The sequence below is a fragment of the Bradyrhizobium sp. MI1.10 genome (genome assembly GCF_055811035.1).
In genome coordinates this window covers 139462-192154 of sequence record NZ_JBVVPN010000003.1, presented here as the reverse complement: position 1 = coordinate 192154, position 52693 = coordinate 139462, and the positions used below count along the sequence as shown (strand labels likewise).

Below are 52693 nucleotides of genomic sequence, written 5' to 3'. Positions count from 1 at the left end.
CCCCTCGCGCCCCCCCCCCCCCCCCCCACCCCCCCCCCCCCCCCCCCCCCCCGGGGGCGCCCCCCCCCCCCCCCGCGGCGCCGCCCCCCCCCCCCCCCGGGGGGGGCGCCCCCCCCCCCCCCCCACGCTCGCACGTTACGCATCCATTACGCATGCATCATTCGATCGTTGTCGTAACATGACGGCGAGCGGGAAGTGTATCGTTCGCATGGGGCTGCAACCGAGATGGCAGCATGCGAGTAAGCACCGCCAGATACGAAGCCTTCGAAGCCGGCGCGCCGCATTCCGGCTCCCGCCTTGCGACGTCTCTCACCCTTGCCGCGATGAGCCTTGGTTATGGCGTGGTGCAGCTTGACGTCACCATCGTCAACACCGCGCTCGACGCCATGGGCAGGACGCTCGGCGGCGGCGTCGCCGAGCTGCAATGGGTGGTCAGCGCCTACACCATTGCGTTTGCCGCCTTCATCCTGACGGCCGGCGCACTCGGCGACCGCATCGGCGCCAAGCGCGTCTTCATGGCGGGCTTCGCAATCTTCACCGCGGCCTCGCTCGCCTGTGCGTTGTCGCCCAATGCGACCGTGCTGATTGGGGCGCGGCTGGTCCAGGGGCTGGCGGCGGCGATCCTGGTGCCGAATTCTCTTGCCCTGCTCAATCATGCCTATCCGGATGACCGCGAGCGCGGCCGCGCCGTCGCGATCTGGGCGGCCGGTGCGAGCCTCGCGCTCACCGCGGGCCCCTTCGTCGGCGGCGCGCTGATCACAGTGGTCGGCTGGCGCGCGATCTTTCTCGTCAACCTTCCGATCGGCCTCATCGGCCTTTGGCTGAGCTGGCGCTATGCGACCGAGACCACGCGCGCGCCCTCACGCGAGATCGATCTGCCCGGCCAGCTCGCGGCGATTGGTGCGCTGGGGGCGCTCGCCGGCGCGATCATCGAGGGGGGCGCGCTTGGCTGGCAGCATCCGGCTGTGCTCGCGGCGTTCGCTTCAGCCGCTCTCCTGGCGGTGCTGTTCGTCTGGCGCGAGAGCCGCGCGACGCAGCCGATGCTGCCCCTGTCCCTGTTCGATCACCGGCTGTTCAGCCTGACCGCACTCGTCGGCCTGCTCGTGAACGTCGCGATCTACGGGCTGATCTTCGTGCTCAGCCTGTACTTCCAGAGGATCAACGGCCTGTCGGCGTGGTGGACCGGTCTCGCCTTCGTGCCGATGATGGCGGTGGTGCTTCCAGTCAATCTGCTGGCGCCTCGTCTCGCCGAGCGTATCGGGGCGTGCCCGACCATCGTCCTCGGCGCCTGCGTCTCGGCGCTCGGTTGCGTCGGCCTGCTCTGGATCGAAGCCGGCACGAGCTATTGGGCGATTTTTGCACAGATGATCGCGATCAGCAGCGGACTTGGGCTGCTGGTGCCGCCGCTGACCTCGACCTTGTTGGGCAGCGTCGAGAAGGCGCGCTCCGGCATCGCGGCGGGCGTCCTGAACGCGACGCGGCAGACAGGCAGCGTGCTCGGCGTTGCGCTATTCGGTTCGCTAGTGGCCTCGGAAGGCGCGTTCATGACCGGCCTGCACGCATCGCTGGCGGTCTCGGCCACCGTCCTCGTGCTCGCTGCCGCCGTGATCGGGATCGGCGCGCGTTCGCGCGGGTGAACTGTGTGGAGGAATCAGCCGCGGCGCAGTGCGAAATGCGCGCCGCAGAACGCCATCGCGGCACCGAGGCCCAGCGCGGCAATCCCGGCCAGCACGCCCGAGACCGTCGGGACCGGGCTCGGCGCCGAGGCCACCTGGCCCGCACCCGCAAGCAGCAGCACGCCGACCGCGATCAGGAATTGCCGCATCCGTTGCGGGATCTGGCCCGAGACGGCGCTCTGCATCAATGTCGCCGTGAAATAACCGCCGGAGAAGCCGACGGAGGCGATCAGCCACCAGGCGATCGCCGCGCCCGCCGGTATGAACTCGTGCGTGTCCGAGTGCCAGAGGCCGCCGAGGTCGAGCCCGTAGCGGGCGCCCAGCATGTGCACGGCGAGCGCGAGCAGCACGCCGGAGATCACGGCGGCGCCGAGAATCAGGCGGCGCGGAAAAAAAATCGTCTCAGCCATGTCCCGCTTGTAGGATGGGGCAGGGCGCCCACGCAAGCGGATCGCAGATGGGATCGCCCGGATTGGATTGTTTGTGAAGATGCAGGATTCGGGAGCCGAGGCGGCTGCGGGCGCGAGCTACGCCTACAAGGCGTCGCTGATCGGCTCGGCGCATCGCTTCGAGCTGACGGAGGAGGGGCTGTCCTGGCACATCGGCGGCCGTTCGGGCCTGTGGCGTTATGACGAGATCAGTGCAATCCGGTTGTCGTTCCGCCCCGTCTCGATGCAGCAGCATCGCTTTCGCGCCGATGTCAGCCATGCCAGTGGCGGCCGCATCAGGATTCTGTCGACGAGCTGGCAGACCGCGGCCTTGATGGCGCCGCAGGACAATGGCTTTCGCAATTTCATCGTCGCGTTGCACGCGCGCATGGCGCAGGCCGGCAGCCAAGCCGAGTTGACCGCGGGCCTTGGCCGCAGGACCTACGCGACAATGCTGGCTTTTCTTGCGGCGCTTGCGGTGGCGATGACGGGGCTCCTGGTCCGGGCGCTTGCGATCAGCGAATTCGCCGGCGCGCTGTTCATCATCGGTTTTGCCGCGCTGTTCGCTTGGCAGATCGGCGGCTTCGTGCGGCGTAACCAGCCGCGGAGCTACAGCTTCGATCGCGTGCCGAGCGCTTTGCTGCCCTAATGGCCGTGTTGCCTTGGGTGCAATGGGCCGCAACCAAACGTGACTTCGCGCCGTTGCCCCGGTGTCGCATCGTGCTGCCATGTCAACCATGGACCGCGGCATGCGTAGGCCTTCGGCGGATGAGATCTCCGAGATCAACCGCGCCCATCTGATCGATACGCCGCTGCAGCCGGCGGACCTCCTGTTTATGTTCGGCACCCGAGAGGACGTCACGCTGCGGGCCGATACGGCGGGGCGACTATGGCGCCAGGGCTATTTCCGCTGGTCGGTTGTCAGCGGCGGCGTGACGGCGGGCTCGGAGCAATCCGAGTGCACGATTATCAAGGCGGCGATGGTCGCGGCCGGCATTCCAGCTGACCGAATTCTCGAGGAACATCATGCCCAAAACACAGGCGAGAACGTGATCCTTTCGCTGCCGATCATTGACGCGGCGCTCGGGCTGCACAATGTCCGCACCGTGATCTGCCTCGGCAACACCTGGACCGCGCGGCGCTATCCAATGACGCTGCACCGGCACTGGCCGGAGGTCGAGAAAATGCTGCTCACGGTCGACAGCTTTGCGACGCCGCGCGCGCTCTGGCACACCGATCCCGAATTTCGTCGCCGCATGCTGCATGAATGCGACAAGATCGAGCCTTACAAGGCGAAGGGCTTCATCGCGGAATGGCCGGAGGCCTGAGCGGGGAACGGCATCAGATTATTGTTTGACGCGTTTTCTTGACGCGAACCGGTATCCACTTCGCTCGAAGACGCTTTAGCTACTCCGTCGAGTCGAAATCCTCTTCCTTGGTGCCGAGTAGCGATGCGATCGTGCGCAGGCCGGAATCGAGCTGCTCGAAGGACGGTGGGGCGAGCGCGAGCCGCACTGCGTTCGGTGCGTGGCCATGGGCGATCGCGAAGGTCGAGGACGGTGTCAGCGCGATGCCGCGCCGGGCTGCTGCGGCGACGAAGGTCTGCGAGCGCCAGTGTGCCGGCAGCGTGAGCCAGAGGTGATAGGAGCGGGGATCGGCGGAGAGCTGGTAGCCGGCGAGCAACCTTGCCGCGGTCTGCTGGCGGCGCGCAGCGTCGATGCGTTTCAGCCGCGTCAGCTCGGCGACGGTGCCGTCTGCCATCAGCCGCTGCCCGGATGCGAGCGCGTGACCGGAGGCGATCCAGCCGCCGGTGCGGACCGCGCTCATCACGCTCTCGCGCAATCGCGGCGGCGCGACCAGGATGCCGAGCGCGAGGCCCGGCGCGACCTTCTTGGACAGGCTGTCGATCACGATGCAGCGGTCGGGGTCGAGCGCGGCCAGCGGCGTGTCGTCGGCCAGAAAGCCGTAGACGGCATCCTCGATGATGGTGAGATCAAGCTTCTCGGCAACGCGCATGATGTCGGCGCGCCGCGTCGCGTTCATGGTGACGCCGAGCGGGTTCTGGATGATGGGCTGGAGATACAGCGCCGACAGATGTGCCTCGCGATGCGCCTTCTGGATGGCGTCGGGGCGTGCGCCAAATTCGTCGATCGGTATCGGGACCAGCGTCACGCCGAGCCGCGCGGCGATGCTCTTGACGTACGGATAGGTCAGCGCCTCGACGCCGCAGCGGCCGCCGGTGGGAACGAGGGCTGCGAGGGCGGCCGCGAGCGACTGCTTGCCGTTCGCAGTGAAGATGATCTGCTCGGCTTGCGGTGCAAAATCCTTGCGCGCGAGATAGGCGGCGGCCGCATTGCGCGCGCTCTTGGTGCCGGTGCTGGTGGAGACGCGCAGCGCGGATTCGAGCGCGTCAACGCGTTCGAGGCCCGCAAGGCTCTTGGCGATCATCGCCCATTGCTGCGGCAGCAGCGGATAATTGACCTCGAAATCGATCCGCGCGTCGCGCGGCTCGCTCAGCGCCTCGACCTCGCGCCTGATGTCGCCGGAGATGAAGGTGCCGCGGCCGACCTCGCCAACGACGAGGCCGCGGCGGAGCAACTCCGTATAAACCCGGCTCGCGGTCGAGACCGCGATGCCACGGTCATAGGCAAAATTGCGCTGCGGCGGCAGCCGGTCGCCCGGCCTTAACGTGCCGTTAGAGATATCGAGAGCAATGGCATCGGCAAGCTTCACGTATTCGAACTTGGACATTATTGCACCGAGAGCAATGTTTCACTTGCTCCGAGTAGTGTACTGGAGCATTTAAGTTCCATCAAGCTTCACGATTGAGCCGAGGAGAGCGAGAGCAATCCGACGGCAAATGAGGTGCAGGCGCTCGGGCGCTTGCGCCAACGGCATCCGCATCGCCGCGTGGACAACAGGCCGGAGAAGGACAATGACCACGATCTCGCAGACCGCCGGGCGGAGTTTACGCTCATCCTCGTCAGACGGATTTTTTCGCAAGCTCGCCCACGGCGCCTATGCGCTGTTCGACGCCCTGGAGCGCCGCTCCGCCGTCAAGACGCTGAACGACCTCGATGACCGCGCCTTGCGCGACATCGGTATCACGCGCAGCCAGATCGAGGATGCGGTCTACGGTCAGGCCAAAGCAGAGCTGACGCGGTTTCTGTAAGCGCTTCGCTCTTGTCCCGGACGCGCTGCGTCCGGGGCACCAGACTGAGTTTTCAGGTACATCTGCTTCGATATCGTCATTGCGAGCGCAGCGAAGCAATCCAGAAACCCACCGTGGAAAGACTCTGGATTGCTTCCGCCTTCGCTAAAGCTTCGGCGGACAAGTCGCTGCGCTCGCAATGAAGGCGTTGGTGGGTAGCACTGTCGTTCCTTTAACTCGTACTTTTATCGTAGACACAGCTTCGCATCCTCGCGGCTTGTTTCGCCCGAGCTTTGCTTCGTCGCCTCACCCTCTAACGAAAGAGGGCGCAGGGAAGACCGGGCGCCGGCTGGCACCCGCGGTCCACTGTGCGAAATTGCAGTAAGAAAATCTGCACAGTGGCATACAGGTGAAGCCTGAACATCCGGCCTTCCCTGCGCAGTGGCTTTACGGCTTATGTCGCGCTCTCCCCGGGGAGCGATGCACTATTGCCCCCGTCGCCTTGCGGATGGCTGATGCGGATGCCCGGTCGGGCAACCCACATCACCGCAACACTTGGCGCACAGACCCCGGGCGCCAGGACCACACGATTTCGCCGTACGCCGATCACACCGGTCGAGTGCGCGGCGCCTTCGCTCACGGTTGCCCGCCCTGCAAAGCCGTTTGCGCCGATGTGGCCAACGTCCACCGCCGTCCGGCCCGCGTTCGTGACGATCGCGATACGCCCCTCTTCCTTGGGCCGGAGTGAGGCGGAATATACGCAATTCCGAAATTCGGTAAAGTGGAATATTTTTCGTGGCGCGCGTTGACCGAGAGCTTGGGTGTTTTGCCGGACGGGCAATGCAAGGGCTAGTAGCCCGGATGAGCGAAGCGCTATCCGGGAATCGTGACACGAGCTGTCCCGGGTATCGCTTCGCTCACCCGGGCCACGAGCTTGTATATGGTTCAGGCGAAGGCGGCCTGGCCCCAAAAACCGCCGAGAGCTCGATCGCCTTCGGAGCGCTCGGGCTTTCGGCGAGGTCGTGTCGCTGCGCCGCGTTGGCGCCGATGCCGGACATCCCGGCGCGGCAAATGTGCAGCGACGTTGCCCGCGAACCTGGCGATACGTGCGGCAGCCTGTTTAACGACGAACTGCATCGTCGTGACGCGGCTGAGCACGCCGAGCAGGATCAGCACCGAAAAGATGTCGATATAGGCGAGGAAGTCGCCGACCAGCATCAATTCCGGCGGGATTGGGATCCCGTGGTAGTAAGCCAGTATGAGGATCACGACGGGGATGAAGGCGATCACCTTCCGCACCGTCAGCCTGTCCAGCAGTGCGGCCAGTTGCACGACCAGCACCTCCCATAAAGCATCGCCGATCGCGAGCGGGATCTCGTACGTCCATCTCCGCCACCATTGCTTCACGACATTGCTCCGAGCTCAGTGCCTCACCACCAACACAGAGCATTTTGCGTAGCGCACGACATGCCCGGCATTGGAGCCGAGGAAATAGGTGCGCATCGCCGGCCGGTGCGAGGTCATCACGATCAGCTCGGCCTTCATGTGCACGGCTTCCTCCAGGATCTCGTGATAGATGCCGCCCTGGCGCACCACGCTAGAGATGCGGGAAGGCTCGATGCCGGACTCGCGTGCGACGATGGCGAGGGCTTCTTCCGAGGTCTGGCGCTGCTGTTCGTCGAAATCGGCCGGCACGTATTCGGCCAGCATCACCGGCGTCATCGGCAGCACGTTGAGCAGGCGCACCACCCCGCTCCAGGTCTGCGACAGCGTTGCCGCGGTCGCGATCGCCGGCTTGGCCAGGTCGGTGTCGGCGAGGTCGATGGGCACGAGGATGGACTTGAACATCTGCGCCTCCAAATCTTTCAGTCAGGACGTCTTGCCGGCACGTCACGCGATCAACCCGATCGAAGCAGCGTTAACTTCGAAGCAGCTTTGGACTGACGAACAACACCAGCTTGCCGCGGCGGTAAGCCACGTCACCCCAATCCTTGACGTCAAAGTCGAAGATCGCAAGCCCCGACGTGGGCAGGTTGTCGGCGAGCGCCTTGGCGGCGGCCGGATCGCCGCCGCCCGTCAGCATCAGGGCGATCTCGTGCATGCCCGGATTGTGGCCGACCAGCAGCAATTGCCTCGGATCAGCCGGAATGGTTGCAGTGCGAATGGATTCCAGGATCTGGGCGGGATCGGCGGCGTAGAGTTCCGGCAGGACCTCGACCTGCGGCGCGGCGACGCGGTCCTTCATGGTCTCCCAAGCAATGTCCCAGGTCTGCCGGGCCCGGACAGCATGCGATACCAGTACGGCCTCGGGAAAGGGGGGATGGCAGGCCATCCAGTCGCCGATCTCGGCGGCATCCTTGTGGCCGCGGTCGTCGAGGCGGCGATCCTGGTCACGGCCGCTCGGCGCGTCGGTCTCGGTCTTGGCGTGACGCAGCAGCATCAAACGGCGCATGGCACTCTCGAATCGTTACGCGTCCAGAATAATCTACAGGTGCCGCTTGAGGGCAAGGTGACAAGGGCCTGCACAGTCCTCTAAAGCGCGATGAGATTAGGACAAATCCCCATCGCGCTTTAAATTTTTGTTATGAGCATGATCTTTTCGGAAAACCGCTGCACACTTTTCCGGATCATGCTCTAAGAAACGACATGAGCGAGACTTTCACAAGCGTGTCCCAGGAAGAAGCCGGCTTTCGTGAACGCGCGCGACTGTCGTTCGATCTCGACGCCGACATCTGCGTGATCGGGGCGGGGCTTGCAGGGCTCTCCATTGCGCTCGAGGCGGCCCGGCTGGGCGCCAGCGTCGCGGTGCTCGAGGGCCGCCACATCGGCTGGAACGCTTCCGGCAATCAACTCGGCACCGTGATGCCGGGCTTCGCGCTGCCGCTCGCCGAGCTGATCGAGCGCATCGGCTTCGAGGACGCGCGGGAATTGTGGACGCTGTCGAAAGAGGGCGCCGAGTTTGTCCGGGCCAATGCCACGGAAGAGAACATGCCCGGGATCGGCCCGACCGACGGCGTGCTCGAGGTCTCCAACGTCGATGCCGGCGACCGGCTGATCAGCCGCTTGCAGATGTTGAACGAGGATTTCGACACCGAGGCCGAGGGCTGGCAAGTCGATCGCGTCCGCGAGGTGCTCAAGACCGATCACTACTTCCATGGCGTGTATTATCCAAAGGCGTTCCAGGTCGACGGCCGCAAATATGTGCACGGCCTCGCGGCGCTGGCGCGGCGGGCGGGGGCGCGCATCTTCGAGGATACGCCGGTCGTCAGCATCGATCATTCCGGCATCCGCAAGCGCATCGTCACGCCCTCGGCGCGGCTGCGCGCCACCCATATCGTGCTCGCCGGCAACATCCATCTCGGTGCGCCGTTGCGGCGCCTGTCGGAAACGCTGCTGCCGGTCTGGCGCTATGCCGGCATCACCGCGCCGCTCGGCGAGCGCCTGCACGAGATCATCGCCTTCAAAGGACCGGTGATGGATTCCGACGGCGTCGACCATTTCCGGATCGTCGAGGGCGACCGCCTGATGTGGGAGAGCCCGGAGACCACCTGGGCGGCGCGACCGCAACGCTTTGCGGGCGCCGTCAGGCGGCGGATCCGGTCCATCTTTCCCCAACTCGGCAATGTCGAAATCACCGAAATGTTCGGCGGCGCCACCGGCCAGACCGTGCATGGCATGCCGCAGATCGGCCAGTTGCGCAAAGGCCTGTGGGTGGCCAGCGGGTTCGGCCGCCAGGGCATGAACACCTCGGCCATGGCCGGGCAGATGATCGCCCGCAGCATCCTGTGGGGCGACGAGCGCTGGAAGCTGTTCTCGCCGTTCGAGCTGGTCTGGGCGGGTGGAACGACGGGGCGCGTCGCCGGGCAACTGGTCGGAATCTGGGGCAGGGCGAGTTCCGCCGCCGCAGGCTCGCTTGCCCGCTATCGCGAGCGTGCCAGGGTCAAGGACCGGGAACGCGAGGCGCGGCTGGCCGAAGCCAACCGGGCCGCCGGGACCGGTCCGCGCCGTCCGCTGCCCGGGGTTCGGCCCCGGCCGGCCCCACCGCCGAAGCCGGTGGCGGAAGCCGTGGAACCGGTCCCGCAGGACGACGGCGCCTCGCGATAAGGTGAGAAAAACTCCGCCCGGAAGTGTAACGTCGGCCGTGAGAGCCCGTATCTCAGGGCGTAGACGCTCCCGCATGGAGAATGAGATGTTTGACCGCCGCATCCTGTTGACGACTGTCGCCGGCCTGTTCGGCCTTGCGGCCTTCCGCTGGCTCAGAGCATCGCCCGCGGAGGCTGGAGAGAAAGCCGCGCAGAAATTCGAGATCGACAAGACGGACGCCGAATGGCGTGCCCAGCTCACGCCGCAGCAATATGAGATCCTGCGCAAGGAAGGCACCGAGCGGCCGGGCTCCAGCCCGCTGCTCAAGGAGCATCGCAAGGGCATCTTCGCCTGCGCCGGCTGCGACCTGCCGCTGTTTGCGTCCGACACCAAATTCGAGAGCGGCACGGGATGGCCGAGCTTTTACCAGCCGATCGAGGGCAATGTCGGCAAGACCGAGGATCGCACATTTGGCATGCTCCGCACCGAGGTGCATTGCCGGCGCTGCGGCGGCCATCTCGGGCACGTCTTCGACGATGGTCCGAAGCCGACCGGATTGCGCTACTGCATCGACGGTTTCGGGCTGGTCTTCCATCCCGCGGCTGCGTCGGCGACGTAAGGCGTCGCTGGAGCATTCCGGAGCGATGCATGAGCATCGAATTATGGTGCGCAATTGCGCACCTGAGAATCTCGAGATTCCGGGTTCGGTCTTGTGGACCGCCCCGGAATGACAGGCAAGTACCGGCAATTGTTGCCGGTACCGGCAATTGTGCCCCGGTCATCAGACTGGGGCTTTTTCGTTAAGCCATTGATTTCATGAGAAAACCCGCATTGGCATAGCCCTTGCGACAGTCTCCTTCGACTGCGGCCATGGTCGACCGGCCGCCGAGATCGGATCTGGAGACAAAGTTATGGGTATCTTCGATGCAATGAACACCTCGGTGGGTGGCCTGCAGGCGCAGTCCTACGCGTTGCAGAACATTTCCGGCAACATCGCGAACTCATCGACCACCGGCTACAAGGGCATCGGCACCAGCTTCGTCGATCTCATTCCGGACGCCTCAGTGCCGAGCAAGCAGGTCGCCGGCGGCGTGACCGCCAACGCCAAGGCCACCATCACCACGCAGGGTACGATCTCGGGCTCCAGCGTCGCCACCAACATGGCGATCACCGGCGACGGCTTCTTCTCGATCCAGAAGGCGACCGGCGTCGTCGACAACGTTCCGGTGTTCAGCGGCGTCACCTATTACACCCGCCGCGGCGACTTCCAGCTCAATGCCAACGGCAACCTGGTCAATGGCGCCGGCTATTATCTGATGGGCACCACGGTCGACCCCAAGACGGGCAACCCGACCGGCAACGTCGCGACCGTCCTGAAATTCCAGAACAACTTCATCCCGGCGCAGGCGACGACCTCGATCCAGTACGCGGCGAACCTGCCGAGCGTGCCGAACACGGCGGCAAGCTCCACCGCAGCGAGCAAGACGCTGCTGGCAGCCGGCGGCCTGAACCCGTCGGATTTCGCCGCCAACCCGCTGATCGTCGGCACGCCGCCCCCGCCTTATGTGAACGCGACGGTCTCCGGCGGCGCCGCTACCGGCAATCTGCGCTCGGCCTACACGTCGACGACGGTGACTGGCTCGGTGGCGCTGCTGAACAGCGCCTCGGCAGTAGCGAACAGCGGCACGTCCCTCGACCCCACTGCTGTCCCGCATCTCGCTGCCTCGCTGGCTGGCCAGACGCTGTCCATCAACAATGGCGGTGGCGTCTATACGATCAGCTTCGACAACACCATTACGGGCATCACCACGACCGCCACCGGCACCGTGATCGGCGTGAAAAACGGCACCACGAACACCGTCAACGATATCCTGACTGCGATCGCAACAGCCGGAGGCGCCGGCAACGGCGTCACCGCGCTGGTCAACACGAGCGGTAACATCCAGATCTCTGGCGGCGTTAATGTCGATCTCGCGATCAGCGGTAACGCGGCCACCACGCTCGGCCTCAGCAACGTGACGCGCGGGGGCAACGTGTTGTCCTCGCCTCCGATCACCGGCAACACGCTGCTCAGTGGCGCTGCCACGGCCGGCAGTTCGGAAGTTCTTTCATCGGGCTTCTCTGCGGGCCCCCCCGCCGATACCATCACCGTGAACGGTCAGGTGCTGACTTTCGTCTCCGCGGCCGGTCCAATTGCCAACCCGAATCAGATCAGCGTCACTGACGACGTCTCGGTCTTGCTTCAGAAGATCGACTTTCTCAGCGGCACCTCGGGCTCATCGATCACTAACGGTGTGATCACGCTGAATACCGGTATCGCCAGCCCCGCCCTGCAGGTGTCCAGCAGCAACACCAGTGCCTTCGCCGCGCTTGGATTCACGTCGGCCATCAACAAGCCCCGCGGCGGCGGCGGCACCGCTGGCACCGGCACCGTGATCGGCAACGACATCGCCACCTTCACCAAGGAATCGATCAGCGGCGGTGCAGTCACCGCCTACAACGCCGCGGGCACGCCGGTGAACCTGCAAATGCGCTGGGCCAAGACCGACAGCGCCTCGCTGGGCAACGGGCATACCGATAGCTGGAACCTGTTCTACCAGACCGATCCGAGTGCGACCGGCACGGCGGTCGGCTGGGCCAACACCGGACAGACGTTCACCTTCGCGGCCGACGGCTCGCTGGCCTCGCCCAGCGGCTCGGGCATCACCATCAACAATGTCAGCGTCGGCGGTCAGTCGCTCGGTGCGCTCTCCTTCAACATCTCCTCGGGCGGGCTGACGCAATATGCCAGCACCAGCGGCGCGGTGACCATCAACACCATCACCCAGAACGGCTATGCCGCGGGCCAGCTCCGCTCGGTCTCGGTCAACAACAGCGGTCTCGTGGTCGGCACCTTCTCGAACGGCCAGAACCTCGACCTCGCCCAAGTGACGTTGTCGCACTTCAACGGCACCAACTACCTCAAGGCGCTCGACGGCGGTGCTTACGCTTCGACTGAGCAGTCGGGACCCGCGATCGACGGCGCTTCGGGCTCGATCAGCGGCTCGTCGCTGGAAGGCTCGAACACCGACATCGCCGACGAGTTCACCAAGCTGATCGTGACCCAGCAGGCCTACTCGGCCAACACCAAAGTGATCACGACGGCGAATTCGATGGTGCAGGACCTCTTGAACGTGTTGCGCTGATCCGCGCGTGACGTAACCAAAGGCGGCAAGTCAACATGGGTTTGAGTTCAGCCCTCGCCAGTGCGATGAGCGGTCTGCGTGCCAACCAGGCCGCGCTCTCGATCGTGTCCTCGAACGTCGCGAATTCGCAGACGCCGGGTTACATCGTCCAGACGCCGAACCAGATCGAGGTCACCACCGGCGACTTCGGCTCAACGGTGATGACGACCGGCGTCAGCCGCGAGCTCGACACCTATGTGCAGAACCAGCTGCGCACCGAGACCGGTGGCAGCGGCTATGCCGACCAGATGGCCAACATCCTGAAGCAGCTTCAGAATGTCTACGGCACGCCAGGCAATAGCGGCACGCTTGAAACAGCCCTGAACAATTTCACCACTTCGCTGCAGGCGCTGTCGACCAACGCGGGCTCGTCGTCGGCGCAGACGGTTGCGCTTGGCGCCGCGCAGGGGCTGGCCCAACAGCTCAACCTGACCACCAGGGGCATCCAGTCGCTGCGTGCCAACGTCGAGCAGGATCTCGGGACCTCGGGGCAGCAAGCCAACGCGGCGATGCAGAAGATCGCCGACATCAACACCAAGCTCCAGGGCCTCTCGGCGAACGATCCGTCCGCGGCGACACTGATGGACCAGCGCGATCAGGCCATCAACACGCTGTCGAAATTTGTCGACGTCCGCGTCACCACCGACGGCTCCAACCAGGCTAACATCTACACCACCACCGGCTTCCAGCTGGTCGGCGCCGGGCTCGCCTCGCAATTCTCCTTTGCCTCCGCCGGCGCGCTGACGGCGACCTCGCTCTACAACAGCGATCCGAGCAAGTCCGGCGTCGGCGCATTTAACCTCAAGCTGCCGAACGGCTCGCAGATCGACGCCGTCGCCAACAACGTGGTCTCGTCCGGCCAGATCGCCGCCGATCTCAAGCTGCGCGACCAGACGCTGGTGCAGGCGCAGACCCAGATCGACCAGCTCGCCGCCACGATGTCGAGCGCGCTGTCCGACAAGACCACGGCCGGCAGCACTGTCTCCGGCCCGCCGGCCGGGTTCGACCTCGACCTTTCCGGCGCGCAACCGGGCAACACGGTCAACATCACCTACACGGACACGGTGACCAACACCCAGCGCCAGGTCACGCTCGTCAACGTGACCGATCCGGCGGCGCTGCCGCTTCCGAACGCCACCAACGCCAACCCGTTTCAGATCGGCGTGAATTTCTCCGGCGGCATAAGTGGGATCGCGGCGACGCTCAACACCGCGCTCTCAGGCGCGCATCTGTCCTTCTCCGCGGCCCCATCGCCGGCGACCGCGACGACGCTGCGCGTCACAGATGACAACAGCGGCGTCGCCAAGGTCAATTCGGCCTCGACCACCAGGACGATTTCGTCGCTGACCTCGGGCAGTCCGCAACTGCCGCTGTTCACCGACGGCGGCCAGGCGCTCTACACCGGCGCGATCACGGCGTCGGGCTCGCAGATGACCGGCCTCGCCGGACGCATCGCGGTGAACACGCAGCTCGCCGCCGATCCGACCAGGCTCTCGGTCTACAGCACCTCGCCGGTGACACCCACCGGCGACACCAAGCGCTCGGACTATCTCTATTCGCAGCTCACCTCGGCGGTGTTCTCCTATTCGCCGCAATCCGGTCTGGGCTCGGCGAGCCAGCCCTTCACCGGCAGCGTCTCGAACTACCTGCAGCAGTTCCTGAGTGTCCAGGGCAACGCCGCGACCCAGGCAACCGCGCTCCAGCAGGGCCAGAGCGTCGTGGTCTCGACGCTCCAGGCGAAATTCAACTCGACCTCCAGCGTCAACCTGGACTCGGAGATGTCGAACCTGATCCAGCTTCAGAACGCCTATGCCGCCAACGCCCATGTCATGTCGGTGGTGCAGGGCATGATGAACACGCTGCTCCAGGCTCAAGTGTAACAAGTAACAGGGCTCTGAAACATGTCGATCAGCAGCATCAATTACTCCTCGTCGGTTCTCGGCTCGCAGATCCGCAATATCAACCAGCAGCTCACCGACCTGTCGACGCAGCTCTCGACCGGGAAGCTGTCGCAGAACTATTCCGGGATGGGCACCAACGAGGGCTTTGCGATCGCCGGGCGCGCGCAGATCTCCAACATCGCCGCCTATACCGACACGATGACCAACGTCAACGTCAGCATCAACCTCGCCAATACGGCTTTGCAGTCGCTGACCACGATTCGCAACACGGTGCAGACGGGCTCGGCCAACACCGCGCAGGATCTCAACGTCAACGGCCAGACGGTTGCGCAGAACACTGCGGCTGCGCAATTCGGCTCGATGGTCGGCGTTCTCAACACGCAGTCGGGCAACCGCTATCTGTTCTCCGGAACCGCCTTCAACACGCCGTCGGTCGCGAATGCCGGCGACATCATCAACGGCACCACGACGCAGGCGGGCTTCAAGACCGTCATGGCAGAGCGCCAGGCCGCTGACCTCGGCGCCAACGGCATGGGCCGGCTGGTGCTGGCGGCGCCACAACCGACGCCGAGCTCGGTGAAGGTCTCTGAGGACGCCGCCGTATCGCCATTCGGCCTGAAGATCGCCGCAGTCTCCTCGACGCTGACCGGCGCGACGGTCACCGGCCCGAGCGGCTCGCCGGTGTCGTTCTCGGTCGACCTCAACGGCGTCAATCCGAAGAACGGCGACAAGCTTAGCGTCCAGTTCACGCTGCCCGATGGTTCCACCGAGCAGATCGAGCTGACGGCGTCCAGCGCGACACCGACGCCCGTCGGCAGCTTTGCGATCGACCCCGGTAACCCCAAAGTCGTTCCGGTCGTTCCTCCGGACCCGAACATTACGGCGACGAACCTCAACACCGCGCTGAACACCGCGATCAAGAAGCTTGCCGGCACCTCGCTGGTGGCGGCGTCCGCTGTCACGGCGGGCGACAATTTCTTCAACACGGCGGGATCCGCCACCGCGAATGTGGCGGCCACCGGCAATCTGCGCTCCTATACCTCGACGACCGGGACGGGCTCGGTCGCGTTGCAGGACAGCGCATTGGCGATTGCGTCTACGACCACGTCGCTCGATCCTTCGGCGACACCCCATCTCAACGGAGCCATTCTCACCGCGCTCGCCAACGCTCCGACCGGTACCACCCTGACCATCACCGGCGCGAGCGGCGCCCACACGATCACCTTCGACCCTACCGTCACCACCGTCACGACGGCCAGCGGCAATACCACGATCGGATTGGCTTCGGGCAGCGCCGCGAAGGTGTCTGATATCTTGAATGCAATCGCGACGGCCGCCGGCATCCCCGCCGCCAACGTGACTCTGAGCGCCGGCGGCAATATCCAGATCGCGACCGGCACGGGCGCCGACGTGGCGGTTACCGGCGGCGCGGCGGCCACGGCGCTCGGTCTCAGCAGCGTGACGCGCGGCAGCGTGGCGTCGACGCCTCAGATCACCGGTTCAACTGTGCTGAGCGGCACTGCGACCGCGGGCGGCCCGGAAGTCCTCTCAACGGCGTTCCAGGCGGGGTCGGCGGGTCCGCCTGCCGTTAACCCCGATACGATCACGGTGAACGGTCAGACACTGACCTTTGTCGCCTCGGGCGCCGCCGGCCCAAACCAGATCAACATTACCGACAACATCACAACTCTGCTTGGCAAGATCGATCAGATCACCGGCACCACGAAGCCGTCGACCATCCATGGCGGCGTGATCACGATCAACACGGACGATCCCGGGAGCCTCAACATCACGAGCTCGAACAGCACGGCGTTCTCGGCGCTCGGCTTCACGACCTCCCCGGTCACGGCGGCAAAGGCTCCGCTGCGCGTCGGCTCTTCCCCCCTCGGCTCGGCGACGACGCTGGTGAACGGCTCGGCCACCACCGTGCAATGGTACCTGGGCAATGACGGCCCCGGCTCGCCGCGCTCCACCGCAATGGCCCGGGTCGACGATTCCGTCACGGTGCAGTATGGCGCGCAGGCGAACGAGGACGCGATCCGCAAGGAGCTGCAGGCGGTCGCCGTGTTCGGGACGTTCTCGACCTCGCCGACCGGGCAGTATTCAGGCGGGCAGGTCGCCGCGCTGAGCGTGCGGGTGACGCAGGCCCTGACCAAGCAGCCCGGCCAGCAGAGCATCGAGGACATCCAGACCGACCTCGCGATGGCCCAAAACACGATGAAGGACGCAGGCACGCGCCAGACCCAGGCCAAGGCGCAGCTCCAGACCATCATCGACCAGGCGGAATCGGCCTCGCCGGACCAGGTCGCGAGCGAGATCCTGTCGCTCCAGAACGCGCTGCAGGCGTCCTACCAGGTGACCTCGAACCTCTCGCAGCTCTCGCTCGTCAAGTTCCTGTAAGGATGCGTTAAGGCCCCGTTAACCATGCCTCTTTACCTCTTGGTGAGGATTGGAGCGAGGCGGAGCCGTCAATGTCGGACAAGATGCAGCTGGTGGTGGCGACGCCCTGTTTCGGCGGGCAGGTGTCGAGCATCTACGCGAGCTCGATCTTCGCGCTCCAGCGCGCCGTGCATGGCGTGCCCAATCTCGAGCTCACGGTGCTGCTGCGCGATGGAGACGCGCTGATCACGCGCGCGCGGGCCAATCTGGCCGCGATGTTCCTGGACGATCCCAAGGCGACGCATTTCCTGTTCATCGATGCAGATATCGGGTTCAAGCCCGAGCAGGTGTTCCGGCTGATCGAGTGCGGCGCGGACGTCGTCGCGGGCTGCTATCCGATCAAGCGGGTCAACTGGGACAAGGCGAAGCGGGCATTCGAGGCCGGCCGCACCGACGTGCCGGCCGCCTCGCTCGACTACGTGCTCGAAATCGAAGACCCCGACCGCATTGTCGTGGTCAACGGCTTTACGCCCGTGCGCTACGCCGGCACCGGCTTCCTGATGATCCGGCGCCACGTGCTGGAAACGATGTGCCGCCATCCGGACTATGCGGCCCTGCAATTCTTCCGCGAGCATTCGCACGATACCCTGGCGGGGAGCCAGAACCGGTTTGCCTTGTTCGAATGCACGATCGATGCGGCGACCGGCACCTATCTGTCCGAGGACTTCGCCTTCTGCAAGCGCTGGACGGACATCGGCGGCGAGATTTGGGCCGATATCGAGAGCTCGCTCGATCACGTCGGACCGTCGGTGTTCCACGGCGACATCACCTCGCAATTCGCAGCGGCGCCCGCGGCGGCGGCCGATGCGGCGTGAGCCTTTCGGGATGAGCGCCGGCGCATCCCGTCTGTCAGCCAGCGAGCGCGCGTCCGACGGCGGCTCGCGCTATCGCCTGCGCGACCTCTTCACACCGCTGGATACGCTGCTCGCCTCCGGCGGAGATCCGCGGCTGGCGCTCGATCCGAACGACCGTGTCAACGCCTATGGTTGCGCGGCTTCGCCGGAGCCGGAGCTCTGGAATTTTGCTTCCTCGACTGCGTCGACGATCTCGCAGATGGCCTACGACTGCGCTGCGCTGGCGCGCGAAGAGCTGATGCGCAAATGTTTGTTCGACGAGGTCGAAATCGCCTTCGACGCCCGCTGCGAGGACATGCGCGAGGAGCTACGCGGCCACCTTGCGCTCTCGTCGCGCATCGACGTCGTGTTCTCGCCGTCCGGCACGGACTCCCAGCTTCACGCCCTGTTCGTGGCCCGCGCGGTGCTCGGCGGGGCGCCGGTGACGATCGTGGTCGGCGCCGACCAGACCGGCAGCGGAACGCCGCATACTGCACGCGGCCACCATTTCAGCACGATGACAGCAGGCGGCATTGTCGTGCGCAAGGACGGCGCGGTGACGGGGCTGGCCGGCGATAGCATTGCGGTGCCGCTGATCGACATGGTGGCCGGCATTGCGATGCGTACCGATGCCGATGCCGCGGTGCTGCGCGCGGTCGAGACCAGCCTCGCGCAAGGCCGCCGCGTTTTGTTGCAGATCATGGATTCGTCAAAACTCGGTTGGCGCGCCCCAAGCGAGGCCTGTCTCGATGAGATCGCGCGGCGCTGGCCGCGCAAGGTTCAAATGGTCGTCGATGCCTGTCAGGCGCGCATCGGCCGCCGGCGGCTGCGCGCCTATCTCGACCGCGGTTACATGGTGCTGATCACCGGCTCGAAATTCTTCGGCGGACCTGCCTTCAGCGGTGCGCTGCTGCTGCCGAAAGGCCTGTCGCGGTCGATCGACCGGATTGGCGGGATCGCGCCTGGCATCTTCGACTATGCCGGCCGCTGCGACTGGCCGGTGGCGTGGACGACGCTACGCTCGCGCTTCGAGCGCCGGCCGAATTTCGGTCAATGGCTGCGCTGGGAGGCCGCGTTGGCCGAGATCGGCAGCTACTACGCCGTGCCCGGGGCTTTCCGCGCCAGAATGCTGGCCGAGCTTGCAGTCGGCATCGACAGCATGATCGCGTTGTCGCCGTCGCTTCGTGCCGTTCCCGCTGCGATCGAGAAGTCCGTCGCGGACGACGAAGAATTCGCGCAAGCCACGATCTTTCCGTTCACGCTGCTGCGCGGCGGCAAGCCGGTCTCGATCGCCGAGACCAGCGCCGTGCATCGGGCGCTGGCGCGCGACATGGCCGAGGAGATCAGCGGCAGCGCGGCGGATCGGCAAGTAGCCGCCCAGCGCTGTCTCGTCGGCCAGCCGGTCCGACTGGAGCGGCAGGACGGCGCGCCGCAGGCCGTGTTGCGCCTCTGCGTCGGCGCACGATTGGTGACCGAGGCATGGACGCCGGATACGATGCAGGCGCAACGCAATCTGCAACACGTTCTCGATCGCATCGCCCATGTGCTGGTGAAGATCGAGTTATTGCTTGACCGTGGCGCGGTCGTGGCCGCGCCGGCAAAGTCCGCGTTCGAGGTGTGAGATGCAACATCCAGTTTCCGCGCCGAGCGGCGTGACCGCGCCGAACCATGCCGATCGCATCGGCTTTGCCCAGTTGACGCGCCGCGCCTTCGAGGGCGGCGACCTGCATCCGTTGCGCGAGCGGCTGCTGGCGCGGATCGAGGAGGGGACGGCCGAGGCCGGCGAAGGCCTCGATCTCTCGCTGATTGCCCAGCTTCTCGGCGAGAAGGAGGCCGGGCTGGTGATCCAGACCGAGGTGCTCTCCTTCCACCAATTGTTTCGTACGCCTTGCGCTGCTCCAAAACCCCGGCTGCGCGTGCTCGCGCTCGCCGCTGATATCGACATGGGCGGCAACACGCCGATCGATTTCCTGCTTGAAGACTCCGACATCGAGCTGTTGACGCTCTACGTGGTCAAGGGCATCGGCCTGCCGGAGACTCTGCCCGAGCACGACGTCGCTATCGTGATCGCATCCGATTCCGAGGAGTGCCGAGAGGCGCTCGCGCTGATCGAGAAGGCCGCGCCACACTGGCCGCGACCGCTGCTCAATCGTCCCGATCTCATCGGCAATCTCGATCGCGACAAGCTGTATCGTCTGCTGGCAGGCGTGCCCGGCCTCGACATTCCCGTGACCGCGCCCGCGACGCGCGCGCAATTGTCGGAGCTTTCGCAAGGCAAGATCGTTTGCGAGGAGATCACGGGCGAACTGCGCTTTCCGATGATCGTGCGGCCGCGCGGTACGCATGCCGGCGTCGGTCTCGCGAAGCTCGACGATGCTGGGGCGCTCGCTGCCTATCTCGCCGAGCGACAGGAGCAGGACTTCTTCGTCGCACGTTTCGTCGACTATGCGAGTCCGGACGGGCTCTACCGCAAATACCGTCTCGCCATGGTCGACGGCAAACCCTATGCCTGTCACATGGCGATCGCCGATCGCTGGGACATCTGGTATCTCAACGCCTTCATGGCGTTCAGCGAGGAGAAGCGGGCCGAGGAAGCCGCCTTCATGCTTGAATTCGACCATGCATTCGCGGCGCGCCACAAAATCGCGCTCGACGAAATGAGCAGGCGCGTCGGTCTCGATTACTTCATCGTCGATTGCGCCGAGAACCAGAAGCGCGAGCTGCTGGTGTTCGAAGCCGACAACACCGCCGTCGTGCACAACATGGATCCGCCGGCCGTGTTTCCGTACAAGCCGCCGCAGATGCGCAAGATCTTCGCGGCATTCACGGCGATGTTGTCGCGGCACGCAAGAGCGGGTGAGGAGAGTGCAGCATGAACGAGATCATCCGCAACACCCAAAGCTCTGTCACGCACACTTCGCTCGATCCGCAGGACTGGAGCGAATTTCGCGCGCTCGCCCATCGCATGCTTGACGAGACGATCGATGGCATCGCCAACATTCGCGCGCGTCCGGTGTGGCAGCCGATCCCCGACGGCGTTCGCGCGGCATTCAAGGCCGACGTGCCGCGGGAGGCAAGCGATCTCGCCGACGTCTATCGCGACTTCTCCGAACATGTTGCGCCCTATGCGACCGGCAACGTCCATGCCGGTTTCATGGGCTGGGTGCATGGCGGCGGCACCGCGGTCGGCGTGGTCGCGGAAATGCTCGCGGCAGGCCTCAACGCCAATCTCGGCGGGCGCGACCACATGCCGATCGAGGTGGAGCGCCAGGTCGTCGACTGGATGCGCCGCCTGTTCGCCTTCCCGGAAAGCGCGAGCGGCATCTTCGTCACGGGCACGTCGATGGCGAATCTGATGGCAGTGCTGGTGGCACGTACGAGCGCGCTCGGCACGCTGGCGCGGCAGTACGGCATCGGCAATGACGGTGCGCTTCTCACCGCCTATACATCGCAGGCCGCGCATGGCTGCGTCTCGAGGGCGATGGACATCGCCGGGCTCGGCACCGATGCACTGCGCAAGGTCGGCGTCGATGCCGATCATCGCATGGACGTTGCCGCGCTGCGTGCGCAGATCGCGATCGATCGCGATGTCGGCTTCAAGCCCTTCCTCGTCGTTGCCTCCGCAGGTACGGTCGACATCGGCGCGGTCGACGATCTCAAGGCGATCGCAGAACTGTGCCGCGAAGAAGGAATTTGGTTTCACGTCGACGGCGCCTTCGGTGCGCTCGCGATCTTCTCGCCCGAGCTTGCGCCGCTGCTCGGCGGCATCGAGCTTGCGGATTCCATTGCGCTCGACTTCCACAAATGGGGGCAGGTGCCTTACGACGCCGGCTTCCTGCTGGTGCGGGACAGCGAGCAGCACCGGCAGGCCTTTGCGCAGCCGGCGGCCTATCTGCGCCGCGAGGCGAGGGGGCTTGCGGCGGGCGCGGTCTGGCCCTGCGATCTCGGCCCCGATCTGTCGCGTGGCTTCCGCGCGCTGAAGACATGGTTCACGCTGAAGACGTTCGGCACAAATCGGCTCGGTGCGGTGATCGCGCGAAGCTGCGCGCTGGCGAAATATCTGGAGACGCGCGTTCTCGCCGAGCCGCGGCTGGAATTGCTGGCACCGGTCAATCTCAACATCGTCTGCTTCCGTTACCGCGCTGCCGACGAGGTCAATCGCGAGATCGTCGCCGACATCCAGGAGTCCGGTATCGCGGCGCCGTCGAGCACGACGCTCGACGGCAGGTTTGCGATCCGCGCCGCGATCGTCAATCACCGTACCGAGGAGAGCGATATCGACGCGCTGGTCGCGGCCGTGCTGGAATTCGGCGGACGACGGAGCGGGGGAGTGATCGAGGTTGAAGCGCCGCCGCTCGCGGCACAGTGATAGCGGATCCTTCAAAACAAAACCGCCCCGGACCTGGTCCGGGGCGGTTTTGTTTTGGGTGTCGCGAAGTGCTCAGGCGGCCGAGCTGACGTCGCTCTTGGGATGACTGGCTTCGTACTGGTCGCGCAGCTTGTCTTCATAAGCGATCAGCTTGCGAGCCTCCTTGAGCGCCCGGTAGAGGTCGCCGCTCATGATGTTGTTGTTGATGCCCTCGATGATCGGCCAGGAGCTCGGCACCGCGGTGACAATGTCACGCACGAGGTTGAAATAGGTGCCGTGCTGGGTCTGCGGGTCCGGCGAGATGTACATGAGCTGCACCGCCAGATAGACGAGCTTGGCCGGCGTATCGGCGGTCTCCGGCGTGAGGATGTCGCGCTCGCGCAGGATCGGCACATTCTCGCCGTCGATCAGGAGCCGCGCGCGCTGGTCCGTGTTGGTGATCACGGAATTGCCGACGATGATGCGTTCGTGTGGTTTGAGCTCGACCTTGAGAGCCATGCCTGTTCTCCATCAACCCTTTTGTAACGAGCCTCGTGCGTGCCCCCGCTGACGGCTGCCGGCTCTGATTTGGGTCCGATCCTTGCTCAATGTGGTTAACGGGTTGTAAACGCCGGCCGTCGTCGCGGGAACATGAATGATTTCAATGCGTTGATTCCATCGAAATTTCGGACTGGGGATTTCGGACCGGGCTTCGAAGGCGCGACGCAGACAAACCCGGAGTTTCATTTCACGGATTGTTAGAGGCTTGGACGCAACCGTCCGCCGGTCGTTTGATCAATTTCGGTCAGACAGGACGCGTAGCTACCAGAAAGGTAACAGTATGTCCGGTATCGTTCTCTCCTCCTCGGTTCGCCAGAACCTGCTCTCCCTCCAGTCCACCGCCGATCTGCTCGCCACCACCCAGTCCCGTTTGTCGACTGGCAAGAAGGTGAACTCGGCGCTCGACAACCCCACCAACTTCTTCACGGCGCAGTCGCTCGACAACCGCGCCAGCGACATCAACAATCTGCTCGATGGTATTGCCAACGGCGTGCAGGTGCTGCAGGCCGCCAACACCGGCATCACCTCGCTCCAGAAGCTGCTGGACTCTGCCAAGTCGATCGCCAACCAGGCGCTCCAGACAACGGTCGGCTATTCGACCAAGTCGAACGTCTCGACCACGATCGCGGGCGCGACTTCTTCCGACCTGCGCGGTACCACGACCTACACCAGCGCGACCGCGCAATCCAACGTGCTGTTCTCCGGCGCTGCCGGCGGCGTCACGGCGGCGACCGGGACGACTACGCTTGGCGGTACGGCCGCTGCCTATATCGGAACCGCTGCGGTCAACGACAACAACGGCGGCGGTGCGGCGGCCATCACCACGAGCACGCTGCTCTACGGCGACGGTTCGACTGCTGCAAAGAGCGGTCTGGGCCTGATTGGCGTCACCCAGTTCACCGACGGCACGACTCTTACCGTCGACGGCCACAGCATCACCTTCAAGTCCGGCGATGCGCCGGGCGTCACGGGGTCCACCAATAGCCTGCCGACCGGCTACGGCGTGGATAGCGGTGGTACCGGCAGCGTCGCGACTGACGGCAGTGGCAACTCGATTATCTATCTCGGCAGCGATACGACCAACTCGACCGCGACGGTCGGCGACATCCTGAAGGCGGTCGACCTTGCGGCGGGCACCCGCGGTGCCACGATCGCGGCCGGCGTTGCCACCATCAACGCCAACAACACCAGCCAGACCGCGGCTTCCATCACCGGCGGCAAGATCACGCTGGACAGCTCGACCGGCGCCGATCTCAGCGTCACCGGCAAGGCGGACGTGTTGAAGGCGCTCGGTCTGACCACCGCGACCGGCTCCGGCAACACCACCATCGGTGCGGCCCGCACAACCGTCTCGACCGGCCTTGGTTCGCTGATCACCGACGGTTCGACCCTGAACGTCAACGGCAAGACCATCACGTTCAAGAACGGCGGTACGCCGGCTGCGGCCAACGTGCCGACCGGCTCTGGCGTCACCGGCAACGTCGTCACCGACGGCAGCGGCAACTCGACCGTGTACCTCAACAAGGGCACCGTCGCCGACATCCTGACCGCGGTCGACCTCGCCACCGGCGTGCAGAGCGCGGCCAACGCCAGCGGTGCGGCGACGCTGACCACCGCAGCCGGCCAGACCGCGTCCTCCCTGGTCGCCGGTTCGCTGCACGTCTCGACCGGCGCCAACTCGGACCTGTCGATCACCGGCACGGGCAATGCGCTGTCCTCGCTCGGCCTGACCGGTGCGACCGGCACCGGCACCGCCTTCACGGCAAGCCGTTCTGCGGCGTCGGGCGGCGTTTCGGGCAAGACCTTGACCTTCTCCGCCTTCAACGGCGGCACGGCGGTCAACGTCACCTTCGGCGACGGCACTGGCGGCACGGTCAAGACGCTCGATCAGCTCAACACGGCTCTTCAGGCCAACAACCTGTCGGCCACGATCGACGCCAACGGTAGGCTGACGGTTTCGGCGACCAACGACTTTGCGTCGTCGACGATCGGATCTGCCGCTGCTGGCGGTACCATCGGCGGCACGCTCACCACGGCGCTGACCTTCTCGAACGCGACTGCGCCGGTTGCGGATGCTGTTGCCCAGGCCACCCGTACCAACCTGGTGTCCCAGTACAACAACATCCTGACGCAGATCGACACGACCTCGCTGGACGCTTCGTTCAACGGCGTCAACCTGCTCAACGGCGACCAGCTCAAGCTGGTGTTCGACGAGACCGGCAAGTCCAACCTCAACATCACCGGCGTGACCTTCAACTCGAAGGGCCTGGGTCTGGCCGGCCTGGTGCAGGGAACCGACTTTATCGACAACTCCGCGACCAACAAGGTGCTCACCAATCTGAACTCGGCCTCGAGCACTCTGCGGTCGGAAGCTTCGACCCTCGGTTCGAACCTCTCCATCGTGCAGGTGCGTCAGGACTTCAACAAGAACCTGATCAACGTGCTGCAGACCGGTTCGTCCAACCTGACGCTGGCCGACACCAACGAGGAAGCGGCCAACAGCCAGGCGCTGTCGACCCGTCAGTCGATCGCGGTCTCCGCGCTGTCGCTGGCCAACCAGTCGCAGCAGAGCGTGCTCCAGCTGCTCCGCTAATAGCGGCTGACATCGCAATCAAGTCATGGCGGCGGGGCTTCGGCCCCGCCGTTTTCTTTTGCGCGGTCCGATCGAGCAGTGGTCCGGCTGCACTGAAAAAGTAACTGTTGGTTATGGTTAACGGGGAGCAAACGCCGCAAAAAGGCGAGGAGTTTCAGATCGATCGTCGCCGATCTCGGCGTGCGTCCGCAGCCTTATGGTGAACCGGCGCTTACGCTGCGGGAACGGGTTTCACCTTTTGTTAGCCATGTCCCCTCAGGCTGTGCGCGTCACTCGATCCGAAGCGATCGAACGAAGACGCGTAAACCAGAAGGGTAAGAGTTATGTCCGGTATTGTTCTCTCTGCGTCGGTTCGCCAGAACCTGCTCTCGCTCCAGTCCACCGCCGACCTCCTCGCCACCACCCAGTCCCGTTTGTCGACTGGCAAGAAGGTGAACTCGGCGCTCGACAACCCCACCAACTTCTTCACGGCACAGTCGCTCGACAACCGCGCCAGCGACATCAACAATCTGCTCGATGGCATTGCCAACGGCGTGCAGGTGCTCCAGGCCGCCAACACCGGCATCACCTCGCTGTCGAAGTTGCTCGACTCCGCCAAGTCGATCGCTAACCAGGCGCTGCAGACCACCGTCGGCTACTCCAGCAAGTCGAACGTCTCGACCACGATTGCGGGTGCGACCGCTTCCGATCTGCGCGGCACCACGACCTACACCAGTGCGACCGCGCAATCCAACGTGCTGTTCTCCGGCGCTGCCGGCGGCGCCACGGCGGCAACCGGTACGACCACGCTCGGCGGTACGGCCGCTGCCTATGTCGGAACCACCGCGGTCAACGACAACAACGGCGGCGGTGCGGCGGCCATCACCACGAGCACGCTGCTCTACGGTGACGGTTCGACTGCTGCAAAGAGCGGTCTGGGCCTGATTGGCGTCACCCAGTTCACCGACGGCACGACCCTCACCGTCGACGGCCACTCCATCACCTTCAAGTCCGGTGATGCGCCGGGCGTCACGGGGTCCACCAACAGCCTGCCGACCGGCTACGGCTTGGATAGCGGTGGTACCAGCAGCGTCGCGACTGACGGCAGTGGCAACTCGATTATCTATCTCGGCAGCAATGCGACGAACTCGACCGCGACGGTCGGCGACGTCCTGAAGGCGATCGATCTTGCGGCAGGCACCCGCGGTGCCACGATCGCGGCCGGCGTTGCCACCATCAACGCCAACAACACCAGCCAGACCGCGGCTTCCATCACCGCCGGCAAGATCACGCTGGACAGCTCGACCGGCGCCGATCTCAGCGTCATCGGCAAGGCTGACCTGTTGAAGGCGCTCGGGCTGACCACCGCGACCGGCTCCGGCAACGCGACCCTGACGGCCGCCCGAACAACCATCTCGACCAGCCTTGGTTCGCTGATCACCGACGGATCGACCCTGAACGTCAACGGCAAGACCATCACGTTCAAGAACGGCGGCACGCCGCTTGCGGCCAACGTGCCGACGGGATCCGGCGTCACCGGTAACGTCGTCACCGACGGCAGCGGCAACTCGATCGTTTACCTGAACAAGGGCACCGTCGCCGACATCCTGAGCGCGGTCGATCTCGCCACCGGCGTGCAGGCAGCAACCATCGCTTCGGGTGCCGCGACCTTGGCGACGGCCAGTGGCCAGACCGCGTCCTCGCTTGTTGCCGGTTCGCTCCACATCTCGACTGGCGCGAACTCGGATCTGTCGATCACCGGCTCGGGCAATGCCTTGTCCGTGCTCGGCCTCACCGGCTCCACCGGCACCGGCACGGCCTTCTCGGCGAGCCGCTCGGCGTCGGCCGGCGGCGTCTCGGGCAAGACCTTGACCTTCGCCTCCTTCAACGGCGGCACGGCGGTCAACGTCACCTTCGGCGACGGCACCGGTGGCACGGTCAAGACGCTCGATCAGCTCAACACGGCGCTTCAGGCCGACAACCTGGCCGCCACGATCGACGCCAACGGCCTGCTCACGGTCTCCGCGATCAACGACTACGCATCCTCGACGATCGGATCGGCTGTCGCTGGCGGCGCAATCGGCGGCACGATCACGACGGCCCTGACCTGGACCAACGCGACCGCGCCGACGGTCGATGCTGTTGCCCAGGCGAGCCGTTCCAACCTGGTGTCGCAGTACAACAACATCCTGTCGCAGATCGACACGACCTCGGTCGACTCGTCCTTCAACGGCGTGAACCTGCTGAACGGCGATCAGCTCAAGCTGGTGTTCGACGAGACCGCGAAGTCGAGCCTGAGCATCACCGGTGTGACCTTCAACTCGAAGGGGCTGGGTCTGGCCTCGCTGGTACGGGGCACCGACTTCATCGACAACGCGGCGACCAACCGGGTGCTCACCAGTCTCAACGCGGCCTCGAGCACGCTACGCTCGCAAGCCTCGACCCTCGGTTCGAATCTGTCGGTGGTGCAGGTGCGTCAGGACTTCAACAAGAACCTGATCAACGTGCTCCAGACCGGCTCGTCCAACCTGACGCTGGCCGACACCAACGAGGAAGCGGCCAACAGCCAGGCGTTGTCGACCCGCCAGTCGATCGCGGTCTCCGCGCTGTCGCTGGCCAACACCTCGCAGCAGAGCGTGCTTCAGCTGCTCCGTTAATAAGCAACTGAAATCACAAGATAAATATGGCGGCGGGGCTTCGGCTCCGCCGCTTTTTTGCGTGTGCGGAGACCGTGCAGAACGTGCAGCCGGGGCCGGGGAGGGGGCGCTAACTCGGCATTAACCGTATCCCTTAAACCGTCGTTAACCATACTTTAAAGGACAGCCCCTAAAAGTGGACAAAAGCCCGCTTTCCAGATCGCGAGCCCCGATTCGTACCCGGTTCAAGAGGAAGACCAGCCAATGTCCAACATCGTTCTCTCGGCGTCCGTTCGCCAGAACCTGTTGTCACTGCAGTCGACGGCCGACCTGCTGGCCACGACACAGCAGCGCCTCTCAACCGGCAAGAAGGTCAACACGGCGCTCGACAACCCCACCAACTTCTTCACCGCGCAAGGGTTGGACAACCGGGCGAGCGACATCAGCAACCTGCTCGACGGCATCAACAACGGTGTGCAGGTGCTGCAGGCCGCCAACACCGGCATCACCTCGCTGCAAAAGCTGATCGACAGCGCCAAGTCGATCGCGAACCAGGCGCTGCAGACCACGGTCGGCTATTCGACCAAGTCGAACATCACGACGACGATTCCGGGCGCGACGCCGGCGGATCTGCGCGGCACCACGAGCTACACCTACGCCACCGCAACCGGCAACGTCGTCACCGACGGTACTGCTGGCGGTACGACTCCGATTACGGGCACGACCACGCTCGGCGGCATTTCGCAATCCCTGACGGGGCTTGCCGCTCCCGACGGTGTCCCCACTCCGGCAAGCCTTGCTGCAAACCTCACCCTTCTCGGTCCGTCCAGCGCGAGCACCATTGCGGCCAATGGTGCACCGACGGACGGCGATGTCGTGATCGTCGACGGCAAGACCATCACCTTCAGGGCCGGCGCTGCACCTGCGGCGGCCAGCGTTCCCGCCGGTTCCGGCAGGAACAACAACGTTGTCACCGACGGCAATGGCAATTCCACCGTTTACCTCGGGACAAGCGCCGTCCCGGCTGCAAAAGTCCAGGACGTGATGGACGCGATCGATCTCGCGACCGGCGTGCAAAAGGCAGCCATCACCGGCGGCACCGCGACATTATCGCTCTCGTCGGGCGCCGTCGCCTCCATCGCCGGCGGCCAGCTTACCCTCACCACCGGCACGGGCGCCGACCTCAGCATCACCGGCAAGGCCGACTTCCTCAAGGCGCTTGGCCTTACGACCGCGACCGGCTCCGGCAATGTCAATGTGAGCAAGGCGCGTCTGACGAGCCCCACGACGCTGGGCACGCTCATCAATGACGGCTCCACGCTGAACGTTGATGGCAAGACCGTCTCGTTCAAGAACGCTGCGGTTCCTGCTGCCGCTCCGACGGGCTCCACCAAGATCGGCAACATCGTAACCGACAACAACGGCAACTCCGTCGTCTATCTCCAGGGCGCCAGCGTTCAGGATTCGCTGAACGCGATCGACCTGGCGTCGGGTGCCGGCATCGTCAGCGGCGCCGCCGTGGTTGCGGCCAGCGGTTCGTCTCTGTCCACCGTCGTCAACGGCGCGCTCAAGCTCAGCACCGGCACCACGGCGGATCTGTCGATCACGGGAACCGGCAATGCGTTGTCCTCGTTCGGACTGACCGGTCCGACCGGCACCGGCACGGCCTTCACCGCGGGCCGCGCGCCCGGAGCGGGCAGCATCTCGGGCAAGACCTTGACCTTTACCTCGTTCAACGGCGGCACGCCGGTCAACGTGACCTTTGGCGATGGCACCAACGGGACTGTCAAGACGCTTGATCAACTGAACTCTCAGCTGCAGGCGAACCACCTGACGGCGACGATCGACGCCAACGGCGTGCTCACGATCACCACCGTCAACGAGTATGCCTCTTCGACGCTGGGCTCGATAACTGCCGGGGGCGCGGTCGCCGGCACCATCACGGGTGTGATCGCTTTCACGACCGCCCAGCCGCCGATCCAGGATCCGGTCGCGCAGACGGCGCGCTCAAACCTGGTCAACCAGTTCAACAACATCCTGGCGCAGATCGATACGACGTCGCAGGATGCCTCATTCAACGGCGTGAACCTGCTCAACGGCGACACGCTGAAGCTGATCTTCAACGAGACCGGCAGCTCCACGCTCGGCATCAACGGCGTGGTCTTCAACGCGGCGGGCCTCGGCCTCAGCAACCTCGTCAACGGTATCGACTTCATCGACAACGGCGCCACCAACAGGGTGCTGACCAGCCTGAACGCGGCCTCGAGTACGCTGCGCTCGGAAGGTTCTGCGCTCGGCTCCAACCTGTCGATCGTGCAGGTGCGTCAGGACTTCTCCAAGAACCTGATCAACGTTCTGCAGACCGGCTCGTCCAACCTGACGCTCGCCGACACCAACGAGGAAGCGGCCAACAGCCAGGCGCTGTCGACCCGCCAGTCGATCGCGGTGTCCGCGCTGTCGCTGGCCAATCAGTCGCAACAGAGCGTGCTGCAGCTGCTCCGCTAATTTCGCGGCGCAAGCTCGCTCATCGATTTCGCGGCGGGGCTAAGGCTCCGCCGTTCATTTTACGGAGATCGCTAAGGCAGGATTAGCTGAGATCGACGCACACCGCGCGTGACGTGTTTACAGCGTGCACATGCGCGTCTAGCTTCACGATGACGAAGAACTCCGAGACCCGTAATAATCCGGAGTGCTTCCAAGCACACATGTAAGCAAATCTTAAGCGGTGCTGCCTAGGGTCGGGAAAGAAATCCTTAAGCGCGTTCAACGGGCTAGGTAACCTCCAGGGTGTGATTGATGTCGAATTCCGCTGCCTCGGCCTACGCGCGTGTTGCAACGACCACCGCATCTCCTCGCGACATCGAAGCGCAGACCCTGCTCAAGGCCGCGAACAAGCTTCAGGATGCGATCAACAGCGCCGAGCCGTTCAGCGAGCAGACCACGCAGGCCCTGATGTTCAATCGCAAGCTCTGGACGATCTTTCTGGGCGAGGCCATGCGCGAGAACAATCCGCAGCCGATCGAGGTCCGGCAGAAGATCGCCAACATCAGCGTGTTCGTGCTGAGCCAGACCGCCGCGCTGCAGATGAGCCCGCAGTTCGATCACTTCCGTCCTCTGATCGAGATCAACCGCAATATCGCCGCTGGTCTGTCCGGCCGTCCGTGATCAAGGACGGTCGTTTAGCCTCGGCAATACTAAGTTCATGCTGATGGATAGCGGCAAGGCGCAGATCAACAACGTCGTCACCGGTCCACCGACCGGTTCGAGCGATCTCGATGTTGCCGTTGCGAGGCTCGACGCCTGATGGTCAGGCGCTGCGGTCCGTGCTGGCCGGACGCGAGGGCTCGGATTTCAAATCCTGCGCATGGAAATAGGCCCGCCGGCGCAGCATTGCTTCGTCGGGGAACTGGTTCACCACCGCGTCGGTCCTGTCGTTGACGACCTGGAAGACGAACGACGCCGCCGCCTGGTCGAACACGACCTGGCGTGAGATGTTCTCGTTGCTTCGCAAATCATTGCGTGCAGGCGCGCTCGCATCGCCAGCGGCCACTGTCTGGCTCACGGGCAGATCGGTTTGCACGGCCTCGTTCGCCGCCGCATTCGACGTCGTTACGATCTGCACGGCAACCGGTATCCCCACCGGCCTGATGCTGAAATCTGTACTCATGGCAGCCTCCTGGTTGCCTCACGTGAGTCAAATCCCAACCCCTCTCAATACGCAACCATGGAACACCGGGATTGAACATCCGGTAAGGAAACGTGCCTAACCGCGCGACGATGTTGCCCCGCGGTTTTTCGTAAAATTGTCATTTGTTATTGCGCGCGCTCAGAGCGAGCGGCTGACCGCGAGCGGCGTGATGTGGCGCGGGCCCGGCGTGGCGCGGCGTCCCGCGGCCGTGTAGGTGTTCGGCACGTTGCGCTTCTGGATCTCGGCGTTGACGCCGCGCACGACGCTCTCCGACACCGCGTGAGCGGTTGCGAGCACGGTGAGGTTGACCTGGAGCATCGCGCGGAATGCATCATGGTGCCGATGCAGCGTCGAGAGCAGCTCGGGCGCGGATTTGGCGAGCTGGGCCTGGTTCGCCTTCAACTGGGTGACGGCGCCGACATAGTTTCGCGACAGTTCCTGCTTCTTGCTCTCGAGGGTCATCGCCTCGCGGACTTGGCCGGCACGTACCAGCTCGGTCTCGCGCTCGATCAGGCCGAGCAGGGCACTCATCGCATCCATCAACTGCTCGGCGATCTTGCGCGCCTCGGCGCTGCCGGATGCGGTGTTCGGGCGCTGCGCTTGCACCGGCTGACGCGAGGCGTTGAAGTGGTTCATCTCGTTTGACCTTATGCCGTGCGGATCGTTTTTGCCTGCTGCATGATCAGGGTGCGATAGACGTCGGTGGCGATGCCGACGCCGCCGGCGTTGGCGAAGTTCTTGGAATATTGCTCGGTCAGCATTGAGCGCCACACGCCGGTGCCAGGGGTGTCGCCGAACGGGCCTTCGCCCTTCAGACCCGAGGTCATCTGCGAGAACATGCTGTTGAGGAACATCGCCTCGAAGTCGGTGGCGATCTTCTGCGCCTTGACCTGCTGCTTCGGCGAGACCTTCTGCAGTGCCGCGGCGAGATCGAAGTCCGGGCGGCCGTTGCGGCTCTCCACCGAGAAGGCGGAGCTGGCGACGCGTGCGGTGTTGACCATGCCGGCCTGCATCACATCACCTCGATGTCGGCTTCGATCGCACCGGCGGCCTTGATCGCCTGCAGGATGCTGATGAGATCGCGCGGGCCGATGCCGAGGCCGTTGAGGCCGTCGACGAGCTGCTGAAGCGAGACGCCGTCCTTGACGACGGCGAACTTCTTGCCGTCCTCGGTGACGCTGACGCTGCTGCGCGGCGCGACCACGGTCCGCCCCCGCGACAGCGGGTTGGGCTGGCTGACCTGCGGGCTCTCGGAGATCGTGACGGTGAGGTTGCCCTGTGCGACCGCAACGGTGGCGACGCGGACGTCGCGGCCCATCACGATGATGCCGCTGCGTTCGTCGATGATGATCTTGGCGGCGAGATCCGGATCGACCTGGAGCTGCTCGATCTCGGTGAGAAAGGCGACGACGTTGCCCTTGAACTCCGGTGGGATCGCAAGCTGCACGGTCGATGGGTCGATCGGCTCGGCGGTCTTGACGCCGAGATAGTCGTTGATCGCGGCGGCGATCCGCTTGGCCGTGGTGAAGTCGGCATTGCGCAGCGCAAGACGGACGTTCGGCAGGCGATTGAGCGCGAACTCGATCTCCCGCTCGATGATGGCACCGTTGACGATGCGTCCGACGGTCGGCACGCCACGCACGATTTTCGCCGCCTCACCCTCGGCCTGGAAGCCGGATATCGCGAGCGAGCCCTGTGCGACCGAATAGACGTTGCCGTCGGCACCGAGGAGTGGGGTGACGAGCAGGGTGCCGCCCTGGAGATTCTTGGCGTCGCCGAGCGCGGAGACGGTGACGTCCATGCGCGTGCCCTGGGTGGCGAAGGCCGGCAGATTGCCTGTCACCATCACGGCGGCGACGTTGCCGGTGCGGATGGTGGCGCCGCGGATGTTGACGCCCATGCGCTCGAGCATCGCTTGCAGCGACTGCTTGGTGAAGGGGATGTTGTTGAGGGTGTCACCGGTGCCGTTGAGGCCGACGACGAGGCCATAGCCGATGAGCTGGTTCTGCCGCACGCCTTCGATATTGGCGAGATCCTTGATGCGCGATGTCGCGCTTGCAGAATTGGCCGAGAGCACCAGCGCTGACAGCGCGGCGCAGGCCACCCCCACAAGTCTCACCCAACGAACGCTTGGCATCTTCTGCTCCCCGAGGCTCCTCAAATCAAAGAACCATCACGACACTCCCATGACGAGCTGGTCCGACGCTGTCCTTGCGAGCGCTGTGCCAACTCGGGGCAGCGGGGGTAGGTAGCTGAATAGGTTGAATAAATCTGTTTCGAGCGACCTCAGCCTGTGTTGTCCCTGAGGAGCGAAACTGCCGCCTGTCGGCAGATTTTGCCGGGCTGTTTACGGGCCGTTAACCATAAAACGGCGAATGTGGCGCATCGATCACCCGGATTGCTTCCGATGCGCATCTACGGACCGAACGGCACCACGCTTGGAACGCCGGCCAGCCAGGCCAGGCGGACGAGCTCCGGCACCTTCGTGCTACCCGACACCTCGTCGGCGCCGGAGACGCGGGGCGCCGCCGCACCGAAGGCCGCCGCCAACATCGACGGGCTGCTCGCGCTGCAAGGCATCGAGGAGGATCCCGTCGAGCGTCGCAAGCGCTCGGTCGTGCGCGGAAAGACCGCGCTCGACGTGCTCGACGATCTCAAGATGGGACTTCTCTCCGGCAAGCTCGACGCCTCGACCGTGATGCGGCTGCGTGACGCTGCGGCGAACCTGAAATCGTCCTCCGGCGACGCCGGCCTGGATTCGGTGCTGTCCGAGATCGAGCTGCGCGTCGAGGTCGAGCTCGCCAAGGCCGGGCAGGCCTAGCGTCTTACGCCGCTTCATCCTTCAACTGCACGTCATAACGGCGCTGAGCGGCGAGCACGTCTTTCAGATTCTGTTCGGCCCAATCGCGCAGCGGATCGACGGCGGCGGCGAGCGTCACGCCGAGCTGCGTGATCGAATATTCCACGGTCACCGGCACGGTTGCGATGGCGTGACGCTTGATCAATCCGTCGCGCTCGAGCGACTTGAGAACCTGGCTCAGCATCTTCTGCGAAATGCCTTCGATCGTGCGGCGCAACTGATTGAAGCGCATCGGCTTCTCGCGCAGCAGCAGCAGGATCAGCACCGCCCATTTGTCACCGACGCGGTCGAGGATCTGTCGCGTGGGGCAGTTCGCTGCATAGACGTCTGGCTTCATCGTCGGGTCCTCACGATCCATTCCGCTCATTTGCCGGCCGCCGCCGGTTACTCCTGTGTAATCAGGTAAGCACAAAGTGCTCTCTTAACACCAGCGCTCTTTGCGATATCTAGTCACCATTGGTTACTACAGAAGCAAAGGAGCCTTCCATGAAAATCGCAGTTGCCGGCGCCTCGGGCCGGGCCGGGTCGGAGATCACCAAGGAATTGTCCCGCCGCGGGCACGCGGTTACGGCCATCGCCCGCAACCCCGAGAAGATCGCGGCCCTGCCGAACGTCACCCCCACCAAGGGGGACGTGCTCGACCAGTCAGGCCTTGCCAAGCTGTGGGCCGGGCACGACGTCGCCGTGAGTTCCGTGCACTTCCTGGCCAGCGACGCGCTCAAGCTGATCGGCGCGGCCAAGGATTCGAAGGTCGGTCGTTACCTCGTCGTCGGCGGTGCCGGCAGCCTGGAGGTCGCTCCGGGCGTCAAACTGGTGATAACTCCCGGCTTTCCGGCTCAGTACAAGGCTGAGGCGGAGGCGGGTTCGGCCTTTCTCGACCTGCTGCGGCAGGAAAAGGAGCTGAACTGGACCTTCATCTCGCCGTCCGCCCTGTTCGTCGAGGGAGAGCGCACCGGCAAGTTCCGGCTTGGGACCGATCAGCTTCTCGCAGATGCGAACGGAAAGAGCTGGATCAGTTTCGCGGATTACGCCATCGCGCTCGCCGACGAGATCGAGCGGCCGGCCCATGAGAGGCAGCGTTTCACGGTCGGCTACTAGGCCATCGGCCGCCCCCGGGTCCTCCAGGATAAACCTTTCCTGTGCAAGGGCTTGGGGGCGCCGGTCGGGCGATCAGGGAAACATTGTCTGTCACAGGAGGCCGCTATATAACGCCCCGCTCAGCGGACCCCGTCCGCGTACGAGTCGTTGCTTAGACAGATAGGCCGCCCTTGGAAAAGTTGAAAAACTACCGACCGACCGAAAAAGAGCCTTTCATGAACGACAGGCAGAAGGAGTACTTCCGCCTGAAGCTCCTCGCCTGGAAGGATGAGATCCTCAAAGAGTCCAAACTCACCCTGCAGGCCCTGCAGGAGGAGAACGTGAACCACCCCGATCTCGCCGATCGGGCATCGTCCGAAACCGACCGCGCCATCGAACTCCGTGCCCGCGACCGCCAGCGCAAGTTGATCGCCAAGATCGACGCCGCGCTCCAGCGTATCGAGGACAACACCTACGGCTATTGCGAGGACACCGGCGAGCCGATCTCGTTGAAGCGGCTCGAGGCCCGTCCCATCGCGACGCTCTCGGTGGAGGCGCAGGAGCGCCACGAGAAACGCGAGAAGGTCTATCGCGACGAATAGAGTCCGAGCCGCAGCGATGCGGCTCTTTGTTTTTGAACGCAAGGCGCGCCTTTTCGCGCCGTGATCAGCATTTTGCCTGTCGCTTGCAACCGCGCCCTTCGGCGCGCGAGCGCAATCGCGAAAAGTGAATCGCGATCAATGGGCTAGACTCAACTCCTCCGAGCTCACGTGAGTTCGGATGAGAAACAGCCTTCACTTCAGGTGCGGGAGGTTTTGCGAGTCGCATCAAGGATATCGACCCGAATGCTGAGGCACTGATCCAGCAGCTTCACGCATTGCTGCAATCAGGCCTGATGCGACGCTGCAAGGCGTGCATCCCCATAAAGCCCGGACCAGCTCAATATTTCCTTAAACGCCGGCGCAGCCCGTGCGGCTTGCCATGATGTGGCCGATCAGCGTCCGCAGCTTATTCCAGCTCGGGCTGGCAGTGACGTGCGGCCGCACGGCCCCCTGCGCTTGTCACGCCCCGGCGGGGATGCTGAAGTACCGCCCTCGATTGTGGTGTGTAGGAGCCGGCGCCGATGGACACAATTCTCGCAGCCGCAAAGGCGATCGCGCTGGCGCGCCGCAACCATGCACCCCTCGCAGTGCTCGAAGTTCCTCCCGCCGATGAAGCCGAGGGCTATCAGGTCCAGCGCGCGCTGCACGATCTGCTGCTGCCGCATGTCGGCCCGCTGGTCGGCTACAAGATCGGCTGCACCAGCCAGGTGATGCAGGATTACATCGGCATTCCACACCCATGCGGCGGCGGCGTGTTCCAGAAGGGCGTGCACGACAGCGGCGTGCAGCTCGCGGCTGCCGACTATGTCCGCGTCGGCGTCGAATGCGAGATCGCGGTGCGGCTGAAGCGCAATCTCGCCGCCGGCGAGGCGCCGTTCACGGCCGAATGGGTCGGCGAAGCCGTCGAGGCCTATCATCCCGCGATCGAGATCGTCGACGACCGCTACGTGAAGTGGGAAACGATGGGGGCGCCGACGCTGATCGCCGACGATTTCTTCGCCGCCGGCTGCGTGCTGGGTGAGGTCGTGCCGCGCTCGTCGGTGCCGGACCTGAAGGCCGTCAAAGGCCGCGCCATCGTCAACGGCGAAGAGGTCAGCCACGGCACCGGCGCCGACGTGCTCGGCCATCCCCACAACGCACTCGCCTGGCTCGCCAACCATCTCGCCGCCGAGGGCAAGGGTCTGCACGCGGGACAGCTCGTGCTGACGGGGAGCCTGGTCAAGACGCTGTGGCTGAAAGCCGGCGACAAGGTGCGGATGGAACTGGACGGGCTGGGTGTGGTGGAGGCGGAGTTTACGTGAGGGCGCCGCGGGCACTGCGTCGTCATTCCCCGCGAAGGCGGGGAATCCAGTACGCCGCGGCTTCTCGGTTCATCACCGACGTCTCGAAATACTGGATCGCCCGCCTGCGCGGGCGATGACAGTTGAGAGGGCGGACAGGGGGAGCGGCGTCGCTGCAATCGCGCGTGCCCGACGCGCTGTACGCAGCCGCACCATCGCCAAAATACATGCGGCCCTCGCCAGGGGAGCTAGCGAGGGCCGCGTCGTACATCGTCGTCCGCGCCTAGGTTCGCGAACACGATGTGGGAGCTCGGGAGAAGCTAGAAGGGTAGCAGCACGTCCATGACTTGCTGGCCGTAGCGCGGTTGCTGCACGTCCATGATCTGGCCGCGGCCGCCGTAGGCGATGCGGGCCTGCGCGATCTTGGTGGAATCGATCGTGTTGTCGCTCTGGATGTCTTCGGGACGGACGATGCCGGCGACGATGAGCTCGCGGATTTCGTAGTTGACGCGGATCTCCTGCTTGCCTTCGACCACGAGGTTGCCGTTGGGCAGGACCTGGGTGACGACGGCCGCGACGTTGGTCTGCAACGCTTCCTTGCGGTCCACGCTTCCTTTGCCCTCGCTGGACGCGGTCGAGTCGGCGGTGAGGATGCGGCCGGGCAACACCTTCTGCGCTTGGGCGCCCAATGTCTTGGCGCCGATGAAGTCGGTGATTCCGGAATCTTCCTTGTTGGTGCGGCTGCGCTGGGTGTCGTTTTCGATATTTGCCTTGTCGGTGATGTTCACGGCCACCGTCAGGAGATCGCCGACCTGATGGGCGCGCTGGTCCTTGAAGAAGGCACGGCTGCCGTTGCGCCACAGCGAGTTCGGATTGTAGGAGGCGACTTCCGGCTTCGGCATCGGCATCTGCACCGGCTTGTAGCCGGGCTGCGTCGTCGGATTGTCGATCGCCGACAATTTCGGCTGCTCGCCGATCTGCGACAAACGGTCGATCGAGGAGCAGCCGCTCGCCAACGCGCAAGTCGCCAGCAGCAGGGCGGAGATCGCGATGCGACGAAGAGGAAAAGCCGAACTGAACGTGGACATGACTTACTCTGACTTGGCTGGAGCTTGCGAGACGCGAACTTGCGGGATCTGGGCTTGTGCGATCTGGGCCGGGGATGCCGGGGTCTGGACCAGGTTCCGGACGAGGGCTGCGGTATCGACGGGGGCGGGCGCCTCGTCGCGCTTGAGCGAGGAGGTCTGCTCGACCGCGGCCGGCATTGGCGCGGCCTGGCTGGCGCCCTGGACTGTCACCTGGCCGCGGCCGGTGACGACGCCGCTCAGCGTGCGCTTGGTCTGCAGATTGAGCACGCTGATGGTGTCGCCCTCGGCGCCGCTCTCGATCGCCTTGCCGCGCGTGGTGAGGTAGATTCCGGGGACCTGGTAGATGACGGTGACGTTCTGGTCGCGCTGCACGAAGTCGGGCTTGACGATGTCGGCGACGCGGATGGGAGTGCCCGCCCGCATCGGCCGGCGGAGTTGCATGCCGAGCGTGCGATCGCGCGAGGCGGCCTCACCGGTGACCTCGGCCTTCGGCCGGCGCTCCATGGCGACGTCGGACGCCTTCAGGAGATCGACGCGATCGATATCGCGCGTCAGCACGGCCACTTCCACCGTCTCGATCGCGGTGCCGGTGAAACGCAGCTTGGTCGGTGCCGGATTGTTGTCGTTGTTGATCTCGAAGGCGATGTCGAAACGCCCGCTGCGGGCGTCGTAGCGGGTTGCCACCGGCTGCAGCACGCCGGTATTGGAGGCATCCAACCGCATGTCGGCAATGCCGCGGTCGAACGTGACGGTGATGTTGGCAGCATCGCCAAGTCCAAAGCGGCGCTCGAGCGCTGAGGCGACCGCGGTTTCGAGGTCCTTGTTCACGAGCGTGCGGGCGAGACGGGTGACCTGGACCTCCTTGATGTCGCCGGTCATCACGCCGATCACCTGCTTTGCGCGCAACACCGCCAGCACCTGGGCGACCGGCAGCGCACCAGTGGTGCCGAGATCGGGCGAGCGGTAGACCGGGATCAGCGCGGCCGAGCCGGCATTGTCGATGAGATCGCCGACCCGCACCACGTCCGAGGTCACGGTGATGCTCGCGCGCAGCGTCGGCGTCGCGATGAAATCGTCGGCGGCCCGTGCGGGCAGCGCCAGCACGAGGAGAGCGGAGATCGTGGCGAGGGTGGTGCGGATCATCGTCATCACCTCAGCGGAACAACGCCGTGGTCGACTGCATCATCTGGTCGGCGGCGCTGATCACCTTGGCGTTCATCTCGTAGGCGCGCTGGGCGGCGATCAGGTCGCTCATCTCCGAGACGACGTCGACATTGGCTTGCTCGAGGCTGCTCTGCGTGATGTTGCCGAAACCTTCGGAGCTCGCGGTACCGTCCTGCGGCGGGCCGGAGGAGGGCGTCTCGGTGAACTGATTGTTGCCGACCGGCTGGAGGCCCGCCTTGTTGATGAATCGGGTCAGGCCGATCTGGCCCTGGACGGCCGAGGTCGAGGAACCTGGCAGCGTCACGGAGACCTGGCCCTGCACGTTGATGGTGAGGCCCGAAGCGTTGTTCGGGATCGTGATCGTCGGTTGTACCGGGTTGCCCTGCGCGGTGACGATGCGCCCCTGATTGTCCATCTGGAAGGTGCCGTCGCGGGTGTACTGGTAGCTGCCGTCGGGCATCAGGATCTTGAAGAAGCCTTCGCCCGTGATGGCCATGTCGAGGTCGTTGCCGGTCTGCGACAGCGTGCCCTGGGTCATGCTGCGCGGCGTGCCGACGGTCTTGACGCCGCCGCCGATGTCGACGCCGACCGGCAGGATGGTGCCCTGGTCGGACGATTGGGCGCCGACGCGGCGGACGTGTTCGTAGATCAGGTCCTGGAACGCCGCGGTCTGCTTCTTGAAGCCGGTGGTGCGCAGGTTCGCGATGTTGTTGGAGATCACCTGAACGTTGAGTTCCTGTGCCGCCATTCCGGTTGCTGCGGTGTGAAGCGCCTGCATGTCAGTTCTCCCTCAATCAGGCCGGAACGTCGGCGAGCTTCTCGATCGCCGACTTGTGCATGTCACTCTGCTGCTGGAGCAGGTTGGCGATGGCGGTGTAGCTGCGCATGACTTCGACCATGCGGCTCATCTCACCGACCGAGTTCACGTTCGACTTCTCGACGTAGCCCTGCTGCACGGTCGACTTGGTGTCGGCCTGCGGAGCCGCGGAGCCGATGTTGTAAAGGTTGGCGCCGAGCTTGGTCAGCTTGGCCGGATCGTCGAACGAGGCCATGCGGATCTTGCCGCGGATCGAGTCGTTCTTGGCCGTGCCCTCGAGCACCGTGACGGTGCCGTCCGGCGCGACGTTGATGTCGTGGTCGGTCGGCTGGAAGGTGATCGGGCCGCTGGTGCCCAGCACGAGGTTGCCGTCGGAGGTGACGAGCTGGCCGGTGTTGTTGAGCGAGAATTTGCCGTCGCGGGTGTAGCGCTCGGCGCCATTGGCCTGAACCGCGAAATAGGCGTTGCCGCTGATCGCCATGTCGAGCGGATTCTTGGTCGGCTCCATCGGCCCCTGGCCGACGTCGCGGAAGGTGCCGCGGTCCTGCACATAGGAGACCCGGCGGTCGGAGGCGACGAAATTGTCCTCACGCGCGTTCGAGTTGAGGTACTCCTCGAACAGCGAATGGTCGGCCTTGAAGCCGTTGGTGTTGGCGTTGGCGACGTTGTTGGCGATGACATCCATCTGCCGTTCCAACGTCATCTGTCGCGACAAGCCGATCAGAAGCGCGTTCTGCATCGGAAATCTCCCCTGAGTGAGATCTGCCAGCTCGCTCTCCCAAGCGTCTTGGCCGATCCCGTGAACGAGACCTCGGGTTCTCCCAAACCCTGGGTCTCGATCCTTTCTCAGCGAAACTCGTGCCAAGCTGGAAAATTGTGTTGTTTCAGTCTCTTGTCTGTTTTTCGAGGGCGCGGGGAGGCGGCAGAAAGGGTCTGTTAGCCATGTTTGCCCGGCAGATTTTTCCTAGTGAAGGCCCAATCGAAAGGTTCCGTTAACCATTATTACCGTAGCGTTTGCGCGTAAGAGGAGCACTGCGCTGGGGCATTTGTATCGCGTCACTGTCTGCCAGGAGCTTCGCTCTTTCGACCCATTTGAGAGATGAGCGAGCGCGGCGATCATGGCAGAGAATGAAGCGGAAGGCGGCGGAGCCGCTGAGGGCGCGGAAGCCGCTCCGCCCAAGAACAAGTTCAAGCTGATGATCATGGTGGTGGGCCTGCTCGCCGTTCTCGGCGGCGGCGCCGCGACCTGGTTCTTCTTTTTCCGTCACGGCGACGACGAGCATCACGCCGAGGCGGCGCCTCCGCCGAAGCCGCCGGCTTTTGTTGAGGTTCCCGACATCATGGTCAACCTCGCCGGCGCACCGGGCGAGCGCGTGCAATATCTGAAGCTCAAGATCGTGCTGGAGCTGAAGGAAGAGAAGCAGGTCGAGGCGATCAAGCCGACGATGCCGCGCATCACCGACATCTTCCAGACCTATGCGCGCGAGCTGCGCTCCTCTGACCTCAACGGTTCCGCCGGCATCTTCCGCCTCAAGGAAGAGTTGACCAAGCGCGTCAACGCGGCGGTCGCTCCGGTCCAGGTCAGCGCGGTGCTGTTCAAGGAAGTCGTGATCCAGTGAGCATGACGGGCTAGGGATCATGGCAGGCACCGACCAACCAGACCAGGATGCAATTGCCGCCCAATGGGAGGCCTCGCTCGATTCCGAGGATCCCGCCGAGGCCGCGAAGGCTGCTGCCGAAAACGAACTGTCCGAGACCATGGCCCTGCAATGGGCGGCCATGGTCGAGGATGGCAGCCGCGATCTCGGCGCCGGCAAGAATTCCGGCGAACGGGTGCTGTCGCAGGAGGAGATCGACAACCTCCTCGGCTTCGCGGTCGGCGACGTCACGCTCGACGACCATTCCGGCATTCGCGCCATCATCGATTCGGCGATGGTCTCCTACGAGCGTCTGCCGATGCTCGAAATCGTCTTCGACCGCCTGGTGCGGTTGCTGACGACCTCGTTACGCAATTTCACCTCCGACAACGTCGAAGTCTCGCTCGACCGCATCACCTCGGTGCGCTTCGGCGACTACATGAATTCGATTCCGCTGCCCGCCGTCCTCACCGTCTTCAAGGCCGAAGAGTGGGACAATTTCGGCATGGCCGTGGTCGATTCCAGCCTGATCTACTCGATGATCGACGTGCTGCTCGGCGGCCGCCGCGGCTCGAGCCAGCTGCGCATCGAGGGCCGGCCCTACACCACGATCGAGACGGAGTTGGTCAAGCGGCTGGTCGAAGTCGTCATGACCGATGCCGAACAGGCGTTCCGGCCGCTGTCGCCGGTGACCTTCACCATCGACCGGCTCGAGACCAACCCGCGTTTCGCCGCGATCAGCCGTCCTGCCAACGCCGCGATCCTGGTGCGCCTGCGCATCGACATGGAAGATCGCGGCGGCAACATCGAGCTGTTGCTGCCTTACGCGACCATCGAGCCGATCCGGGGCGTCCTGCTCCAGATGTTCATGGGCGAAAAGTTCGGCCGCGACCAGATCTGGGAAGGCCATTTCGCCACCGAGATCGTCCAGGCTGAGATCTCCGTCGACGCCGTGCTCTACGAAGCCGACATTCCGCTCAAGCAGTTGATGCGGCTGAAGGTCGGCGACACGCTGCCGCTGGACATGCGCGCGGATGCCAACGTCACCGTTCGCTGCGGCGACGTCACCATCACCGAAGGACGCATGGGCCGGGTCGGCGATCGCGTCGCGATACGGGTGACGAAACCCTTGCGCAAGCCAAGTACGACACTTGCGATGTTCGAAAAGGTCGACGAGCAGAACAAGATGATGGAGGCCCCATGAACCACTCCCTAGGAATGGCGATCGAGACGCTGGTGGCTATCCTGCTGATGCTGACCATCGTCTACTGCGTCACGCTCAACAAGCGGCTGACGCGGCTGAAGGCGGACGAGCATTCGCTGAAGGCGGTCATCGGGGAGCTGATCACCGCAACCGAGATCGCCGAGCGCGCGATCGGCGGGCTGAAGCTCGCCGTGCGCGACGTCAACGAGAACCTCGGCAGCCAGCTCGCTGCGGCGACCCAGATGTCCGAGCAGCTCTACAAGCAGCTCGGCGAAGCCGACAACGTGGTGCGGCGCCTGTCCAAGATCGCAATCGCCGCGCGCCCCGTGACGAACGCGGAAATGGTCGCCGCGCCCGCAGCCAAGCCCTCGTCGGCGAAGGCGGTGGCGGCTGCGGCCGAAGCCTTCTCCGAGCGCCGACGATCCAACGGTCTTGCCGCATAAAGTCAGGGTATGAAGTCTTTTCGCAACATCCGCGTCATTCCGATCGTGCTGGTTGCCGTTGCTGGCCTCGCCACGCTGAAGGTCACGGGTCTTGTGATCAATGGCGGCTATGTCTTCGACTACAAGCCGAACCAGGTCAAAAAATCCTGGGCGCAGGAGAATCTGAACTTCCCGGCCAGCCGCGAGGATCCCGATATCACCGGCTCGACCCATGGCGCGCCGAAGGAGGCGCCGAAGCCGGCCGCACCCGACACCAAGTCCGAAGGCGCCGCCGTCAAGGAGGAAGCCCAGTCGCAGATCTCCGCCTCGGAGCGCGCGATCCTGGAACGCTTGCAGTCGCGCCGCCAGGAGATCGAGGCCCGCCAGCGCGAGATCGACATCCGCGAGAGCCTGTTGAAATCCGCCGAGAAGCGCATCGAAAACAAGGTCGAGGAGATGAAGGCGGTAGAAACCCGTATCTCCGCGACACAGGCCGAGCAGAAGGCCGCCGAAGCCCAGCGCATGAAGGGCCTCGTGACCATGTATGAGGGCATGAAGCCCAAGGACGCCGCGCGGGTCTTTGACCGGCTCGAGATGGGCGTGCTGATCGAGATCGCCTCGCAGATCGCGCCGCGAAAAATGTCGGACATCATGGGATTGATGTCCCCGGAGGCCGCCGAGCGGCTGACGGTCGAGATGGCCCGCCGGGCCAATGGCGGCGGCGATCAGTCCGCTTCGGCCGGCGAGCTGCCCAAGATCGACGGCAAGCCGACGCAAAAGCCGAATTGAGGGCTCATACTTAAGAAGTCCTTAATTGCCAAAATCTACAGTCTGGGGCAGGGGCCGGCACCAATGCCGGCGTGGACCGTCGAACCGGAAGAAATGCCGCCAATGGCGCGAGAGGCTGCCGCTGGATTTGTGTCGCGAGCCCGCGCCCTGGCGCGGAGGCTGTCGCGTCATGTCCGCGCGGCGCCGCTGCTGGCAGCCAGCCTGCTGATCGGCTTCACGGCGCCTGTCCGGGCGGCCGATGCTGTCAGGGGCGAGGCGACTTTCTCGGCCAGCGGCGGCTTTGCCCGTCTCGTGATCAAGCTCGGGGAGGACGTCCCCTCCGAGGTGACGACGGCCGGCTCCATTCTCGTCATCCGCTTCGACCGGGCGGTCGACGTGCCCGTCGACCGCATCCCGGAAGGCGCGCCCGACTACGTCAACTCCGCCCGCCGCGATCCCGATGGCGGCGCCATCCGCCTGTCGCTGGCGCGGCGCGTTACCGTCAACACCATGAATGCCGGCGAACGAACCTTCATCGACCTCTTGCCGGAGGGGTGGAAGGGGCCACCGCCGAGCCTGCCGATGGACGTGGTCAAGGAGCTCGCCGAACGCGCGCGCGTTGCCGAACGGGCGCTGCGCGCCCAACGCGCCGCGGCGGAGAGCAAGAAGCGTCCGCAGATCCGCGTGCGCGCCTCGGTGCAGCCGACCTTCGTCCGCTTCGTGTTCGAGATGCCGGACGGCGTCGGCGTATCCTCCGTGCTCAACGAGCAGAAGCTCACGCTCGCCTTCAACGCCAACCTGAATTTCGATCTCGCGGACGCGGTCGTCGCGGCGCCGCCGAACGTCGCCTCGATCAAGCAGAAGGCCGACATCGACCAGACCAGTGTCGAGATCGCGCTGATCGGCGATTCCGACGTGCATTCGTTCCGCGACGAGAAGAACTACGTCGTCGACATCTCCTTCCAGCCTGACAAGAGCAAGATGGCCAATTCGGCCGAGGCTGCGATCGCGCAGGCCAAGCCCGCCGCTCATGGACCGGCGCCTGGGCCCGAAAAACCGGCGGCCGAGAAGCCGAAGGACGCGCAGCGCGAGATCGCGCCGCCGACCTCCGAGGCGATCGCGCGCGAAGCCAGGATCGACGTCAAGCCCGAGGTGAAGGCGGAAGCGCCCGCCGCCATGTCGCCCGCTGAAGCGCCGAAATCGGTGCCGGCTCCTGCGGCCGAAGTTGCACAAGCGCCCAAAGAAATGTCGAAGCCTGCGCCCCCTGCTGCGGAAACTGCGGTCGCCCCTGCCAAGCCGGTCATGGCCGAAGCGCCTCAAGAGGTCGTGAAGGAAGCTGCCAGGGAGCCCGTCAAGGAGCCCGTCAAGGAGCCGGTCAAGGAAGCCGCCAAGGCTGCGTCGGCAGAAGCGCCCGCCGCGCCGCAGCCGACTGGTGCCAGCGTCGATGTGCGCCGCGACAGCGACGGCCTGCGGGTGACCTTCCCGCTTCAGGTCGCAACGCCTGCGGCAGCGTTTCGCCGCGGCGACACCGTCTGGCTGGTGTTCGATACGGCGAAGCCGATCGACGTCGAGGCGATCCGCACCAAGGGCGGTGCGATGATCGGCGAGGTCGGCCGCGTCCCGCTCGAGAAGGGACAGGCGGTGCGCATCCGTCTCACCCGGCCCCTGGTCTATTCGCTGACGAGCGAGGAGGTCGGCAAGCAGACCAACTGGCTCTTGACCCTCGCCGACAAAATCCAGGCGACGCCGCTGCCGCTAATGATCTCGCGCAACATTACCGATCCGGCGCTCGCCAACATCGCGATTCCTTTTGCCAATCCGGGCCTCCTGCACAAGCTTACCGATCCCGATGCCGGCGACACGCTCTATGTCGTCACCGCGCAGCGGCCGGTGCGCGGCTTCATCAAGCGACAGGACCTCGTTGACCTCGCGCTGCTGGAGTCCGCACATGGCATCGCGATCCGGCCGAATTCCGACGAGGTCGGCGTCGAGGTGGGAGCCGACAAGGTCATCCTCGGCAAGAAGGGCGGGCTGACGCTGTCGCCGGTCGACATCTCGGCCGAGCGCGCGCCGACCGCAGTGCGGCCGGTCTTCAGCCCCGAAGCCTGGCGCAAGGGCCAGTCGGAGAACTTCATAGCGCGCCAGAACGAGCTGATCACGGCGATCTCCAACGTCGAGCCGGCGATGCGTTCGCTGCCGCGGCTCGACCTCGCGCAATTCTACATGTCGCGCGCGATGTATCACGAAGCCAAGGCCGTCACCGAATTGATGCTGGCCGATCCCCTCAACAAGGAGGAGAGCGGTGCGCTGATCATGCATGCGATCGCGAGCATCCTGATCGGCCGGCCGGCACAGGGCCTGAAGGACCTCGCCAACCCCGTGATCGGCAACAGTCACGATTCTCAGCTTTGGAAGGCGCTCGCCTATGCGCGCCAGGGCAAATGGGCGGACGCGCGCGAGAAGTTCAAGAACGTCGAATTCGCCATCGCCTCGCTGCCGCTCGACATCCAGCGCATCGTAACGATGGAGGCGATGCGCGCTTCGCTCGAGGTGAAGGATTATGCCGGTGCCTCCAAGCGCCGCAGCGAGCTCGAGGTGGTCGGCGTCTCGCCCGAGGCAGCGCCCGGCTTCGCGGTGCTGCGCGGCCGGCTCGCCGAAGCGCTCGGCCACGACAAGGACGCGCTCGACGACTACAAATTCGCGGTCGGCTCGTCCGACCGGCCGGCCGCGGCCGAGGCCAAGCAGCTCGAAGTCGCGCTGCGGCAGAAGCGCGACGAGATCGGCAAGGAAGACGCGCTGCGCGAGCTCGAAACGCTCGCGATGACCTGGCGCGGCGACTCGATCGAGGTCAAGACGCTCCAGATGTTGTCCCAGATGTTTGCCGAGAACGGGCGCTACCGGGATGCGCTCACCGCGGCGCGTACCGCGACAAAGCTGCAGCCGAACGCGGAAGCCTCGCGCCAGGCGCAGGACCTCGCCTCCGACCTGTTCACGCAGATCTTCCTGGGACCCAAGGGCGACGAGCTGCCGCCGATCGAAGCGCTGGGGATGTTCTACGAGTTCCGCGAGCTGACGCCGATCGGCCGTCGCGGCGACGAACTGATCCGGCGCCTCTCGGACCGGCTCGCCTCGATCGATCTGCTCGACCAGGCCGCCGAGCTCCTGCAATACCAGGTCGACCACCGCCTCGAAGGCGCGGCGCGTGCGCAAGTCGCCGCGCGCCTTTCCATGATCTATCTCGCCAACCGCAGACCCGACATGGCGATCACGACGTTGCGCGCGAGCCGTATCAGCGACCTCTCGGGCGAGCTCAGGCAGCAACGGCTGCTGCTGGAGGCGCGTGCGCAGAGCGACGTCGGCCGCCACGATCTCGCGCTCGACATCGTCTCCAACGTTACAGGACGCGAGGTGCTGCGGCTGCGCTCGGACATCTTCTGGGCGGCGCGGCGCTGGCGTGAATCCGCCGAGCAGATCGAGCTTTATTACGGCGAGCGCTTCCGTGACTTCAAGCCGCTCAACAGTGTGGAGAAAAGCGACATCATCCGCGCGGCTGTCGGTTATGCGCTCGCCGACGACTCGATCGGCATGTCGCGCTTCCGCGAGAAATATGCGCCGCTGATGAGCGAGAGCGCCGATCGGCTCGCCTTCGACATCGCGAGCAAACCGACCGGCGCCTCCAGCGCAGAGTTTGCCGATATCGCGAAGCTGGCTGCCAGTGTCGACACGCTCGACGGCTTCCTGCGCGAGATGAAGCAGCGCTTCCCCGACGCCACCGCCCGCGCGCCGGCCTCTCCGCAGGCCAAGGACGAGTCCGACCACACCGGCTCGTTGCCCACGATTCCCGTCGTGCGGCAGATCAAGATGACGCGGTAGTTTGCAAGATCGTTAGCCAGCAGCACAGCGGATCCGCCACGGCGTCGGTTCTTTGCGCTTTTCAAAATCTCAAAAATGAGATAATGTCGATCCGTGTCCTGGCGGGTTGAAATTCTCGATGAGGCCGCCGCCGCAGAGATTGCGGCTCTGCCGGCCGATATGCAGGCACGTTTTCTGCGGCTCGCAGAGCGCATCGCTTCAGCAGGCTGGAGAGCCTTAGCGAGCCACACGTGAAACATCTAGAGGGGAAGCTCTGGGAACTGCGCTTGGCCGGTCGCTATGGAATTGCCCGCGCATTATACGTTACTGCGATCGGACGCAGAGTGATCGTTGTGCGCGCGTTTGTGAAAAAGACACAGAAGACGCCGCGTTCCGAGATCGAGCTGCGAAGAGCAAAGGACGTCTCATGTCGATCGCTTTTGAGAAGCTGAAGGCGCGTCTGCTCGCCAACCCGAAGGTGAAGGCGGAGTATGACGCGCTGGCGCCCGAGTTCGAGATCGCTGCCGAACTGCTCAGGGCCCGCTTGCGTGCTGGTCTTTCGCAAGCGGAACTCGCGGCTCGGATGGGCACCAGTCAATCTACGATTGCCCGGCTCGAAAATGGCCAGACCCTGCCCAGCACCAAAACGCTTCTGCGCTTCGCGGAGGCGACAGGCAGCAAGATGCATGTGAGGCTTTCGGCAGCGTGATGCAGGTCAATGCGACCTCACCGCATGCTGGTGCTGATTGGCGATCAGTTCAGCAAGCAGCACGACGTGTAGGGGGAGGGCGGGCGCTGCCGTATCGCGCGAAGCGCTGCTGGTCGCCCCATTCTCCGTCATCGCGAGCGCAGCGAAGCAATCCAGCGTCTGTCCGCGGCGGCAGCCTGGATTGCTTCGTCGCAAGAGCTCCTCGCAATGACGGGGAGATAGCGGGGCCAAGTCGAGTGCGGGAGGGATGCAAGGCGGGCTCCGCAGTTCGCCCCTGGGCACGCGCCCGCTAACCTCCGTAACTCTGTACCAGACTCCCTGCCACCAGCGACCAGCCGTCGACGAGCACGAAGAAGATCAGCTTGAACGGCAGCGAGATGGTTGCGGGCGGCAGCATCATCATGCCCATCGACATCAGCACGGACGCGACGACGAGGTCGATGATCAGGAAGGGAAGGAACAGCAGAAAGCCGATCTCGAAGGCACGTTTCAGCTCCGAGATCATGAAGGCGGGGACGAGGATGCGTAAGCCGAGCTCGTCGGGTGTTGCCGGCGGCGGCTCGCCGGAGAGATCCAGGAAGAGCTTGAGGTCCTTCTCGCGCACGTTCTTCTGCATGAAGCCGCGCAGGGGGACGGAGGCGCGCTGAAGCGCGTCTTCGACGCCGAGCTGATTGGCGACCAGCGGACGGATGCCTTCGTCGTAGGATTTTTGCAGGACGGGTCCCATCACGAAGAAGGTGAGGAACATCGCCAGCGCGATGATCACCGAGTTCGGCGGGGCGGTCGCGGTGCCCATCGCTGTGCGCAGCAGCGACAGCACGACTACGATACGCGTGAACGACGTCATCATGATCAGGATCGACGGTGCGATCGAAAGCACCGTCAGCAGCGCGATCAGCTGGATCGCGCGCTCGGTGACGCCGCCACCGCCAGCGCCTCCTCCGCCGAGATTGATGCTGATATCCTGCGCATGCGCCGGCATCGCGAGCGAAGCCGCGCCGATCAGGACAGAAAGAAGAAAAACTCTACGCGGGAGGGCCGGCAGCCTCACGAAGACGGCTTCGGACGGCCGAGCAACGAGGCCATCTCGTCTTCGAGATTTTCAAAGCTGGTCTTTTCCGGAGCCGGCTTTGCGGGAGGGGCCGGGGGAGCCGGCGGCTCGCTGCGGGCCACACGCGGAGGAGCGGCCGGGGGCTCCGGGGCGACCGGAGGGGCAAGCGTCTCGCCGGCGGGGCGGCGGAGTGCTGCTTCGAGTCGCTGCGCCATCTCCGCGAGATTTTGCTCGGCGCTCGATGGCGCCGCAGGAGCGGGCGCCGGCGGCGGAACGGGCGGAGCCTGCGGCACGGGCGGAGGTGGTGCGGCGACGCGCTCGGCGCGCACTGGCGGCGCCTTCACCGGCTCGCTCTGGCGCGGCGGACGCGGCATCAGAGGGGGTTCGTTGCGCGCAACGCGCGGCGGAACAGGTTCGGGACGAAGCTCGCGCTCGGGGCGCGGCGCGATCGGCTCGGAGGTGAAGCCGGCCAGTGGCGGCTCGTTGCGGCGTTCGGCCAGCGCAGGAGCGGGCCGGCGCACTTCGTCGGCAAAGGAGGGGCGCGCGGGCCGCGGTGGCGGCTCGGGCATTTGCGGCTCGGGATGATCGAGCAGCTCGGGCCGCGGTACTTCGTCGGCCCAGCTGCTGCTATCAGGCATCGGCGCGAGACGCGGCGGCTCGGCAGCATTGGAGCGCTGCGGGAGCTGGTCGCGGCCGGGCGCTGCGCGCACGATGTTGGGTTCGACGACGATGTCCGTGGGGCCGCCGATCATCAGAAGATGCTCGACATTGTCACGCCGGACCAGCACCAGACGGCGGCGGCCGTCGACTGCGGCGGCATCGATCACGGCGAGCCGGGGCATCCGGCCGCGCTGGGTGTTGGCGCCGAGCCGGCTGGTGGCGAATCGGCGAACCAGCCATGCAGCGACGCCGATCAACGCCAGAACGACGATGAACGCGACGATGAAGGTGATAGGACTGCCTTGCATACTTGTCCCCGACAAATGGCGCTTGTCTCGGGCCCGTGGTCAGATGCGCCAACCACTGGCTTACGTTGCCCCAAACTGCGATTTCTTAACGTCCCACGGCAAGTTTTGCCGTCCCCAACTCTTAATAACCCATGAATCGCTCGATCCAAAACGACTTCTTGGCCTGTGCATGCGCCGCCAAGCGGTTGGGTTAATGCCGCTTTTGGAGGGGTAGAATCACGGGGCGTGCGCATTCGTGTCCCGGCGGGGGACAACTGCCTGCGACCTCCTTAACCAGCTGTTAACCATACAGGCGGCAAATTCTGCCTAGCTTCGGACCCATGGGTCCTGCGAGGCGGAAGGAGCCGCAACGATGTCCATCAACGATCTTCCGGTGCTATCGGCGCTTCGCACCAAGATGCAATGGCACCAGGAGCGCCAGCGCGTCCTTTCCGAGAACGTCTCCAATTCCGACACCCCCAAATTCCGGCCGCGCGACCTGGTCGAGCCGAAGCTGGACAAGAGCGGTGCCGTCACGGGTTCGATGGGCCCCTTGGCGCTCACCCGCACCAGCGGTTCCCACATGGCGCCGTCAGGCGCGGCCTCCGGATTCGACCAGAACAAGAATGCGGGTTTTGAGACCCGCCCCGCGGGCAACGCCGTCAATCTCGAAGAGGAGATGATGAAGGCCGCCAGCAACCAGATGGATTATGCGGCGGTGACCTCGCTCTATTCGAAGAGCCTGCATCTGCTCAAGACCGCGATCGGCAAAGGCTAGAGCTAGAGGAAGCGCATCATGGCGAATGACAGCAGCGACTTTGCCCGCTCGATGGCGATCGCGACCTCCGGTCTGCGGGCGCAGGCCGGGCGCATGCGGGTGATCTCGGAGAACATCGCAAATGCGGATTCGACGTCGCAGACCGCCGGCGGCGATCCTTACCGGCGCAAGGTGCCGACCTTCTCCTCGGCGCTCGACCGTACACTCGACGCGCAGGTCGTCACCCTCGGCAGGATCAAGCCCGACCAGTCCAATTTCCGCACCAAATACGAGCCGAACAATCCGGCGGCGGATGCGACCGGTAACGTCAAATATCCGAACGTAAACTCGGTGGTCGAGATGACCGACATGCGCGACGCGCAGCGGTCGTACGAGGCCAATCTCAACATCATCAGCGCGACACGCCGGATGATCCAGCGCACCCTCGACATCCTCAAGAGCTGAACAGGACATTTGAACCATGGCAACACCGACAATTGCCGCCAACGCCTATGCAAACCTCGCTCGCGTGCTGGAGAACAGCGGTGCCGGCAAGGGCAACGAGCCGAGCGGGCAGTCCTTCGCCTCTCTTCTGAAAGACACTGTCGGCAGCGTCCTGGAGTCTGGTCGAAAATCCGATGCGCAGACGGTGGCGATGGCTGCCGGCAAGGCCAATGTGATGGACGTGGTGACGGCGGTCGCAGACACCGACGTCGCCGTGTCGACGCTGGTCTCGGTCCGCGACCGTGTGATCGCGGCCTATGAAGACATCATGAAGATGCCGATCTGATTTTTGGCGCTCGCGCCCGCCCCAACCGTCATTTGGCGCCCCCCCCACCCAAAACCACGGGTTTCGCAACCGCCGAGATGGTTTGGTTGGGAACCGCGGCCATAGCGGGGGGTTGGCCTTGGACAGCC

The 52693-nt window shown here is 64.7% G+C and carries 48 protein-coding genes; 31 read left to right on the top strand and 17 right to left on the bottom strand.

Annotated features, from left to right (window positions below; translation table 11 throughout):
- The first annotated feature begins 233 nt into the window (after nt 1–233).
- The gene (locus tag AC0L3K_RS05125) at nt 234–1637 is read left to right on the top strand and encodes an MFS transporter (RefSeq protein ID WP_473365505.1); all 1404 of its coding nucleotides are present in this window, start codon (nt 234–236) and stop codon (nt 1635–1637) included.
- Between the two features lie 14 nt (nt 1638–1651).
- Here the strand turns inward: AC0L3K_RS05125 and AC0L3K_RS05120 are convergent, their stop codons facing one another.
- Nucleotides 1652–2086, bottom strand: a complete 435-nt coding sequence (locus tag AC0L3K_RS05120) for a hypothetical protein (RefSeq protein ID WP_007602071.1) — start codon at nt 2084–2086, stop codon at nt 1652–1654.
- 79 nt (nt 2087–2165) lie between these two features.
- Here AC0L3K_RS05120 and AC0L3K_RS05115 point away from each other — a divergent pair, with 79 nt between their 5' ends.
- Together AC0L3K_RS05115 and AC0L3K_RS05110 are read left to right on the top strand one after the other, a co-directional pair.
- Complete coding sequence (locus tag AC0L3K_RS05115) at nt 2166–2753, top strand: hypothetical protein (RefSeq protein WP_473365504.1); 588 nt, start codon at nt 2166–2168, stop codon at nt 2751–2753.
- Nucleotides 2754–2853: 100 nt separating this feature from the next.
- Complete coding sequence (locus AC0L3K_RS05110) at nt 2854–3432, top strand: YdcF family protein (RefSeq protein WP_354128024.1); 579 nt, start codon at nt 2854–2856, stop codon at nt 3430–3432.
- 79 nt (nt 3433–3511) lie between these two features.
- Here AC0L3K_RS05110 and AC0L3K_RS05105 read toward each other — a convergent pair whose 3' ends face one another.
- Nucleotides 3512–4855: an aminotransferase-like domain-containing protein gene (locus tag AC0L3K_RS05105; RefSeq protein WP_354128025.1), complete on the bottom strand. Its 1344-nt coding sequence runs from the start codon at nt 4853–4855 to the stop codon at nt 3512–3514.
- A gap of 184 nt (nt 4856–5039) precedes the next feature.
- Here AC0L3K_RS05105 and AC0L3K_RS05100 point away from each other — a divergent pair, with 184 nt between their 5' ends.
- On the top strand, nt 5040–5276 hold the full coding sequence (locus AC0L3K_RS05100; protein WP_007602084.1) for a DUF1127 domain-containing protein: 237 nt from the start codon (nt 5040–5042) through the stop codon (nt 5274–5276).
- Between the two features lie 924 nt (nt 5277–6200).
- Here AC0L3K_RS05100 and AC0L3K_RS05095 read toward each other — a convergent pair.
- The 3 genes from AC0L3K_RS05095 to AC0L3K_RS05085 form a co-directional block, all read right to left on the bottom strand.
- Nucleotides 6201–6662, bottom strand: a complete 462-nt coding sequence (locus AC0L3K_RS05095) for a hypothetical protein (protein ID WP_354128026.1) — start codon at nt 6660–6662, stop codon at nt 6201–6203.
- A 15-nt stretch (nt 6663–6677) separates the two neighbouring features.
- Entirely contained in the window at nt 6678–7103 is a 426-nt protein-coding gene (locus tag AC0L3K_RS05090; protein ID WP_007602088.1) for a universal stress protein, read from the bottom strand.
- Between the two features lie 70 nt (nt 7104–7173).
- Nucleotides 7174–7707: a SixA phosphatase family protein gene (locus AC0L3K_RS05085; RefSeq protein WP_354202150.1), complete on the bottom strand. Its 534-nt coding sequence runs from the start codon at nt 7705–7707 to the stop codon at nt 7174–7176.
- Nucleotides 7708–7901: 194 nt separating this feature from the next.
- Here AC0L3K_RS05085 and AC0L3K_RS05080 point away from each other — a divergent pair, with 194 nt between their 5' ends.
- The 9 genes from AC0L3K_RS05080 (at nt 7902) to AC0L3K_RS05040 (ending at nt 22104) form a co-directional block, all read left to right on the top strand.
- Nucleotides 7902–9359 carry an NAD(P)/FAD-dependent oxidoreductase gene (locus tag AC0L3K_RS05080; RefSeq protein ID WP_354128028.1) on the top strand — a complete coding sequence of 486 codons (1458 nt, stop codon included), beginning with the start codon at nt 7902–7904 and terminating at the stop codon, nt 9357–9359.
- Between the two features lie 85 nt (nt 9360–9444).
- Nucleotides 9445–9957, top strand: a complete 513-nt coding sequence (gene msrB, locus AC0L3K_RS05075) for a peptide-methionine (R)-S-oxide reductase MsrB (RefSeq protein WP_007602094.1) — start codon at nt 9445–9447, stop codon at nt 9955–9957.
- Nucleotides 9958–10249: 292 nt separating this feature from the next.
- Nucleotides 10250–12523, top strand: a complete 2274-nt coding sequence (locus AC0L3K_RS05070) for a flagellar hook-basal body complex protein (protein ID WP_354128029.1) — start codon at nt 10250–10252, stop codon at nt 12521–12523.
- 35 nt (nt 12524–12558) lie between these two features.
- Nucleotides 12559–14442 carry a flagellar hook-associated protein FlgK gene (gene flgK, locus AC0L3K_RS05065; RefSeq protein ID WP_354128030.1) on the top strand — a complete coding sequence of 628 codons (1884 nt, stop codon included), beginning with the start codon at nt 12559–12561 and terminating at the stop codon, nt 14440–14442.
- 21 nt (nt 14443–14463) lie between these two features.
- A complete protein-coding gene (locus tag AC0L3K_RS05060) occupies nt 14464–16863 on the top strand; it encodes a flagellar hook associated protein (RefSeq protein ID WP_354128031.1) in 2400 nt (799 codons plus the stop codon).
- A 71-nt stretch (nt 16864–16934) separates the two neighbouring features.
- Nucleotides 16935–17717 carry a hypothetical protein gene (locus AC0L3K_RS05055; protein WP_473365503.1) on the top strand — a complete coding sequence of 261 codons (783 nt, stop codon included), beginning with the start codon at nt 16935–16937 and terminating at the stop codon, nt 17715–17717.
- Entirely contained in the window at nt 17707–19356 is a 1650-nt protein-coding gene (locus tag AC0L3K_RS05050) for a hypothetical protein (protein WP_473365502.1), read from the top strand. The genes AC0L3K_RS05055 and AC0L3K_RS05050 overlap by 11 nt, the downstream gene beginning before the upstream one ends.
- A gap of 1 nt (nt 19357) precedes the next feature.
- Complete coding sequence (locus AC0L3K_RS05045; protein WP_354128034.1) at nt 19358–20611, top strand: ATP-grasp domain-containing protein; 1254 nt, start codon at nt 19358–19360, stop codon at nt 20609–20611.
- Nucleotides 20608–22104: a pyridoxal phosphate-dependent decarboxylase family protein gene (locus tag AC0L3K_RS05040; protein WP_219682793.1), complete on the top strand. Its 1497-nt coding sequence runs from the start codon at nt 20608–20610 to the stop codon at nt 22102–22104. Before AC0L3K_RS05045 ends, AC0L3K_RS05040 begins: the two co-directional genes overlap by 4 nt.
- 72 nt (nt 22105–22176) lie before the next feature.
- On the opposite strand, the gene flbT is transcribed toward AC0L3K_RS05040, so the two are convergent.
- Nucleotides 22177–22602: a flagellar biosynthesis repressor FlbT gene (gene flbT, locus AC0L3K_RS05035; RefSeq protein ID WP_007602109.1), complete on the bottom strand. Its 426-nt coding sequence runs from the start codon at nt 22600–22602 to the stop codon at nt 22177–22179.
- Between the two features lie 322 nt (nt 22603–22924).
- Here flbT and AC0L3K_RS05030 point away from each other — a divergent pair, with 322 nt between their 5' ends.
- The 4 genes from AC0L3K_RS05030 (at nt 22925) to flaF (ending at nt 31017) form a co-directional block, all read left to right on the top strand.
- On the top strand, nt 22925–25237 hold the full coding sequence (locus AC0L3K_RS05030; RefSeq protein ID WP_354128035.1) for a DUF1522 domain-containing protein: 2313 nt from the start codon (nt 22925–22927) through the stop codon (nt 25235–25237).
- Nucleotides 25238–25560: 323 nt separating this feature from the next.
- On the top strand, nt 25561–27873 hold the full coding sequence (locus tag AC0L3K_RS05025) for a DUF1522 domain-containing protein (RefSeq protein ID WP_007602111.1): 2313 nt from the start codon (nt 25561–25563) through the stop codon (nt 27871–27873).
- A 243-nt stretch (nt 27874–28116) separates the two neighbouring features.
- On the top strand, nt 28117–30357 hold the full coding sequence (locus AC0L3K_RS05020; protein ID WP_007602112.1) for a DUF1522 domain-containing protein: 2241 nt from the start codon (nt 28117–28119) through the stop codon (nt 30355–30357).
- 291 nt (nt 30358–30648) lie between these two features.
- The gene (flaF, locus tag AC0L3K_RS05015) at nt 30649–31017 is read left to right on the top strand and encodes a flagellar biosynthesis regulator FlaF (RefSeq protein ID WP_007602113.1); all 369 of its coding nucleotides are present in this window, start codon (nt 30649–30651) and stop codon (nt 31015–31017) included.
- 142 nt (nt 31018–31159) lie between these two features.
- Here flaF and AC0L3K_RS05010 read toward each other — a convergent pair whose 3' ends face one another.
- The 4 genes from AC0L3K_RS05010 to AC0L3K_RS04995 all read right to left on the bottom strand — a co-directional run bounded on the left by AC0L3K_RS05010 (nt 31160) and on the right by AC0L3K_RS04995 (nt 33677).
- Nucleotides 31160–31519 (bottom strand): hypothetical protein, encoded by a 360-nt coding sequence (locus AC0L3K_RS05010; protein WP_007602114.1) that lies wholly within the window; start codon nt 31517–31519, stop codon nt 31160–31162.
- A gap of 159 nt (nt 31520–31678) precedes the next feature.
- Nucleotides 31679–32176, bottom strand: coding sequence for a hypothetical protein (locus AC0L3K_RS05005; RefSeq protein WP_007602115.1), 498 nt, complete (start codon nt 32174–32176; stop codon nt 31679–31681).
- 11 nt (nt 32177–32187) lie between these two features.
- Nucleotides 32188–32553, bottom strand: coding sequence for a flagellar assembly peptidoglycan hydrolase FlgJ (flgJ, locus tag AC0L3K_RS05000; protein WP_007602116.1), 366 nt, complete (start codon nt 32551–32553; stop codon nt 32188–32190).
- Nucleotides 32553–33677 (bottom strand): flagellar basal body P-ring protein FlgI, encoded by a 1125-nt coding sequence (locus AC0L3K_RS04995; RefSeq protein ID WP_219685064.1) that lies wholly within the window; start codon nt 33675–33677, stop codon nt 32553–32555. Before AC0L3K_RS04995 ends, flgJ begins: the two co-directional genes overlap by 1 nt.
- 270 nt (nt 33678–33947) lie before the next feature.
- On the opposite strand from AC0L3K_RS04995, the gene AC0L3K_RS04990 reads away from it, so the two are divergent.
- Nucleotides 33948–34361, top strand: a complete 414-nt coding sequence (locus AC0L3K_RS04990; protein WP_354128036.1) for a flagellar assembly protein FliX — start codon at nt 33948–33950, stop codon at nt 34359–34361.
- Nucleotides 34362–34365: 4 nt separating this feature from the next.
- On the opposite strand, the gene AC0L3K_RS04985 is transcribed toward AC0L3K_RS04990, so the two are convergent.
- Nucleotides 34366–34737: a winged helix-turn-helix transcriptional regulator gene (locus AC0L3K_RS04985; protein WP_354128037.1), complete on the bottom strand. Its 372-nt coding sequence runs from the start codon at nt 34735–34737 to the stop codon at nt 34366–34368.
- 149 nt (nt 34738–34886) lie between these two features.
- Between AC0L3K_RS04985 and AC0L3K_RS04980 the strand changes: the two genes are divergently transcribed.
- The 3 genes from AC0L3K_RS04980 to AC0L3K_RS04970 all read left to right on the top strand — a co-directional run bounded on the left by AC0L3K_RS04980 (nt 34887) and on the right by AC0L3K_RS04970 (nt 37380).
- A complete protein-coding gene (locus tag AC0L3K_RS04980) occupies nt 34887–35498 on the top strand; it encodes an NAD(P)-dependent oxidoreductase (RefSeq protein ID WP_354128038.1) in 612 nt (203 codons plus the stop codon).
- 215 nt (nt 35499–35713) lie between these two features.
- Nucleotides 35714–36079 (top strand): RNA polymerase-binding protein DksA, encoded by a 366-nt coding sequence (gene dksA, locus AC0L3K_RS04975; protein WP_008554760.1) that lies wholly within the window; start codon nt 35714–35716, stop codon nt 36077–36079.
- Between the two features lie 521 nt (nt 36080–36600).
- The gene (locus tag AC0L3K_RS04970) at nt 36601–37380 is read left to right on the top strand and encodes a 2-keto-4-pentenoate hydratase (RefSeq protein ID WP_007602125.1); all 780 of its coding nucleotides are present in this window, start codon (nt 36601–36603) and stop codon (nt 37378–37380) included.
- Between the two features lie 299 nt (nt 37381–37679).
- Here AC0L3K_RS04970 and flgH read toward each other — a convergent pair whose 3' ends face one another.
- From flgH to flgF, 4 genes are read right to left on the bottom strand one after another with little or no spacing between them, the layout of a single operon-like run.
- The gene (gene flgH, locus AC0L3K_RS04965; protein WP_007602129.1) at nt 37680–38447 is read right to left on the bottom strand and encodes a flagellar basal body L-ring protein FlgH; all 768 of its coding nucleotides are present in this window, start codon (nt 38445–38447) and stop codon (nt 37680–37682) included.
- 3 nt (nt 38448–38450) lie between these two features.
- The gene (gene flgA / locus AC0L3K_RS04960) at nt 38451–39590 is read right to left on the bottom strand and encodes a flagellar basal body P-ring formation chaperone FlgA (protein ID WP_007602130.1); all 1140 of its coding nucleotides are present in this window, start codon (nt 39588–39590) and stop codon (nt 38451–38453) included.
- A gap of 10 nt (nt 39591–39600) precedes the next feature.
- Complete coding sequence (gene flgG / locus AC0L3K_RS04955) at nt 39601–40389, bottom strand: flagellar basal-body rod protein FlgG (protein WP_007602131.1); 789 nt, start codon at nt 40387–40389, stop codon at nt 39601–39603.
- 16 nt (nt 40390–40405) lie between these two features.
- Entirely contained in the window at nt 40406–41167 is a 762-nt protein-coding gene (flgF, locus tag AC0L3K_RS04950; protein WP_007602132.1) for a flagellar basal-body rod protein FlgF, read from the bottom strand.
- A 379-nt stretch (nt 41168–41546) separates the two neighbouring features.
- On the opposite strand from flgF, the gene fliL reads away from it, so the two are divergent.
- The 7 genes from fliL (at nt 41547) to AC0L3K_RS04915 (ending at nt 49020) form a co-directional block, all read left to right on the top strand.
- Nucleotides 41547–42047: a flagellar basal body-associated protein FliL gene (fliL, locus tag AC0L3K_RS04945; protein WP_007602133.1), complete on the top strand. Its 501-nt coding sequence runs from the start codon at nt 41547–41549 to the stop codon at nt 42045–42047.
- A gap of 19 nt (nt 42048–42066) precedes the next feature.
- Complete coding sequence (fliM, locus tag AC0L3K_RS04940) at nt 42067–43269, top strand: flagellar motor switch protein FliM (protein ID WP_007602134.1); 1203 nt, start codon at nt 42067–42069, stop codon at nt 43267–43269.
- Entirely contained in the window at nt 43266–43712 is a 447-nt protein-coding gene (locus AC0L3K_RS04935) for a DUF6468 domain-containing protein (protein ID WP_007602137.1), read from the top strand. The genes fliM and AC0L3K_RS04935 overlap by 4 nt, the downstream gene beginning before the upstream one ends.
- Nucleotides 43713–43721: 9 nt before the next feature.
- The gene (locus AC0L3K_RS04930) at nt 43722–44480 is read left to right on the top strand and encodes a MotE family protein (protein ID WP_007602139.1); all 759 of its coding nucleotides are present in this window, start codon (nt 43722–43724) and stop codon (nt 44478–44480) included.
- Nucleotides 44481–44543: 63 nt separating this feature from the next.
- Nucleotides 44544–48332 carry a tetratricopeptide repeat protein gene (locus AC0L3K_RS04925; RefSeq protein ID WP_473365501.1) on the top strand — a complete coding sequence of 1263 codons (3789 nt, stop codon included), beginning with the start codon at nt 44544–44546 and terminating at the stop codon, nt 48330–48332.
- A gap of 230 nt (nt 48333–48562) precedes the next feature.
- Complete coding sequence (locus tag AC0L3K_RS04920) at nt 48563–48763, top strand: type II toxin-antitoxin system RelE/ParE family toxin (protein ID WP_311985937.1); 201 nt, start codon at nt 48563–48565, stop codon at nt 48761–48763.
- Nucleotides 48739–49020: a helix-turn-helix domain-containing protein gene (locus tag AC0L3K_RS04915; RefSeq protein WP_007602141.1), complete on the top strand. Its 282-nt coding sequence runs from the start codon at nt 48739–48741 to the stop codon at nt 49018–49020. The genes AC0L3K_RS04920 and AC0L3K_RS04915 overlap by 25 nt, the downstream gene beginning before the upstream one ends.
- Nucleotides 49021–49309: 289 nt before the next feature.
- On the opposite strand, the gene fliP is transcribed toward AC0L3K_RS04915, so the two are convergent.
- Entirely contained in the window at nt 49310–50071 is a 762-nt protein-coding gene (fliP, locus tag AC0L3K_RS04910; RefSeq protein WP_035994574.1) for a flagellar type III secretion system pore protein FliP, read from the bottom strand.
- Entirely contained in the window at nt 50068–51039 is a 972-nt protein-coding gene (locus AC0L3K_RS04905; protein WP_007602146.1) for a flagellar biosynthetic protein FliO, read from the bottom strand. The genes fliP and AC0L3K_RS04905 overlap by 4 nt, the downstream gene beginning before the upstream one ends.
- Before the next feature lie 352 nt (nt 51040–51391).
- Here AC0L3K_RS04905 and flgB point away from each other — a divergent pair, with 352 nt between their 5' ends.
- Genes flgB through fliE form a run of 3 tightly spaced genes read left to right on the top strand, consistent with a single transcriptional unit; the run spans nt 51392 to nt 52565 of the window.
- On the top strand, nt 51392–51796 hold the full coding sequence (flgB, locus tag AC0L3K_RS04900) for a flagellar basal body rod protein FlgB (RefSeq protein WP_007602147.1): 405 nt from the start codon (nt 51392–51394) through the stop codon (nt 51794–51796).
- Between the two features lie 18 nt (nt 51797–51814).
- Entirely contained in the window at nt 51815–52240 is a 426-nt protein-coding gene (flgC, locus tag AC0L3K_RS04895) for a flagellar basal body rod protein FlgC (protein ID WP_007602149.1), read from the top strand.
- 16 nt (nt 52241–52256) lie between these two features.
- Nucleotides 52257–52565, top strand: coding sequence for a flagellar hook-basal body complex protein FliE (gene fliE, locus AC0L3K_RS04890; RefSeq protein ID WP_007602151.1), 309 nt, complete (start codon nt 52257–52259; stop codon nt 52563–52565).
- Nucleotides 52566–52693 lie beyond the last annotated feature (128 nt).

Bases quoted from the DNA above. Each gene is read 5' to 3' on its own strand.
- AC0L3K_RS05070 (WP_354128029.1), top strand. From the start codon at position 10,250: ATGGGTATCTTCGATGCAATGAACACCTCGGTGGGTGGCCTGCAGGCG.
- AC0L3K_RS04985 (WP_354128037.1), bottom strand. From the start codon at position 34,737: ATGAAGCCAGACGTCTATGCAGCGAACTGCCCCACGCGACAGATCCTC.
- AC0L3K_RS05040 (WP_219682793.1), top strand. From the start codon at position 20,608: ATGAACGAGATCATCCGCAACACCCAAAGCTCTGTCACGCACACTTCG.
- flbT (WP_007602109.1), bottom strand. From the start codon at position 22,602: ATGGCTCTCAAGGTCGAGCTCAAACCACACGAACGCATCATCGTCGGC.
- flgF (WP_007602132.1), bottom strand. From the start codon at position 41,167: ATGCAGAACGCGCTTCTGATCGGCTTGTCGCGACAGATGACGTTGGAA.
- AC0L3K_RS05030 (WP_354128035.1), top strand. From the start codon at position 22,925: ATGTCCGGTATCGTTCTCTCCTCCTCGGTTCGCCAGAACCTGCTCTCC.
- AC0L3K_RS04905 (WP_007602146.1), bottom strand. From the start codon at position 51,039: ATGCAAGGCAGTCCTATCACCTTCATCGTCGCGTTCATCGTCGTTCTG.
- AC0L3K_RS04980 (WP_354128038.1), top strand. From the start codon at position 34,887: ATGAAAATCGCAGTTGCCGGCGCCTCGGGCCGGGCCGGGTCGGAGATC.
- AC0L3K_RS05020 (WP_007602112.1), top strand. From the start codon at position 28,117: ATGTCCAACATCGTTCTCTCGGCGTCCGTTCGCCAGAACCTGTTGTCA.
- AC0L3K_RS04995 (WP_219685064.1), bottom strand. From the start codon at position 33,677: ATGCCAAGCGTTCGTTGGGTGAGACTTGTGGGGGTGGCCTGCGCCGCG.
- AC0L3K_RS05055 (WP_473365503.1), top strand. From the start codon at position 16,935: ATGTCGGACAAGATGCAGCTGGTGGTGGCGACGCCCTGTTTCGGCGGG.
- AC0L3K_RS04990 (WP_354128036.1), top strand. From the start codon at position 33,948: ATGCGCATCTACGGACCGAACGGCACCACGCTTGGAACGCCGGCCAGC.
- AC0L3K_RS05080 (WP_354128028.1), top strand. From the start codon at position 7,902: ATGAGCGAGACTTTCACAAGCGTGTCCCAGGAAGAAGCCGGCTTTCGT.
- AC0L3K_RS05060 (WP_354128031.1), top strand. From the start codon at position 14,464: ATGTCGATCAGCAGCATCAATTACTCCTCGTCGGTTCTCGGCTCGCAG.
- fliM (WP_007602134.1), top strand. From the start codon at position 42,067: ATGGCAGGCACCGACCAACCAGACCAGGATGCAATTGCCGCCCAATGG.
- AC0L3K_RS05110 (WP_354128024.1), top strand. From the start codon at position 2,854: ATGCGTAGGCCTTCGGCGGATGAGATCTCCGAGATCAACCGCGCCCAT.
- fliL (WP_007602133.1), top strand. From the start codon at position 41,547: ATGGCAGAGAATGAAGCGGAAGGCGGCGGAGCCGCTGAGGGCGCGGAA.
- AC0L3K_RS05125 (WP_473365505.1), top strand. From the start codon at position 234: ATGCGAGTAAGCACCGCCAGATACGAAGCCTTCGAAGCCGGCGCGCCG.
- flaF (WP_007602113.1), top strand. From the start codon at position 30,649: ATGTCGAATTCCGCTGCCTCGGCCTACGCGCGTGTTGCAACGACCACC.
- AC0L3K_RS05120 (WP_007602071.1), bottom strand. From the start codon at position 2,086: ATGGCTGAGACGATTTTTTTTCCGCGCCGCCTGATTCTCGGCGCCGCC.
- AC0L3K_RS04915 (WP_007602141.1), top strand. From the start codon at position 48,739: ATGTCGATCGCTTTTGAGAAGCTGAAGGCGCGTCTGCTCGCCAACCCG.
- AC0L3K_RS05025 (WP_007602111.1), top strand. From the start codon at position 25,561: ATGTCCGGTATTGTTCTCTCTGCGTCGGTTCGCCAGAACCTGCTCTCG.
- AC0L3K_RS05105 (WP_354128025.1), bottom strand. From the start codon at position 4,855: ATGTCCAAGTTCGAATACGTGAAGCTTGCCGATGCCATTGCTCTCGAT.
- flgK (WP_354128030.1), top strand. From the start codon at position 12,559: ATGGGTTTGAGTTCAGCCCTCGCCAGTGCGATGAGCGGTCTGCGTGCC.
- flgB (WP_007602147.1), top strand. From the start codon at position 51,392: ATGTCCATCAACGATCTTCCGGTGCTATCGGCGCTTCGCACCAAGATG.
- AC0L3K_RS05005 (WP_007602115.1), bottom strand. From the start codon at position 32,176: ATGAACCACTTCAACGCCTCGCGTCAGCCGGTGCAAGCGCAGCGCCCG.
- AC0L3K_RS05050 (WP_473365502.1), top strand. From the start codon at position 17,707: ATGCGGCGTGAGCCTTTCGGGATGAGCGCCGGCGCATCCCGTCTGTCA.
- dksA (WP_008554760.1), top strand. From the start codon at position 35,714: ATGAACGACAGGCAGAAGGAGTACTTCCGCCTGAAGCTCCTCGCCTGG.
- AC0L3K_RS05085 (WP_354202150.1), bottom strand. From the start codon at position 7,707: ATGCGCCGTTTGATGCTGCTGCGTCACGCCAAGACCGAGACCGACGCG.
- flgG (WP_007602131.1), bottom strand. From the start codon at position 40,389: ATGCAGGCGCTTCACACCGCAGCAACCGGAATGGCGGCACAGGAACTC.
- AC0L3K_RS04935 (WP_007602137.1), top strand. From the start codon at position 43,266: ATGAACCACTCCCTAGGAATGGCGATCGAGACGCTGGTGGCTATCCTG.
- AC0L3K_RS05010 (WP_007602114.1), bottom strand. From the start codon at position 31,519: ATGAGTACAGATTTCAGCATCAGGCCGGTGGGGATACCGGTTGCCGTG.
- AC0L3K_RS04930 (WP_007602139.1), top strand. From the start codon at position 43,722: ATGAAGTCTTTTCGCAACATCCGCGTCATTCCGATCGTGCTGGTTGCC.
- AC0L3K_RS05045 (WP_354128034.1), top strand. From the start codon at position 19,358: ATGCAACATCCAGTTTCCGCGCCGAGCGGCGTGACCGCGCCGAACCAT.
- AC0L3K_RS04970 (WP_007602125.1), top strand. From the start codon at position 36,601: ATGGACACAATTCTCGCAGCCGCAAAGGCGATCGCGCTGGCGCGCCGC.
- fliE (WP_007602151.1), top strand. From the start codon at position 52,257: ATGGCAACACCGACAATTGCCGCCAACGCCTATGCAAACCTCGCTCGC.
- AC0L3K_RS05115 (WP_473365504.1), top strand. From the start codon at position 2,166: ATGCAGGATTCGGGAGCCGAGGCGGCTGCGGGCGCGAGCTACGCCTAC.
- flgA (WP_007602130.1), bottom strand. From the start codon at position 39,590: ATGATCCGCACCACCCTCGCCACGATCTCCGCTCTCCTCGTGCTGGCG.
- flgJ (WP_007602116.1), bottom strand. From the start codon at position 32,553: ATGCAGGCCGGCATGGTCAACACCGCACGCGTCGCCAGCTCCGCCTTC.
- AC0L3K_RS05090 (WP_007602088.1), bottom strand. From the start codon at position 7,103: ATGTTCAAGTCCATCCTCGTGCCCATCGACCTCGCCGACACCGACCTG.
- msrB (WP_007602094.1), top strand. From the start codon at position 9,445: ATGTTTGACCGCCGCATCCTGTTGACGACTGTCGCCGGCCTGTTCGGC.
- AC0L3K_RS04925 (WP_473365501.1), top strand. From the start codon at position 44,544: ATGCCGGCGTGGACCGTCGAACCGGAAGAAATGCCGCCAATGGCGCGA.
- flgC (WP_007602149.1), top strand. From the start codon at position 51,815: ATGGCGAATGACAGCAGCGACTTTGCCCGCTCGATGGCGATCGCGACC.
- AC0L3K_RS05100 (WP_007602084.1), top strand. From the start codon at position 5,040: ATGACCACGATCTCGCAGACCGCCGGGCGGAGTTTACGCTCATCCTCG.
- flgH (WP_007602129.1), bottom strand. From the start codon at position 38,447: ATGTCCACGTTCAGTTCGGCTTTTCCTCTTCGTCGCATCGCGATCTCC.